Source organism: Deinococcus yavapaiensis KR-236, assembly GCF_003217515.1.
GTDB classification, from domain to species: domain Bacteria; phylum Deinococcota; class Deinococci; order Deinococcales; family Deinococcaceae; genus Deinococcus_A; species Deinococcus_A yavapaiensis.
On the sequence record NZ_QJSX01000018.1, the window covers coordinates 1 to 56,355 of the forward strand.

General features: G+C 64.7%; 51 protein-coding genes and 1 pseudogene (1 of these 52 only partly in view). 23 read left to right on the plus strand and 29 right to left on the minus strand.

What is annotated here, in order from left to right; all coding sequences use genetic code 11:
• The 5 genes from DES52_RS18615 to DES52_RS18635 form a co-directional block, all read right to left on the minus strand.
• Window positions 1-111, minus strand: a 111-nt coding sequence (locus DES52_RS18615; RefSeq protein ID WP_146237379.1) for a creatininase family protein, incomplete at its 3' end; no start/stop codon positions are given.
• Between the two features lie 42 nt (window positions 112-153).
• A complete protein-coding gene (locus DES52_RS18620; RefSeq protein WP_110888345.1) occupies window positions 154-1,035 on the minus strand; it encodes an ABC transporter permease in 882 nt (293 codons plus the stop codon).
• Complete coding sequence (locus DES52_RS18625) at window positions 1,032-1,973, minus strand: ABC transporter permease (protein ID WP_110888346.1); 942 nt, start codon at window positions 1,971-1,973, stop codon at window positions 1,032-1,034. The genes DES52_RS18620 and DES52_RS18625 overlap by 4 nt, the downstream gene beginning before the upstream one ends.
• Window positions 1,970-3,445, minus strand: coding sequence for an ABC transporter substrate-binding protein (locus DES52_RS18630; RefSeq protein ID WP_110888347.1), 1,476 nt, complete (start codon window positions 3,443-3,445; stop codon window positions 1,970-1,972). Before DES52_RS18630 ends, DES52_RS18625 begins: the two co-directional genes overlap by 4 nt.
• 51 nt (window positions 3,446-3,496) lie before the next feature.
• The gene (locus DES52_RS18635; RefSeq protein ID WP_110888348.1) at window positions 3,497-4,774 is read right to left on the minus strand and encodes an amidohydrolase family protein; all 1,278 of its coding nucleotides are present in this window, start codon (window positions 4,772-4,774) and stop codon (window positions 3,497-3,499) included.
• A gap of 363 nt (window positions 4,775-5,137) precedes the next feature.
• Here DES52_RS18635 and DES52_RS18640 point away from each other — a divergent pair, with 363 nt between their 5' ends.
• Entirely contained in the window at window positions 5,138-6,133 is a 996-nt protein-coding gene (locus tag DES52_RS18640) for a GntR family transcriptional regulator (protein WP_170131164.1), read from the plus strand.
• A gap of 215 nt (window positions 6,134-6,348) precedes the next feature.
• On the opposite strand, the gene DES52_RS18645 is transcribed toward DES52_RS18640, so the two are convergent.
• Both DES52_RS18645 and DES52_RS18650 read right to left on the minus strand, forming a co-directional pair.
• A complete protein-coding gene (locus DES52_RS18645) occupies window positions 6,349-7,269 on the minus strand; it encodes an MBL fold metallo-hydrolase (protein WP_110888437.1) in 921 nt (306 codons plus the stop codon).
• A gap of 344 nt (window positions 7,270-7,613) precedes the next feature.
• Window positions 7,614-8,714, minus strand: a complete 1,101-nt coding sequence (locus tag DES52_RS18650; RefSeq protein ID WP_170131165.1) for an acyltransferase family protein — start codon at window positions 8,712-8,714, stop codon at window positions 7,614-7,616.
• Between DES52_RS18650 and DES52_RS18655 the strand changes: the two genes are divergently transcribed.
• Window positions 8,685-9,596 carry an SGNH/GDSL hydrolase family protein gene (locus DES52_RS18655; RefSeq protein WP_110888438.1) on the plus strand — a complete coding sequence of 304 codons (912 nt, stop codon included), beginning with the start codon at window positions 8,685-8,687 and terminating at the stop codon, window positions 9,594-9,596. The two genes, DES52_RS18650 and DES52_RS18655, sit on opposite strands and share 30 nt — an antisense overlap.
• A gap of 84 nt (window positions 9,597-9,680) precedes the next feature.
• On the opposite strand, the gene DES52_RS18660 is transcribed toward DES52_RS18655, so the two are convergent.
• Window positions 9,681-10,901 (minus strand): sensor histidine kinase, encoded by a 1,221-nt coding sequence (locus DES52_RS18660; protein ID WP_110888351.1) that lies wholly within the window; start codon window positions 10,899-10,901, stop codon window positions 9,681-9,683.
• 312 nt (window positions 10,902-11,213) lie between these two features.
• On the opposite strand from DES52_RS18660, the gene DES52_RS18665 reads away from it, so the two are divergent.
• From DES52_RS18665 to DES52_RS18675, 3 genes are all read left to right on the plus strand, one after another.
• The gene (locus DES52_RS18665; RefSeq protein ID WP_245901137.1) at window positions 11,214-12,398 is read left to right on the plus strand and encodes a benzoate/H(+) symporter BenE family transporter; all 1,185 of its coding nucleotides are present in this window, start codon (window positions 11,214-11,216) and stop codon (window positions 12,396-12,398) included.
• Window positions 12,399-12,478: 80 nt separating this feature from the next.
• Window positions 12,479-13,441: a diguanylate cyclase domain-containing protein gene (locus DES52_RS23630; RefSeq protein ID WP_110888353.1), complete on the plus strand. Its 963-nt coding sequence runs from the start codon at window positions 12,479-12,481 to the stop codon at window positions 13,439-13,441.
• Window positions 13,442-13,755: 314 nt separating this feature from the next.
• On the plus strand, window positions 13,756-14,229 hold the full coding sequence (locus tag DES52_RS18675) for a VOC family protein (RefSeq protein WP_110888354.1): 474 nt from the start codon (window positions 13,756-13,758) through the stop codon (window positions 14,227-14,229).
• Between the two features lie 384 nt (window positions 14,230-14,613).
• Here DES52_RS18675 and DES52_RS18680 read toward each other — a convergent pair whose 3' ends face one another.
• On the minus strand, window positions 14,614-15,033 hold the full coding sequence (locus tag DES52_RS18680) for a hypothetical protein (protein ID WP_110888355.1): 420 nt from the start codon (window positions 15,031-15,033) through the stop codon (window positions 14,614-14,616).
• Window positions 15,034-15,063: 30 nt separating this feature from the next.
• Here DES52_RS18680 and DES52_RS18685 point away from each other — a divergent pair, with 30 nt between their 5' ends.
• Window positions 15,064-15,750 (plus strand): hypothetical protein, encoded by a 687-nt coding sequence (locus tag DES52_RS18685; RefSeq protein WP_146237380.1) that lies wholly within the window; start codon window positions 15,064-15,066, stop codon window positions 15,748-15,750.
• A gap of 415 nt (window positions 15,751-16,165) precedes the next feature.
• Here the strand turns inward: DES52_RS18685 and DES52_RS18690 are convergent, their stop codons facing one another.
• Complete coding sequence (locus DES52_RS18690; RefSeq protein ID WP_170131166.1) at window positions 16,166-17,035, minus strand: AraC family transcriptional regulator; 870 nt, start codon at window positions 17,033-17,035, stop codon at window positions 16,166-16,168.
• Between the two features lie 70 nt (window positions 17,036-17,105).
• On the opposite strand from DES52_RS18690, the gene DES52_RS18695 reads away from it, so the two are divergent.
• From DES52_RS18695 to DES52_RS18715, 3 genes are all read left to right on the plus strand, one after another.
• Window positions 17,106-18,383, plus strand: coding sequence for an MFS transporter (locus DES52_RS18695; protein ID WP_110888358.1), 1,278 nt, complete (start codon window positions 17,106-17,108; stop codon window positions 18,381-18,383).
• Between the two features lie 1,002 nt (window positions 18,384-19,385).
• Window positions 19,386-19,610 (plus strand): hypothetical protein, encoded by a 225-nt coding sequence (locus DES52_RS18710; RefSeq protein ID WP_110888361.1) that lies wholly within the window; start codon window positions 19,386-19,388, stop codon window positions 19,608-19,610.
• Complete coding sequence (locus DES52_RS18715) at window positions 19,611-20,171, plus strand: hypothetical protein (RefSeq protein ID WP_146237381.1); 561 nt, start codon at window positions 19,611-19,613, stop codon at window positions 20,169-20,171.
• 109 nt (window positions 20,172-20,280) lie between these two features.
• Here the strand turns inward: DES52_RS18715 and DES52_RS18720 are convergent, their stop codons facing one another.
• Together DES52_RS18720 and DES52_RS18725 are read right to left on the minus strand one after the other, a co-directional pair.
• Window positions 20,281-20,505, minus strand: coding sequence for a hypothetical protein (locus DES52_RS18720; protein WP_110888363.1), 225 nt, complete (start codon window positions 20,503-20,505; stop codon window positions 20,281-20,283).
• 107 nt (window positions 20,506-20,612) lie between these two features.
• Window positions 20,613-21,176: a hypothetical protein gene (locus DES52_RS18725; protein WP_110888364.1), complete on the minus strand. Its 564-nt coding sequence runs from the start codon at window positions 21,174-21,176 to the stop codon at window positions 20,613-20,615.
• Here DES52_RS18725 and DES52_RS18730 point away from each other — a divergent pair.
• The 3 genes from DES52_RS18730 to DES52_RS18745 all read left to right on the plus strand — a co-directional run bounded on the left by DES52_RS18730 (window position 21,175) and on the right by DES52_RS18745 (window position 24,282).
• Entirely contained in the window at window positions 21,175-21,765 is a 591-nt protein-coding gene (locus DES52_RS18730) for a hypothetical protein (protein ID WP_110888365.1), read from the plus strand. The genes DES52_RS18725 and DES52_RS18730 overlap by 2 nt on opposite strands.
• Window positions 21,766-22,428: 663 nt before the next feature.
• Complete coding sequence (locus DES52_RS18740) at window positions 22,429-23,331, plus strand: S41 family peptidase (protein WP_170131168.1); 903 nt, start codon at window positions 22,429-22,431, stop codon at window positions 23,329-23,331.
• Window positions 23,332-23,943: 612 nt separating this feature from the next.
• Entirely contained in the window at window positions 23,944-24,282 is a 339-nt protein-coding gene (locus tag DES52_RS18745; protein ID WP_110888368.1) for a YrdB family protein, read from the plus strand.
• A gap of 118 nt (window positions 24,283-24,400) precedes the next feature.
• Here DES52_RS18745 and DES52_RS18750 read toward each other — a convergent pair whose 3' ends face one another.
• Window positions 24,401-25,003, minus strand: a complete 603-nt coding sequence (locus DES52_RS18750) for a TetR/AcrR family transcriptional regulator (RefSeq protein ID WP_110888369.1) — start codon at window positions 25,001-25,003, stop codon at window positions 24,401-24,403.
• On the minus strand, window positions 25,003-25,872 hold the full coding sequence (locus DES52_RS18755; RefSeq protein ID WP_110888370.1) for an alpha/beta fold hydrolase: 870 nt from the start codon (window positions 25,870-25,872) through the stop codon (window positions 25,003-25,005). Before DES52_RS18755 ends, DES52_RS18750 begins: the two co-directional genes overlap by 1 nt.
• Before the next feature lie 741 nt (window positions 25,873-26,613).
• Between DES52_RS18755 and DES52_RS18765 the strand changes: the two genes are divergently transcribed.
• Window positions 26,614-27,834 carry a class I SAM-dependent methyltransferase gene (locus tag DES52_RS18765; protein WP_245901149.1) on the plus strand — a complete coding sequence of 407 codons (1,221 nt, stop codon included), beginning with the start codon at window positions 26,614-26,616 and terminating at the stop codon, window positions 27,832-27,834.
• A 298-nt stretch (window positions 27,835-28,132) separates the two neighbouring features.
• Here the strand turns inward: DES52_RS18765 and DES52_RS18770 are convergent, their stop codons facing one another.
• Window positions 28,133-30,193, minus strand: a complete 2,061-nt coding sequence (locus DES52_RS18770; protein ID WP_110888373.1) for a tetratricopeptide repeat protein — start codon at window positions 30,191-30,193, stop codon at window positions 28,133-28,135.
• Between the two features lie 101 nt (window positions 30,194-30,294).
• Between DES52_RS18770 and DES52_RS18775 the strand changes: the two genes are divergently transcribed.
• The 3 genes from DES52_RS18775 to DES52_RS18785 all read left to right on the plus strand — a co-directional run bounded on the left by DES52_RS18775 (window position 30,295) and on the right by DES52_RS18785 (window position 32,196).
• The gene (locus DES52_RS18775) at window positions 30,295-30,765 is read left to right on the plus strand and encodes a hypothetical protein (protein ID WP_110888374.1); all 471 of its coding nucleotides are present in this window, start codon (window positions 30,295-30,297) and stop codon (window positions 30,763-30,765) included.
• Window positions 30,762-30,974, plus strand: a complete 213-nt coding sequence (locus tag DES52_RS18780; protein ID WP_110888375.1) for a hypothetical protein — start codon at window positions 30,762-30,764, stop codon at window positions 30,972-30,974. The genes DES52_RS18775 and DES52_RS18780 overlap by 4 nt, the downstream gene beginning before the upstream one ends.
• Window positions 30,975-31,257: 283 nt before the next feature.
• Entirely contained in the window at window positions 31,258-32,196 is a 939-nt protein-coding gene (locus DES52_RS18785) for an aldo/keto reductase (RefSeq protein WP_110888376.1), read from the plus strand.
• A gap of 150 nt (window positions 32,197-32,346) precedes the next feature.
• On the opposite strand, the gene DES52_RS18790 is transcribed toward DES52_RS18785, so the two are convergent.
• The 8 genes from DES52_RS18790 to DES52_RS18825 are packed head-to-tail and all read right to left on the minus strand — an operon-like array spanning window position 32,347 to window position 42,245.
• Window positions 32,347-33,303, minus strand: a complete 957-nt coding sequence (locus DES52_RS18790; protein ID WP_110888377.1) for a carbohydrate kinase family protein — start codon at window positions 33,301-33,303, stop codon at window positions 32,347-32,349.
• Window positions 33,303-34,127 carry a PIG-L deacetylase family protein gene (locus tag DES52_RS18795; RefSeq protein ID WP_110888378.1) on the minus strand — a complete coding sequence of 275 codons (825 nt, stop codon included), beginning with the start codon at window positions 34,125-34,127 and terminating at the stop codon, window positions 33,303-33,305. The genes DES52_RS18790 and DES52_RS18795 overlap by 1 nt, the downstream gene beginning before the upstream one ends.
• A gap of 12 nt (window positions 34,128-34,139) precedes the next feature.
• Window positions 34,140-35,003 (minus strand): carbohydrate ABC transporter permease, encoded by an 864-nt coding sequence (locus DES52_RS18800; RefSeq protein ID WP_110888379.1) that lies wholly within the window; start codon window positions 35,001-35,003, stop codon window positions 34,140-34,142.
• Complete coding sequence (locus DES52_RS18805) at window positions 35,003-35,953, minus strand: carbohydrate ABC transporter permease (protein WP_110888380.1); 951 nt, start codon at window positions 35,951-35,953, stop codon at window positions 35,003-35,005. The genes DES52_RS18800 and DES52_RS18805 overlap by 1 nt, the downstream gene beginning before the upstream one ends.
• A 10-nt stretch (window positions 35,954-35,963) precedes the next feature.
• Window positions 35,964-37,220 (minus strand): sugar ABC transporter substrate-binding protein, encoded by a 1,257-nt coding sequence (locus DES52_RS18810; protein WP_110888381.1) that lies wholly within the window; start codon window positions 37,218-37,220, stop codon window positions 35,964-35,966.
• 17 nt (window positions 37,221-37,237) lie between these two features.
• On the minus strand, window positions 37,238-39,847 hold the full coding sequence (locus DES52_RS18815) for a PIG-L family deacetylase (protein WP_110888382.1): 2,610 nt from the start codon (window positions 39,845-39,847) through the stop codon (window positions 37,238-37,240).
• On the minus strand, window positions 39,844-41,253 hold the full coding sequence (gene argH, locus DES52_RS18820; RefSeq protein WP_110888383.1) for an argininosuccinate lyase: 1,410 nt from the start codon (window positions 41,251-41,253) through the stop codon (window positions 39,844-39,846). Before argH ends, DES52_RS18815 begins: the two co-directional genes overlap by 4 nt.
• On the minus strand, window positions 41,250-42,245 hold the full coding sequence (locus DES52_RS18825; protein ID WP_110888384.1) for an ROK family transcriptional regulator: 996 nt from the start codon (window positions 42,243-42,245) through the stop codon (window positions 41,250-41,252). The genes argH and DES52_RS18825 overlap by 4 nt, the downstream gene beginning before the upstream one ends.
• A gap of 436 nt (window positions 42,246-42,681) precedes the next feature.
• On the opposite strand from DES52_RS18825, the gene DES52_RS18830 reads away from it, so the two are divergent.
• Window positions 42,682-43,671 carry a phosphotransferase enzyme family protein gene (locus DES52_RS18830; protein ID WP_170131169.1) on the plus strand — a complete coding sequence of 330 codons (990 nt, stop codon included), beginning with the start codon at window positions 42,682-42,684 and terminating at the stop codon, window positions 43,669-43,671.
• A 513-nt stretch (window positions 43,672-44,184) separates the two neighbouring features.
• On the opposite strand, the gene DES52_RS18835 is transcribed toward DES52_RS18830, so the two are convergent.
• The 4 genes from DES52_RS18835 to DES52_RS18850 all read right to left on the minus strand — a co-directional run bounded on the left by DES52_RS18835 (window position 44,185) and on the right by DES52_RS18850 (window position 48,185).
• Window positions 44,185-44,733 carry a hypothetical protein gene (locus DES52_RS18835; protein WP_245901139.1) on the minus strand — a complete coding sequence of 183 codons (549 nt, stop codon included), beginning with the start codon at window positions 44,731-44,733 and terminating at the stop codon, window positions 44,185-44,187.
• A complete protein-coding gene (locus DES52_RS18840; protein ID WP_170131170.1) occupies window positions 44,727-45,593 on the minus strand; it encodes a CapA family protein in 867 nt (288 codons plus the stop codon). Before DES52_RS18840 ends, DES52_RS18835 begins: the two co-directional genes overlap by 7 nt.
• Window positions 45,590-47,650 carry a DUF3160 domain-containing protein gene (locus DES52_RS18845; protein WP_110888387.1) on the minus strand — a complete coding sequence of 687 codons (2,061 nt, stop codon included), beginning with the start codon at window positions 47,648-47,650 and terminating at the stop codon, window positions 45,590-45,592. Before DES52_RS18845 ends, DES52_RS18840 begins: the two co-directional genes overlap by 4 nt.
• 157 nt (window positions 47,651-47,807) lie before the next feature.
• A complete protein-coding gene (locus tag DES52_RS18850; RefSeq protein ID WP_146237382.1) occupies window positions 47,808-48,185 on the minus strand; it encodes a hypothetical protein in 378 nt (125 codons plus the stop codon).
• On the opposite strand from DES52_RS18850, the gene DES52_RS22640 reads away from it, so the two are divergent.
• Complete coding sequence (locus DES52_RS22640; protein ID WP_146237383.1) at window positions 48,175-49,125, plus strand: hypothetical protein; 951 nt, start codon at window positions 48,175-48,177, stop codon at window positions 49,123-49,125. The two genes, DES52_RS18850 and DES52_RS22640, sit on opposite strands and share 11 nt — an antisense overlap.
• Window positions 49,126-49,720: 595 nt before the next feature.
• Here DES52_RS22640 and DES52_RS18865 read toward each other — a convergent pair.
• Window positions 49,721-50,826: pseudogene (locus DES52_RS18865) on the minus strand (IS3 family transposase).
• Between the two features lie 304 nt (window positions 50,827-51,130).
• On the opposite strand from DES52_RS18865, the gene DES52_RS18870 reads away from it, so the two are divergent.
• Both DES52_RS18870 and DES52_RS22645 read left to right on the plus strand, forming a co-directional pair.
• Window positions 51,131-51,904 carry a carboxypeptidase-like regulatory domain-containing protein gene (locus tag DES52_RS18870; protein WP_110888391.1) on the plus strand — a complete coding sequence of 258 codons (774 nt, stop codon included), beginning with the start codon at window positions 51,131-51,133 and terminating at the stop codon, window positions 51,902-51,904.
• A gap of 626 nt (window positions 51,905-52,530) precedes the next feature.
• Entirely contained in the window at window positions 52,531-52,893 is a 363-nt protein-coding gene (locus tag DES52_RS22645) for a nuclear transport factor 2 family protein (protein ID WP_146237384.1), read from the plus strand.
• A 627-nt stretch (window positions 52,894-53,520) separates the two neighbouring features.
• Here the strand turns inward: DES52_RS22645 and DES52_RS18880 are convergent.
• On the minus strand, window positions 53,521-53,709 hold the full coding sequence (locus DES52_RS18880; protein WP_110888393.1) for a hypothetical protein: 189 nt from the start codon (window positions 53,707-53,709) through the stop codon (window positions 53,521-53,523).
• A 442-nt stretch (window positions 53,710-54,151) separates the two neighbouring features.
• Between DES52_RS18880 and DES52_RS18885 the strand changes: the two genes are divergently transcribed.
• The 3 genes from DES52_RS18885 to DES52_RS18895 form a co-directional block, all read left to right on the plus strand.
• Window positions 54,152-55,390, plus strand: coding sequence for an MFS transporter (locus DES52_RS18885; RefSeq protein WP_110888394.1), 1,239 nt, complete (start codon window positions 54,152-54,154; stop codon window positions 55,388-55,390).
• Between the two features lie 67 nt (window positions 55,391-55,457).
• Window positions 55,458-55,655 (plus strand): hypothetical protein, encoded by a 198-nt coding sequence (locus tag DES52_RS18890; protein ID WP_146237385.1) that lies wholly within the window; start codon window positions 55,458-55,460, stop codon window positions 55,653-55,655.
• A 7-nt stretch (window positions 55,656-55,662) separates the two neighbouring features.
• On the plus strand, window positions 55,663-56,355 hold the 5' portion of the coding sequence (locus tag DES52_RS18895) for an alpha/beta fold hydrolase (RefSeq protein WP_110888396.1). It continues 195 nt past the right edge of the window; 693 of the gene's 888 nt are visible here — the first part of the coding sequence; the start codon lies at window positions 55,663-55,665; its stop codon lies off the right edge, out of view.

Genomic DNA, 56,355 nt, shown 5'->3' on the forward strand with positions numbered 1-56,355 from the left:
GCTCAAGCTCATGTAGCCGTGCTGTTCGGTGCTGCCGAGCGGGAGGATGCAGCGGTCGTCGCGTTGCAAGTACGCCTCCACTTGCATCCAGTTCAAGTCACTCACGCGCATGAAATCTCCTAGGGGCTGTTCTCGCGGGGCGGAAAGCGGGGGTCAGTGGCGTTGGCGAGGATCGAGCGCTTCTCGTAGCCCGTCGCCGACCAAGTTGAAGGCCAGCACGGTCAGGAAGATGGCGGTGCCCGGAAAGAAGGCCATCCAGGGCGAGGAGGCGAGAAAGCCACGCGCGGAGTCGAGCATCGCGCCCCAGCTGGGCGTGGGCGGTTGCACGCCCAGCCCGAGGAAGGAAAGGGTGCTTTCCGCGAGGACGGCCGTGGCGATCGCCAACGTGACTTGCACGATCAACGCGCTCATGATGTTGGGAAGCAGGTGACGCAAGATGATGCGAGGCGCCGTGGCGCCAAGCGCGGTGGCGGCCTGCACGTACTCTCGTTCGCGTTGAGCGAGGACTTCACCTCGCGTGATGCGCGCGAAGGTGGGCGCGGTGACGATGGCGATGGCGAGCATGGCGTTTTGCAAGCTGGGCCCGAGAACGGCGGCCAAGGCGATGGCGAGCACCAAGAACGGCAGCGCGAGCAACGCGTCGACGAGACGCATGATCGCTTCGTCCACCCAACCGCGGAAGAATCCGGCGATCAAACCCAAGGTGGTTCCCACCAAGGTCGCCAGCAAGACGGAGACGATGCCCGCCGTGAGGGAGATGCGGGCGCCGAACAGCGTTCGCGTGAGTAAGTCTCGGCCGAGGTCGTCCGTGCCGAATCGGTGCGTGACGCTGGGCGGTTGGCTGAGGCTGTCGAAGGAGGCTTGCGCGGGTCCGTACGGCGAAATCCAAGGAGCGAGCAGCGCCAGCACGCAAAACAACAGCAAGACCGCCAAGCCGATGACGGCCGGGGTGTTGCGCAAGAAGCGCTGCACGGGTTTCGGCCAAGAGCGCGGTGTTCGCGCGGGCTTGCCAGCTAACCTTTTGGCTCGAGTCATTGGTATCGAATCCTCGGGTCGATCGCGGCGTACGCGAGGTCGACGAGAAAACTAACGAGAAAGACGGCCAAGGCGATGACGAGCACCAATCCTTGAATGACGAGGAAGTCACGGTTGTACACGGAGTACACCAGCAAGTTCCCGAATCCCGGCACGCTGAAGATCTGTTCGGTGACGACGGCGCCGCCCAAGAGCGTGCCCAGTTGCAAGCCCAGCGCGGTCACGACCGGGACGAGGGCGTTGCGCAGACCGTGCTTGACGACGACCGTGAAGGTCCTCGCGCCTTTGGCGGCGGCCGTTCGAATGTAATCTTGCGACATGGCTTCGAGCATGCTCGAACGCATGTACCGACTCAGCACCGCCGCCGAGAAGGCCCCGAGGGTGACGCTCGGCAAGATCATGAGCGTCAAGTTCCTCGCGGGGTTTTCGAAGAAGCTGACGTACCCGCCCGCCGGAATCCAAGCGAGACGAACGCTGAAGATGTAGATCAGGATGATTCCGGCGAAGAAAGTCGGCAAGCTGATGCCGCACAACGCCAGCAACGTCAACGTCCGGTCGAGCAGTCCGCCGGGTTTGAGGGCGCTGAACAACCCGACGGGCACGGCGATCACCATCGACAGCAAGGTGGACAGGACGGCGAGCTCGAGGGTGATCGGAAGCTTCTCGGCGATCAAGGTCGTGACGGGCAAGTTGCGCAGGCTGTTTCCGAAGTCGAGTCGAGCGATGTCGGCGAGCCACCGAAGGTACTGCTCGGGCAAGGAGCGGTCGAAGCCGAGTTTCTCGCGCAGGGCGATGACCGATTCCGGCGTGGCGCCTTCCCCGAGCATGATGCGTGCCGGGTCGCCGGGCAGCAGGTGCACGAGTGCGAAGACCAGTACTGTCACGATGAACAGGGTGGGCAGCGTCGTGAACAGGCGGCGAACGGCGAACTGGATCATTTCACGGTCACGTCTTTCAAGCGCAAGATGCCGTCCGGGAAGACCTTGACGCCGTCGACGTTGCTGGCCATGCCGACGCGCGCGGATTGTTGCAGCAGCCACTCGGTGGGTTTGTCCGCCGTGATTTTCTTCAAGGCTTCCGTGTACGCTTTGCGGCGATCGGCCATGCTGGTCGCGTTGCGCGCTTGATTGAGAAGCGCGTCGACGCTCTTGTCGCTGTATCCGGACCAGTTCCAGTAGGCGTTCGTGAGGAAGAACTCGTAGATGTTGCCGTCAGGATCGGCTTTGCCGCTCCACTGCATCGTGACGGCGTCGAAATCGTGCTTTTCGACGCGTTGCAGGTACTGACCGACCTCCACCTGCTCGATTTTCATGTTGATGCCCGCCTGCGCGGCCATCGCTTGCAGCACTTGCGTCATCTTGTCTTCGGGGGCGCGCGCGATGGTCAGCAAGGTGAACGTCAAGTTCGGTTGCTGCGCCGAGCTCAACTTCTGCTTGGCCGTGGCGAGGTTGGCTTTGGGAACTTTGATGGTCGTGCTGTACGCGGCCGTGCCCGGCGCGAAGGGGCCGCCGGTGGGTTGCTCGGTGTTGAAGAACACGACCTTGCTGAGCGCGGCGCGGTCGAACGTGGCGGAGACCGCTTCACGCAGGGCTTTGTTGTTGAACGGCGCCCGCGTGGTGTTGAAGACGATGGTGCGGAACCCCAGGGTCGGCAGTTGCATGTACTTGAACTTCGCGTTGGTCTTCAGCGCTTCGACGTCTTTGGGTTCGACGGGCAAGATGACTTGCACGGCGTTGGACAACAAGTTTGCCATTCGGACCGTCCCGTCCGGGAACGGCTTGAATTGCAGCTTGTCGATTTTCGGCGCGCCATTCCAGTAGGTTTTGTTGGCTTCCAAGGTGATGTTGTCTTGGGTGACGCGGCTGACGAACGAGAAGGGGCCGCTTCCGACGGGCTGGTTGGTGAACTTGTCCCCGGCTTTCTTCGCGGCGGTCGGCGAGACGATCATGCCGGCGACGTCTCCGAGAGCGGCGAGCAGCGGGCTGTAGGTGTTCTTGAGAGTGATCTGGACGGTGGTGGGATTGACGACCTTCACGTCCTTGACGGTGCTCAGCACGCCTTTTTGCGCGCTGGTGTCCATGGTCATGTTGCGGTCGAGGCTGAACTTCACGGCGGTCGCGTCCAGATTCGTTCCGTCGTGGAACTTCACGCCGGTGCGCAAGTTGAAGGTGTACGTCAAGCCGTCCGGGCTGATCTTCCAGGACTTGGCGATGGCGGGGATGGGCCGCATTTTCTGGTCGTAGCCGACGAGGGTGTCGAACATCTGCCGCAGCACGTGGTACTCGGACGTGGCGGTCGCCAAGGCGGGATCGAGCTGCGGAGGGTCTTGATTGAGGCCGATGACGAGGGTCTCGGCGGCGGCCAAGCTGAGCAAGGCGCAAATGGCAGTGGCGGCAAGGTGCTTTTTCATGACAGTTCCTTTTGAAGCGCGAAGGTCACCACGTGAGCTGAGCTGAAGCGCTCAATCGGCGGCGACTACGGAGTGCGGTACGGCCGTGCGGCGGTCCGCGACGATCTCGCCGCCTTTGATGACGAGCGGAACGCGTTGCAGGTCTTGCAAGACGGTGATGTCAAGCGACGGATCGCCGTCGACCACGACGAGGTCGGCGTAGTGTCCGGGCGCGATGACGCCGACGTCGGGAATGTCGAGCGCTTTCGCGGCGCCGCTCGTGGCGCTCACCAAGGCGTCCATGGCGCTGAGGCCCGCTTCGACGAGCATCTGGAGTTCGTAGCCGTTACCGCCGTGGCGCACGCCGGGCATGGACGCGTCCGAGCCGCAGATGATTTGCACGCCGTGCGCGCGGGCGCGCGCCGTGGTGTCCCAGGCGGCGTCGATCGCTTTGTCGCGCCACGCGGCGAAGTGCGGTTTGTCCATCGCTTCGGGACCGAGTTCGCGGAATCGGCCGGTGACGCTGAGGGTCGGGCACAAGACGGTGCCTCGCTCGGCCATCATGTCGAGCTGCTCGTCGGTGAGGAAGAATCCGTGCTCGATGCCGTCGACGCCCGCCTCGATCGCCCACGTCGCGCCTTCGCCCCCGTAACAGTGGGCCGTGACTTTACGGTGGTGCATGTGCGCTTCGTCGATGATGGCCTGCATGGTTTCCCGCGTCATCTCGGGCGAGCAACGCATGCCGTAACGCCGCACGTGCTCGGTCAAGGTCGCGTTGATCTTGATGAAGTCGACGTCGTAGCGCAGGTTTTGACGAACGGCTTTGCGACCCTCGGTGGGATCGTCGGCGAGCGCCGTGGGACTGCCCGACGTCACGTGAGGCGCGAGGAATTTCTCGAAGTCCATGTGTCCGGCGGTGCTGGTGATGCCTAGCCCGCACGTCCACAAGCGCGGTCCGACGAGCTTCCCGGCGTTGATGGCGTTGCGAACGGCGATGTCGGCGTAGTCGCGGCAGGCGCAGTCGCGCAGAGTCGTCCAGCCGGCGTGCAAGGAGCTCAAGGCGTTTTTGTAGCACTCCAGCGTGAAGTCGGGCAGGGTCGTGGACGCTCCGGCGGTGAAGAAGGCGTCCTCGTGCGGGTCGCCGCTGCCGAGGATGTGGACGTGCACGTCGATGAGGCCCGGCGTGACCGTGAAGCGGGACGCGTCGATCAGCGTGTAGTTCGGTGGAGGCGTCTCGTGCTGGCGTAGAACGCCCGTGATGCGTTCACCGTCGATGAGGACGACCGCGTTTTGGATGGGGGCGTTGCCACTTCCGTCGAGCAGGGTTCCCGTGCGCAGGGCGACTGGCATGTCTGACCTCGTTGTCTGAGGCTGCCGAGGTGAAGGGTAGGGCAGCCCGTTGAAGAGGGAGCGAGCGCGGACGTCGAACCGTCAATAGGACAGGTATCTCCCTTCTGGACATCAAGCAGGAAGCGCAACGTCAACGAAGTGTTGTTATGACGCGAGTGTAACAATACACTGCGGGGGTGTCAAGGCCAACGTGAACCCGTGAAGATAACGGGCACCTCTAACAGCTCCAGAAAGGAAAAAACTGTGCCTGTGGCGCGTCTCGACGAGGCGTCTTGGGCGAGCATTTCCCTAACAGTGCCAAAAGCGTTATGATGCCGCTATAACAAGAACACGAATCCTTCGCCACCTTGGAGACTTATGTACATGACCTCCATCGCCACGGACATCACCATCGACCGTTCCCTCGCGGTGCCCTTGGCGGCCCAACTGCGAGCGCAAATCGAATACGGCATCGTCTACGGCAAGATTCCGCGCGGCGGGCGCCTGCCGCCCGTACGTGAACTCGCCGCCCAACTCGACATCTCGCTGGTCACCGTGGCGCAGGTGTACAAAGAACTCCAGCAAAAAGGCTTGATCGTCTCGACGCCCGGCCGAGGCACCTACGTCGCCGATCACGCCGACATCGACAAGTTGCTCACCCTTCACCAACTCGTCGAACGCAGCTTGCGCGACTTGAAACGCCAAGCGCACGAACTCGGATTGAGTACGCCCGACGTGCGACACGCCATCGAACACAAACTGCACGTCCTGAGCGACGCGCATCAACTTCGCGTGTCCTTCGTCGGCATCTTCCGCGGCGTCTCCCAATCGTACGTCCAAGACCTGCGGCGCCAATTGAACACCGATCTCCACATCGACGTCGTCACGCTTCAGGAACTGCACGACAACGCCGCCCTCCTCGACGACCTCGCGAACGCCGACTTGATCATCACGTTTCGCCACCGGGAAACGGAGGTGCGGCAACTGCTCTCCGCGCCCGTTCCCGTCGTATCGATCCAGTTCATACCTTCCAAGGCGACGCGGATGGCCCTGGCGGCCCTTGAACCCGACACCCGGCTCGCGCTCGTGACCATCCTCCCGGAGTTTCTTCCCGTGCTCAAAGCGGGCGTCGGAACGTTCGCGTCCCACATCTTCGACGTTCGCGCCTCGGCCCGCGGACTCGACGACCTCGACGACGTGCTTCGCTGGGCGGACGTCGTCGTCTACGCTTCGGGCTCGGAAGCCTTGATCGCCGCGCTGCCCGAGCAAACGCGCCGCTTCGAATACCTGCACAGCCCCGACCCGGCCTCCGTTCAAGGCACGCTCGCGCCGATCCTGCAACAACTGGCTCCCGACTTCGCTTCGACGTCCAAGTCCTGAGCTTCCTTTGAACCCACGGAACGGCCGCCAGGAACCGTTCGAGCGACGAAAACGAAGGCCGCCGAGCGCTGCACCGCGTTTCGGCGAGTCCGGCATCGGCCGTGTGGAACAAGTCCTTCCTCGCGGGCCGACGCCTTCCGCTTCGTGGCGCGCGACGAGGCTTCCTGCTTCTCCCCGCACGACCGTCCATGTCCCGCGCGAGGCCGCGTCGAGCGCTACCACATGGAGATCCGCATCAAGTCTCTGCCCACGGTGATCCGTCCCGCATATCGATCCCGCATGCCCGCCGTGTAGGCGGCTTCCGCTTCCTGCGTCGTCAGGGGCACGGGAATGTGGTGCGTCAGCACGAGATGCGCGACGTCCGCCTCGCGCGCGAGGTCGGCGGCTTGCAAGGTGGTGGTGTGGTACTTGGCGGGGTTCATGACCTGCACCGCCAAGTCGGGATTGTCGTCCCGCACTTCGAGCAGCCAGGCTTCGTTGTACGCGTCTTGCACCAGCACGTCTGCGTGCCGAGCGTGCCGCGTGAGGTTGGGCGTGGGCCGCGTGTCACCCGAAATCACGACTTTACGCCCGGCGAATTCGATCGCGTATCCGACAGCGGGATGTGCCGGACGGTGATCGACTTCGAACGACGTGACGCGCACGCCGTCCTCGTCGAGCAAAACGGCGTTGTTGCCTTCGACGTACTCGACGTGCGCGCCCGCCTCGTCCGAACGGTTGTACGAGACGCGAAGGGCGATGTCGTACTCGAGCGCGTCGTGAAAGCGGCCGATGACGGCGCGGGTGTTGTCCGGGCCGTACACGCGCATCGGCACGGCACGCCCCGCGATGACGCCGACGTGAGTGCGCCAACTGCTGATGAACAAGTCCGGAAAACCCGCGTTGTGATCGTAATGGTGGTGGGTGAAGAACACGTCGTGCACGCGCTGAGGCATCAGGCCGCTGTCGATGAGCTGCCGCGTGGTGTCGGCGCCGCAGTCGAACAGTAGCACCCGGCCCGCCACGACGACGGCGACAGCGGGTTTGGCCGCGCCTGGGTAGGCGCGCGGCGTGCCGGTTCCGAGCAGCACGACCGTGAACTCGTCCAGCGAGATGGAAGCGACGGTGTTTTGATGGGTGAAGCGGCGAAACGTCATGTCGTGCTCCTCGAAGCGGCGGGACCGCGGGGCGTTGAGCCCATCATCTCCTTTGCTCCCGGCCGCGCTCGCCCTCCGTTTGGACAAGCTCGAAGCCACGGTCATGGCGCCGGGATCGAGAAGCGGTTCGAGTCCGGAGTGCAAAGAGACGTCCGCCGCGTTTTCACGCGTGGCATGAACGGGCCGAAGAGGTGCGATCCGCCGAAGCCGACCATAGAACACGGGGTCCGCACGCACCTGCTTTCATGCGAGCCCTCATGCTTCATTCGATCTGGCTCACGTTCGACCCGACGACCCGCTCGCAGGAATCCAAATGTGCCGTGCTCGACGAGATCGGTGCGGTGTCAATGCTGTGCTGGCGCGGGCCCCGCTTCACTTTCAAGGCGAGCCGTGATCGCTTGACGCGGCACTTGTCGCGTGCGGATGCCGATCAAGCCGGACCAATGACTTCTTGCGATCAAGGTGGCGAGCATGGTGGAAGCCGCGTACGTGGTTCCCGAAAAGACTCCCCACGTCAGAAGATGCGCCACGACACCGGGCATCCAGTGCGATGCGAACGTGTAGACGAGCGTGTAATTGGCGAAGTAGTAAGAGAACGGCAAGATCGCGACGGCCTCGAGAATCGGTTGGTGCACCAAGTGCACGCCGTACGTCAGCTGCCGCCCGTCCAGCTTCCACCGGGGACGCGTCAAGAACAACTTGTACAGCCCGAAGAGTACGGCCAGCGAGTACAACTGGTTGCTGAGCCGTAGGGTGTTCATGCTCGCGCCAAGATCGAGCCCTTCATGCACGTGGAGGAACCAACCTTCTAAGACGCCCGCCAGAAAGGGGCCGGCACACAGAACGCCGACGATCCACCATGACGTTTTCCTGGCGACCTCTTCGACCTTCTGCGCGTTCTTCGCCGCCAAGACGCCCAGGAGCATGAACGGCAGGAAGCCGAGCAGGGCTTCGGAGTGATTCGGAAGCGAAGTCCAATTCGTGTAGATGTTCAAGGCGTAGATCGTCGAGAAAAGGAAGGCGGCGGCGAGCAACCACAACGGCTGCTTCTTGCGCCAAAGAATGGTGACGAGGCATTGGGTGACGAAGAAGTTCGGGACGAACCAGTAGCCCGTCTCGAAAAGGAGCCATCGGGCTTTGGCAAGCAGATACGCGGGGGCCGGGGGATGAACGACCGGGACGCCTTCAAAACTCGCGTCACGCATGAGGCTGAAGAGGAGATAAACCACCGCCCAAAACGCCCATGGAGACAAGAGGGTCGTCAAGCGCCGCCGAAGGTACGTTTCACTGTCGTGAGGGTTCTGTCGGCCGAAAAGGTAGCCGCCGATGACGAAGAAGCTGATGGTGCCGAATTTGAGGGCTTGGACGAGGGCGATGTTGATCAAGGCGTTCGGGCCGGGCACGGCGAGGAGGCAATGCAAGACGACGACCGAAATGATTGCCACGTGCCGAATGTTGGCGACATAGTTGAGGCGACCGGGGGACGCGACAATCGACTTCACCGTTTCATCATAGTTCTTAAGATAGGTTTTGTGTTCTCGAAGTCGCGCTCCCTCGAAGTTCCGACCTTCTGTGGGCGTAACCTGTTTTCGATGCACAATCCATGGCGGCTCTTGGCGCTCACCTCTCTCCTCACGACAACTTGCGACGCCTTACCGGTGACGACGCCAATTCCGTCCACCTGCCGTATCTCCTCGACGGCCATCGACTTTCCCAAGGTCAGGACCACTCGAGCCTCGAAACGACCTGTTCGCATCGTGGCGTTCGGAAGTTCGTCCACGGCCGGCACCGGTGCTTCCAAGCCAAGCCTTGCCTACCCCGCCCGACTTCAAACGATGCTGCAAAAGGCGTGGGGGACGAACAGCGTCTTGGTTTTGAACAAAGGCGTTGGTGGAAACACGCTTTTCGACCTGATGGCTCGACGTCAACGAGACGTGTACGCCTTGAAGCCCGACCTTGTCATCGTGCAAACCAGCCTCAACGACGCGAGGGCGAACGTCGACGTCGAGAAATTCCACGCGCAGTTCAGTCTGCTCGTACGAGAGCTTCGCGCACGTAAAATCGACGTCCTGATCATGGATGGTCAGTACGTACCGGAAGCGACCCGTCCACAGCGCTATGGTCTGTACCTGCAAGCCACGTGGGAAGTCGTGGTGAATCAACACGTGCCGATCTACCCTCGTTACACCAAAATGATTCAATTGATGAGCTTGGACGGCTTCAAGCAAACGGATTTGCTCGCATCGGACGAGTTGCATCCAAATGACTTCATGTACGACTGTACGGCCACCGGCCTCGCCGACATGATCCGGAAAGGCGCGAAGTAACGAACGCGCTCAGCAGAAGGTGAAACAAAAAACGACCCACCTGCACAGGGCCTGACACGTCACGACCCTGCGCGGGTGGGTCGCTCAACGACCGTCGAGCTTGGAGCGCGGCAAGGTGAACGTGAACGTCGCCCCTTCGTTGAGTTGACCGCTGCCCTCGAGGGTGCCGCCGAGGCGTTCGGTGGCGCGGCGCGCGATGGTCAAGCCGACCCCGGTGCCTTCGAAGTCCTCGGCGCGGTGCAGCCGCTGGAAGACTCCGAAGAGTTTGTGCGCGTAACGCGGATCGAAGCCGACGCCGTTGTCCCGCACCGTGAACGACGCCTTGTTCGACGTGTCCGTGCGCGTGACGTGAATTTCGGCGAGGTCACGGGGACGTGTGTACTTCAAGGCGTTCGCGAGCAGCACGGTGAGCACGAGCCGCACGAAGGCCGCGTCGCTGTGCACATGTCCGAGGTCGTGCACGTGCCAGGCCACGGAACGCGACTCGTCGTCGAGCGTGCCGATGACCTCGCGTGTGATGGCGGTGACGTCGACGTCTTGTAGATTCAAGGGCGCAAAGTCGAGCTTCGACAAGCGCAGCAAGTCGTCGATGAGGGTGTTCGCGTGCTCTGCCGCTTCGACGGTGGTTCTCAACAGCGTGTCGACCTTCCCGGAGTCACCTTTCGTGAGGGCGCGTCGCGCGAGCGTCGCGAAGCTGAGGACTTGCCGGACGGGCGCGCGAAGGTCGTGCGAAACGCTGTACGTGAACGCGTCGAGGGCGTCGTTGCGCGCGGCGAGCTCCACGGCGAGCGCCTGCGCTTTGCGGGTGGTTTCGCGCAGGGTGAGTTCGGAGTCGAGCATCGCCCCGAGAGCTTGCAAGGTGGCGACTTCACGGTCGGCGAAAACGCGCGGCGTGTCGTGAATGACGCACAGCGACCCGACGCGCGCGCCGTCTTCCGCGTGGAGCGGCACGCCGAGGTAAGCGCGAATATGCGGCGCGCCCATGACCATGGGGTTGTCGCGAAAGCGGTCGTCGTCGAGGGTGTCGGGTACCACGTGCGGTTCGTCGTCGAGAATCGTCCACGCGCAAAACGAGTGCGCGCGCGCCGCCTCGCTGTCGTTCGTGCGAATGCAGGCTTTGCCCCACTGGCGGTCTCGCGCGACGAAGTTGACGAGACCGGCGGAAACGCCGAGCAGATCGCATGCCAAGGTCGCGACGCGATCGAACGCGGCTTCGGGAGGAGTGTCGAGGATGGCAAGGCGTTCGAGGGCCGCCAAGCGGCGTTCCTCGTCGAGCGGCAAGGGAGCGGTGGTGTTCATGGACATGCAAAGCCTCGTGAAGCGAGTGTAGCGGTCGAGGCTCCTCGCGTGAAGTCCGGGGTTCGATGGCGCGTGCCAAGCGCGAAGGGCAGGGTGAAGGCGCCGAACTCGCCGTCATCGACGTCGCCTCGGGAGTCGCCTCGGGATCGGCGGCATAAACCGAGGAGGCTTCGCGAAGCAAGGGCAACGTCACACGAAAAAGAAGCGTCCTGGATCGTCACGTCAGACAACCCCGCGTTCGCTCCGCGCGAGATGACATCATCAACCGAGCCTTTTCGTCTTGCCCTTCCACCCTCCCATCTTCTGGAGCCTCTTACGTTGAGACCTTTGCCCCTCTCGGCCGTCATGGCCGGACTGATCGCAGTGCTCGTCAGCGCCGCAAGCAACCTTCCGCTGTTCGTGCAGATGTTCGGGGCCGTGCACTTCACGCCCGAGCAGTCCGTCAGCAGTCTCGCCAGCATGTACGTCGCCCTGGCCGTGACCGGGGCGGGCTTGTGCCTGGTGTTCCGCGCGCCCATCATCCTCGGCTGGAACACCGCCGGGCTCGCCGTCCTCATCGCCGAGGGCGCCCGCCTGACGCCCGGGGAGGTCGTAGGGGCGTTGCTGCTCGCGGCCGCCTTGCTCGCCCTGTTCGGCCTCACGGGCCTCTTCGACTGGATCGCCCGCCACCTGCCGCCTCCGCTGGCGGCCGCCCTGCTCGCCGGTGTCCTGCTGCCGTTCGTCCTGCGCGGCCTCACGGCCATTCCCACGTCTCCCGCGCTCCTGATGCCCATGCTGGGCGCGTACCTGATCGGCCGGGCGTTCGCACCCCGCTGGGCCGTACCGCTGGCGCTCCTCGCCGGTCTGAGCGCCGCGGTCCTCACGGGCGACGTGCATCTCGGCGGCGCCCACCTTCCGATGCACTTCACCTTCATCGAGCCCGGCTTCAGCGTCCGGGCGTTCGCGGCCGTCACGGTGCCGAGCGTGCTGTTGGCGGTCGCCTCGCAACATCTGCCGGGCCTCGCCATCCTGAGCGCCAGCGGCTACCGCGACGTTCCGCCGCGGCCGCTGGTGGGGCTGACGGGATTGGCAGGGTTGTTGGCCGCGCCGTTCGGAAGCATCACCTTGAATCTGGGCGCCATCACCGCCGCCATCTGCACCGGCCCCGACGCGCACCCGAATCCCGCCAAACGCTATATCGCCGGGTTGACGTGCGCCGCCGGGTACCTCGCGCTGGGATTGAACGCCGGGGTCGTGCTGGGATTGGTCGGCGTTCTTCCAGGGCCGTTGCTTCAGGGCTTGGCGGGTTTGGCTCTGCTGGGGCCGCTGTTGATGGGCCGTGAAGGCACCATGGTCGCCGAGCCGCGCTGGCGCGAGGCGGCGCTTTTGACGCTGGTCGTGACGGCGTCCGGATTTGCCTGGCTGGGCCTGAGCGCTCCCGTGTGGGGCTTGGGCCTGGGGTGGAGCTTGGCCGCCGCGCGAAGTTGGCGCGAGCGGAGGGCCGTCCTCGAAGAGCCGAGGTGACGACGCGCGATCTTGGCCGTCTCTCGCCCACGGGTGGCCAAGCTTCGCCGCCTCAATGCCGAGCTAGGTCGGTTCTCTTCTTGAGCAGTGTCACCGATCGCCTGTCGCGGTACCGATGGCTGAACGGCGTGAACGGCGGGTACGAACGCATCTCGTGGGGGCGTGGCAATCACGCCGCTCGCGAAGGCGGCGTGCAAGAGTTTTGTGATACGCCGTCAGAACAATTGAAGGTAGTGAAGACCGATGCTTCCCGGCGCGTTCTGTCCCACGTGGTCCCGGTCCTGGGGTGGGGGGTGTATTACGCCACGTTCCCCGCCATCCTCGCGGGGCTCGGAGAGGCGGCGCCCGCCATCGCGTACCTGATCGTGGCGCTCGCCGCGTGGCTCGGTGGAATGCGCATGGGCGTGCTGCACGGTCTGCTGAGCTTGCCGATCCTGATCGCGGGGTACGCACGCACGCCCGACTGGACGCTCGACGTGCACGTGCTGCTCACGACGGGCACGGCAAGTACGCTCGTGGCGGTGTTGCTCGGCTTGTTGATCGGGCACCTCAAGGATCTACGCGAAGAACTCGCGCGTCAAGCACGCACGGACGCCCTCACGGGCCTCCTGAACCGCGCGGCGTTCATGCGTGACCTCGACCGAGCCCTGGGATACGCGCGGCGCAAGGGAACGAACGTCGCCGTGGCCATCGTGGATCTCGACAGGTTCAAGAACATCAACGACACGCACGGTCACGATGTCGGCGACGAAGTACTGCAACTGCTGGGACGCCGCATGCGCTCGGAACTCGCACCGCTCGGCACGTGGGCGCGTCTGGGCGGCGACGAGTTCCTCGTGCGTCTGACGGATCCTCGGCATGCCGAGGACGCGCCGGGCGTCATTCGGAACACGTTGGAAGCGCCGCTTCACCTGCGCGGAATGATCCTGCAGGTGGGCGCGAGCGTCGGCGTGAGCGTTTACTCGGGTGACGGAGACGCGACGTCGCTGCTCCGCACGGCGGATCAGGTGATGTACGGCATGAAGCGTGCGGACCAGCCTTGACTCCGAGTGTCTGTGGGGATCAGCCGAAGTTCCCTGGGCATTCGGCGTTTCGACGGTCGGCGAGCGTGGCACTCGGAACTCATTGCAATAGAGGCTGGGGCAGCCGCTCTCGAACGGGAAGGGAAGGGCTTCATCGGCGCGAATGGCTCGAGTACAGCTGTTCGGGGCTCGCGTGCGACCATTCAAGCACGCGGGAAAAACGGCTTCACGACCAAAGCCCAACTGCGCTGAAGCCCGCCGAATCGCGGGTCTTGGAACAGGGCGTGCTGGCCGCGCGCGATAGCGGCCGAAGATAAGCTGAGAAGGAGGCCACGATGACGAGACGAAGTACGCAGTCCCAGAATGTCCTGGGCATCGTTCACACGGCCATCGCCGTGAGCGACATCCACCATCAAATCGACTTCTGGCAGCAGGTGCTGGGGTTCAAGTTGGATGGAATGGCAGAGATCGGCGGTCCCTTGCCCGAGGATGAGACGGGCGTGCCCGGGATCCGCAGCAAGGTCGCCATGCTGACGAAACACGGCCAGACCATCGAGTTGTACCAGCCGACCGCGCCCGCTGACCGCCAGACGTACCGTCCGCGCCCGGTGGACATCGGTTCGTGGCACCTGGCACTCAGAGTCACGGACCTCGACGAGATTGTGCGTGCCAGCCGCGATTGGGGTTGGCGGGTGCGCGGCAAGGTGGCGGTGGTCGAGGAGGGGCCCGGCCCCATCGGTGCGCGCCTGGTTTACCTGCACAACGACGACGGCACCATCCTCGAACTCGTTCAGCTACCGCAAAGTTGAGGACACGCTCGAAATGAAACCATCGCGCTGCGACAGAGCGGCAAATTGTCACGGGAGAGCGCCGCCTCGCTCCTGCTCGAAGCGCACCGTCTTCCGTGGGGCCTAATATCAGGAGACGCGGGAGAAGCTTGAGAATGAGTCGGTCAAGGGAAGCTGCGTCTCAAAAACGTCTCAGACGATAAAGAAACGTCAATTTACCAAGAAACGTTAATTTACCAAGGGACATTAATTTACGAAGAAACGTTAACTTAACGCTTCTTGAACGCCTCGACACGCCCAAGAAAGAATCCTCTCGAACTTGGCTGCTTCACGTCACCAACAGTTTCTTCCGCCTCGCCGAGCGAATCGATAGCCCGAGACGCCCAAACTTTTCCCTCGTGGGCGTCACCCTCCACGAACCAGCTCGGTGTGGCGGCTCGGACGCCACAAGAACATCCGCCAAGCCAAGGTGAGCGTCAGCAGCGTCGACGTCAGCACCAACAGCCACGTCGCGCCGGGCAGGCTTCCCGCCAAGGTTGCTCGTCCCAGTGACGTCCCGAGGACCATGAAGCACAGCAGGTTCGCCAATCCGAGCGGCCGTCCATAGATTCCGCCGATGAACTGCTCGCGACTCCACCAGTTCGCCACGCCCAAGCCGAGCAGACCCGCCGCCGCGACCTGCGCCAGTGCCTCACCAGCGGGCGAGGATACCCTGAACAGCCAAATTGTCACCGTGTCCGCAGCGAACAAGAGCGGCACGCCCAACGTGAGCAGGAGCGTGGCCGTCACGAAGAAAAGCAACCGTCCGACCGTGTCTTGGCGCATACCTTCACCTTGACTTATCTTCTACTTGCCATGCCAGACCATCCGGGAAGTAGGCCCTACCACGTCGAAAGTGCTTCACAGGCCGAACTGCTGATGGACCGCGCATGGCTGCGCCTCCTGGACGTCTTCACGGGTGAGGCGCGCGGAGTCGCCGACGCCGCTCGTACGCTCGGCGTGACCACCGAATGGTTGTTCAAACGCGTCCGCCGCTTGGAGCGCGCCGGGCTGCTTGCCGTCCGGGAGGTGCGACCGCGCGCAGGCCGCGCCGTGCGACTGTACCGCGCGGCGTCGGATACCTTCTTCGTGCCGTTCACGCTGGTGCCCGCCGAAACGGTCGGTCGGCAAAATCGCGCGTGGCACCTCGATCTGTTCGAGACGGCCATTGGTCGGACGTTCCTTCGCGCTCCGTTCGATCAGCACGGCTGGGGATTCGTCACGGAGCGTACCCCCAGCGGGGACGTATCCTTTCGGATCGTGCGTGAGGACGGCGTGCGCTGGGCGGACCTCGGCGACGCGGCTCCTGTGATGGTGAGCGGCTGGCACCTGCTGCACCTGACGCCGAGCGACGCGCGTGAACTTCAGGGAGAATTGCGGGCGTTGCATGAGCGGTACGCGCGGCGCACGGGAACGGAGCCGTTCCTGCTGGGCATCTTTCTGGCCGACACCTCGGGTCTTCCCGGCTTGGAGCACGCTCGAAGCGAGCGCGCCGACGAGTGAGACTTCGAGAAGACGTCGGAAGCCAGCCGTCGTCGACAGTGAACCAGCGCCGACGATTGACGCGACGGGTATGGAAATCGGAAGTGGCCCCTCCCACACGTCTACGTCCGCGGACCCTCGTCTAAGAGGCCCACCGAAGTTTTGCGGCTATCAATGATTCACGGAAGGTAACGTGCAGGAAGAGGTGATTCCTTCGACGGTGGAGCTCGGCGGTCTTGCGGCACCTCGCGCCGCTTCGCGCGTTGAAGTTCTTCGTGCCTTCACGACCTCGGCGGTTTCCGCTCGCACCGCGCCAGAGGTGCCAGCCTCGCGACCTCGTCGATGCTCGAACGGCCGAGCGAGGCGTCTTCAGCCGCTGATCGCCCTGCGCCTCGCGCGCCGCACGAACTTCCATCATCCGGGGCGACACGTTCGCTCAACGCTTCTTCGGCCCGAAACTTCGAACGTACTGGCCCGGCGTCACGCCCACGTGGCGCTTGAACTGGTTCGAGAAGGCACTTTGATCGTTGAAGCCCGCAGCGAGCGCCACCTCCGCCAGTCCCCACCCTGCCGCGAGCCACGCCTGCGCGCGCCGCACCCGCGCCTGCACTTGGTACGCGTGGGGCGGCAATCCCACCTCTTCACGAAACACCCGCGAGAGGTGAAAGGCGCTGAGCCCCGACACGCCCGCGAGATCGTCGAGGGACACGTCCTCCACCGCGTGCGCGTCGAGGTACGCCCGCGCCTCCCGAACGGCCGCCCGCTCCTGTCCAAGCGGCGCGGGTGTTCCGCGCGCCTCGCTCAGCGTTGAAACGAGGCTGACCAACGCCGCTTGAAGAACGGCGTCGCGCGTCAACCGAGACGCTGTGAAGTCGGACAGGACGCGGTGCGCGACCGTCAAGCGGTGCGCCACCTCCGGCGCGAACGCCACGCTCTCGGGAAAGAACGGCGTCTCCACTCGCTTCCCCGCGACTTGCGCCGCCACCGCGCGCAACTGCTCCGCGCTGGGGTACAGCACGAGGTGCAAGTAGCCGTCCTCCACGAAGGAGTGTCCGGTCGTCACTTCGTCCGCGTTGATCAGCATCACGCTGCCGTCCGGCGCGACGCGCTCCGCGCCGCGATTCCAGAATTCCGCGGCGCCTTGATGCACCACGCCGACCGTGAACTCCTCGTGCGTGTGCCGCGCGAACGCCTGCTTCACGAAGCGTGCCTGCAACACGTCCAGCCCACCGAGGAAATCCTCGCGCCACAGCCGCGCCTCGTCACGCTTCAAGCGCTCCTGGCGGCGCGCGAGGAGGTCGGTCATGCCTTCAGCATAGAGAGGGCCGAGCAAGATTTTGCAAGACGTGCCACGCTGGTACCAGCTACCCTGCGTCATGCTGCCTCAACAAGATCAACATGCCAGCCCCGGAGCGTCAAGCCCATCGCGGTCTCCCGTGTTCTACGGCTGGGTCGTCGTGGCCATCGCGGCGCTCGTGGTGCTGCTGTCGGCCGGAGCCCGCTCCGCCCCCGGGGTGTTCTTGCTGCCCATGCAGGCGGACCTCGGCGTGCCGCGCGCCACGCTGTCGCTCGCCGCGTCCCTCGGCCTGATCATGTTCGGCTTGGGCGGCCCGATCAGCGGCGCGTTGATGGACCGCTTCGGGCCGCGCCGCGTGACCGTGGCGGGCCTGCTGGTGATCACGGCGAGCTTCGCGGGCAGCTCGTTCGTCCAGTCCATTTGGCAGCTGCACGTCATGTGGGGCGTGCTGAGCGGCTTGGGAACGGGCATCGTCGGCAGCGTGCTGGGCGCGACGATCGCCAACCGTTGGTTCGTGCAGCGACGCGGCCTCGTGATGGGCGTGTTCGGCGCGGCCTCGTCGGCCGGACAGTTGATCTTCCTGCCGATCCTCACGGCGATGGTGGGCGCGCTCGGCTGGCGTGAAAGCGCCGCGATCATCGGTGGACTCGCGCTGATCGCCTTGCCGCTCGTCGCGATGTTTCTGCGCGACCGTCCATCGGATGTCGGCGTGGCGCCGCTCGGCCTGCAGCCTGGAATGGCGGCGCCGAGCGTGCGGCCCGAGGCGGGCGTGATGCGGCACGCGCTGCGTTCACGGCACTTCTGGTTGCTGGCGGTGACGTTCTTCGTGTGCGGCGCGACGTCCAACGGCCTGATCGGGATGCACTTCATCGCGTACTGCACCGAGGCGGGCCTCACGGCGACGTACGCGGCGGGCATGCTGGCCTTGATGGGCGTGTTCAACTTCGTCGGGACGATCGCGAGCGGCTGGCTCACCGACCGCTACGATCCACGCGCGCTGCTGGGCTTGTACTACAGCTTTCGTGGCGTGAGCTTGTTCCTGCTGCTGTTCATTCCGCCGGGCGTCGGATTGGTGGCGTTCGCGGTGCTGTTCGGGCTGGATTACATCGCCACGGTTCCGCCGACGACGGCGTTGGTGGCGGACAAGTTCGGGCGAGGCAACGTCGGCACGGTCTACGGCTGGATCTTCTTCGCGCACATGATGGGCGCGGCGCTCGCGGCGTGGCTGGGCGGCGTGGCGCGAGACTCGCTCGGCTCGTACGGCGTGGCGTTCGTGGTGGCCGCCATCCTGTCGGTCGCGGCGGCAGCCCTGACTCCCGGCTTGACGCGCCCAGCGCGTGTCGCCGCGAGCACCTGACGTCAGGGCGGCCTTGGCGAGTCATCGACTTCCACGGCTACAGAAGCAAAAGGCGGGCTCCCTGGATGCTAGGGCGCTCGCCTTTCGCTTCCAGCCCCGTCTTGAAGCCCACCCGGCTTGCCCGGGAAGTGCCCGTCACGCCCATCGAATTGACGCCCTTGGCGGCGACGGAGATGCGCGCACTGGTGGCAGCACAAGCAGGAACCTATGATGTGTCCGACTTGGGAAGCTGGCTGCACGCGCACACGCAGGGGCAGCCGCTGTTCATCAAGGAAGCGCTCAAAGATCTGATGGAGCGCGACGGTGAGGCGTGGTGCTTGCGGTCGCGGGAACTGCCCGGCTTGCTTCCGGGGGTGCGTGCGGTGATCAAGGAGTGCCTCTCACGCTTGAGACCCTCGGCCCGCGCCGTCGCGCATGGGGTGGCGGTGCTGGGCGATCACGCGTCGTTTACGTCGATGCGCAACGTCATGGACCTGAGTGAGGAGGACGCCGTGGACGGCGCGGAAACCCTCGTTCGCGCGCGCCTCCTTCAGGAAGTCGAGGGGGATAGGGACGTTCTCCTGCGACTTTTCGCACGACCGCGTGCGGGAGACCCTCACGGCGAGTCTCAGCGCACTGCGTTCACGCCTCCTGCACCGTCGCGCGCTGGAAGCCTTGGAAGGCGCCGCTCCACCCGCGGTGCTGGCGCGGCATGCCCAACTGGCGGGTCGACCGGACGCGGCACGGCCCTGGTTACGGCGCATTGCGCGGGACGCCCTGCGATTGGGCCGGGGCGACACGGCCATCCAGGCCCTGCGAGACGCGCTGGATTTGGGCGCGCATGGCTTGGAACGCTTGGAATTACTGGTTCTGATCGCGGAAGCGTATGAAATTCACGTAGACCCGGCGAGTGCAAGTCAGGCGGTGGATGATGCCGTGACGGCCGCGCAGACGGGGGGTGAGCCGTCGTTACTGCTGAGAGCGCTGATCATGTAGTTCATCATCAGTTACAGGAGCGGAGGTTTGGACCGCGCTTTGGTGGAAGAAGTGGTGAGCTCGGCCCTCACCCTAGGAGATCCCGCGAGGCTCGCCATCAGCTTGCAACTACTTGCAGGCAGCCTCACCAAGGAACACCCCCGGACCGCGCTCGAACTGCATGCCGAGGCGTTGGGCCTCCTGAAGGCCGTGGGCAGCGACCAGCCGCAGGTCGGGGCAGGCCACTCCAACATGGGGGGCACCCTGGTCTAGTTGGGCGACTGGGAAGGGGCAGCCGTTCAGTTCGGCTTGGCGGCCGCCGCACACCGTCGAGCGGGATACGTGCACAACGAGGCGATGGCGCTCCACATTCAGGCACTGATGCTGATTCAGGTGGGTCGCTTGGAGCGGGCGGCATGGGTGCTGGAGGCGTCCATCTCAGTTCGCGATCCACACCAGCTGTACGCCCCCGTCGTGCGGCCTTTGTGGGCTTTGACCTTCGCGCGGCTGGGGCAACGACAGCGGGGATGGGAGGTGCTCCGCGATGCTTTTGCCACAGGCGTACCGCCCATTTTCTTTGAGGGGGCGTGTTACTGGGCGGCATGGTTCCTGTTCGAGGTGGGACACGCGAGGGAAGCCGCTGTCCTGCTGGGCTTTTTTGAAGCGAGCGCGGGAGGCAACGGAAGCAGGGAGGTGAACGACTTGAAAGACTCTCCTGCGAAACTGCGCTCCGCCCTCGACGGAGCGCTCGGGGCCGCCTTACAAGAAGCGGTGGCCGTGGGACGCTCGTGGACTCTCCCCGACGCCCTCAGGATGTTGCGCGATCTGGCGTGACAACGTGGGCCGAGACATCGCCACGCGCACGAAGTCGTCGAGGGCGTTCCGCGCTTCGCCGGAGGACGGCTCACGATCTTCCATGAGCAAGGGGCCTCAACGGGAGAAATCACCGGAACCCGTGGAAGACGCGTATGAAGGACGAGCCGAGGCACCCAGACGTCCACTCCTCCAGCGTCCACTCCTCCTCGGGAAGCGCAAGCTGGCTGGCTTGTTCGCCCGGATTCAGGAGGCGCTCGATCAGCGTGACGAGGCCCGCGAGCAGAACGTGGCGCAGGCGAGTGACGGGCGAGAGGCGAGCGAAGGTTGCATCGGGCTGAAAGGGAGTGTTCATGGACTTCCTCCTCTGGATCGGTCTTGAGCACAAGGTACGCACGCGCCGCAACAGCACCGCAACGGCGCCAGGTTCGCCTGCCGTTGCCAACAGTGTCACCTCGTCGTTCAGTTCCGCGCGATGACGCCCGGCTGCGTTGCCAAGGCCTCGACGACCCGAACGCCCTTCTCCAAGGACAGCGTTCGGCCCCGCTCTGCGGCGTCCTTCAGCGCCTCCGGCAGAAGGCTCGCCGCCAGCTGATCGCGGAGGCCCTTCATCGGCCCCGCCAGGAACAAGGCGTCTTCCGGAGGCGACTGGGCTTCGAGGAGCGCGGCGAGGAGCGTGGCGGTGCGCGCTTGCCCGGCCTCCAGGAGAAACTGGGCGGTCCAGTACAGCGTCCCCCGCAACACGGGCGGCGGTTCGTCGGTGCTGAGCCCCGTGCGGAAAACCGACCAAGCGCGCGTGACTTCGCCGAGCCGGGCGAGGCACACGGCCCACTGGGCGCGCAAAACGGGGGCGCACGGACGTGACCGCTCGAACAGGGCCACCGCGTCTTGCAGGGCGCGGGCGGCCTTGGCAGAACGCTCGTGCACGAGCAAGGCGGCGCCGAGCTCGGCCAAGGCTCGGCCTTCCAGGGAGGCGTGGCCCGCTTTCCGGAACGCGGCGGCGGCCAGCGAGAGGTGCTCGAACATGACCTCCACCCGGTCGGCTTCGGGTTGTGAGTACGGCCATGTTCATGTGGCCGTGTCCGAGCCGCTTGGCATCTCCGTGCGCCTCCAGCAAGGCCAGCGCTTCGCTTTGCAACTCGAAGGCCCGGTGAGGATCGTCGCGCCTGTAGCTGCGCACGAGGTGCTGAAGGCTACTGGCGAGCAACAAGGAATCGCCCAGGGTGCGCGCGAGGGCCGTGGCTTCCTCGCTCAGGGATCGATCACCGAACGGAACTCGGTGTTGCGAACTCCACGCGAGGCGGTTCAGCGTCTGCACGACGAGGGGCGGTGCGGCCAGTGTGCGCGCGAGGTCCAAAGCCTCGCGTCCCAGGCGCTCCTCGTCGTGCCACTCTCCATCGCGGTCGTGCGCCTCCGCGAGCAGCAGCAGCAACTCCACCCGTTCCGTGCCGCGCTGGACACGCCGGTCAGGCCGAGGCGATCCGCCTCGGCGGAGGCTCGGCGCAGACACGCGAGCCTCCGCGTGCAGCCCCGCCTCGACCGCGTGCCGAGCCAGCACGGTGGGCGGCGCCGCTTCTTTCAACGCGTGGTACGCCCGGCGATGCAGTTGCCGTGAACGCAGGACCCGAGCGTCCGCCAGAAGGGTTTCACGCAGGCGGTCGTGCGACAAGACGAACCCGACTTCCAACCCGCCGGGCTGCTCGCGAACGAATCCGCCGTGCAGCAACCGTCCTTCACCCTCATCGCAATGACAACGCAACGGCGATTCGAAGCGAGCGGTCCGGAACGCACGAGGTTGGAGCCATTTCGGTTGCGCAAGCATTTCGCTGCGTTTGTAAGGTGAAGGTACGAGTTGGCCAAGGGGCCCTCCAGGAGGTTGCAGAGGAATGACGTGAATTTCAGCAACGTGCCAAACTTCGGAAACGACGGCTTCGTTCCGGTTCAGACGGCCCGCGCGGGAAGTCCTTTCCGCGATCCGTTCCCGGCCGGGTCGTGACGACCGTCGCTGCGGCGAACCCGAAGCCCACGTGCTTCTTGCCGCTTCTCATCCGTCGGTAAGTTCTTCGAAGCGCTGAAGATACCGGCGATCCTGCTCGGTTCTTTACGCCCATGGTTCGGCCTCCAGCACGCTCACTCGCCGCCGTGCCTCCTCGCCGAGTTCATGACGGTCTGCGCGTTCTGGCGTAAGGTTGAAGCTTTCAGGTGGGCTGATGACACGTCTTTCACTCAGCTGCCTGCTCACGACGCTTCCCACCTCACCGTGGGAAGAGGAGGTTCTATGAACTGGCGAACCATCACTTGGCTGGCCCTCCCCATGCTGTTTGCCGCGACTTCTCAAGCCGTACCCGTATCGGGACTCTTCCGGGGAACCATTGTCGACTGGCCCGCCGGGCAGGTGGGGGAGATTCGGCTGGAATCGGTCGACGCTCCCAACGTCGTGCGAGGAACCATCGACGCCCAGGGGCACTTCAGCTTGATGTTGCCCGCGGCGGACCGCTTGAAGAAAATGCTGGCGCCGCTCTCCGGTCTCTTTGCCAACCCTTCGAACTACGACAAGGGTTGCAGCGGGCAGGGCACTGCGGTGCCGGCCAACGCGGGCTACAAGCAGTTCAATCTGAATGTCTACCAGAACGGGAAACTGCTCGGTGACCTTCAGTTGAACAGCACGGCGCAGCTGCCGATGCCGGTGGGCAGTCAGGCGGCCCATCTCCGCTTCCAAGACATGCCGGTGACCATGAAAGGCACCGTGTCTTGCCCGAGCTACGTGGATCAAATCGACGTTCAGGGAAAGGCCGGGTGGGACTTGGTCTTGGTGACGCACGGCGGGCTCAGCGAGTCGGGGTTGGAACAGAGCACGTACACGGGCGACCCGCTTCCGAAAGAGTTGGCCTGGCGCTTGTTCAGCGAGTTCGGGGGAACGGGTTTCCGGTTGGAACGGCACGACACGGCCTTCTTGGTCACAGAAGTGCTTCCCGATCAACCCGCCCAGAAGGCAGGCCTGCGTTCGGGTGACATCATCGAGCGGGTGAATGGAGTGGACGTGAACGGGTTGACCCTTCCGCAGCTTATCGGCGTGATCCGCGGTGCCCCCGGGACGACCGTGACGCTGGGCGTGAGCCGCGCGGGCGTCAGTGGGCTGGTGCAACTGCCGGTCGTTCGCGCGCTGGTTCGCATGCCATAAGGGAAGCCGGGGATGCGCCGAGGGGTGCTTGACATCGAATCACCCTCACGACGTACAGCTGTTCGGCACACCCTTCGGGATCATTTCGACGGCACGGGCGTACGTGTCGTTCCAGCGCGGCAAGCTTCAGCTTGCCGCGCTGATTCTGCTGTCGAGGCGGTTTCAGACCATTTCACCGACGGCACCGCTCGTTGTCCGCCGGAAGGGAACGCTCGTCACGGCGCGCGAAGGCGGGGCGTTGTGCCCGCGGACACGAACGCCTTTCTCGCCAGCGTCGATCAACGCGATCATCCCGAGTGGCAACGCCAACCCGTGAATGCGATGTCCAACGTGGCCTCATGACCGCCGGGTACGAAACGCGCACCATCGGCGTGCGAGACCGTGGACTCGTTTCGTACCCGTGGTCGTCGAAGGGACGGATGCCAACGGACGAAGGGGTGTAAAGTTTCGTTGACGCTCGCCCTGTCAAGTGAAGCGGTTGCGCACTGCGCTGGACGGCCCCAGGCTGACGACCTCGGATCACCTGGGACAGAACGGCGCGTGGCGCGTCCCAGCTACGTTATACGCGGCTCGGTGGGCGAGCACGGGACGTGCGCACCCAGGAGGTTGTGAATGGAAGGCATCAAGGCGGTCAACCTCGGAGTGCGGTTCGTTCTGGAGTTGTGCCTGCTCGCCGCTCTCGCGTATTGGGGGTGGCGGACGGGCACGAGTCTCGGCATGCGGGTCCTGCTCGCCGTGACCGCCCCGTTGCTGGCGGCGGTCGTGTGGGGCGCGTTGGTGTCTCCTCGTGCGCCCGTGCGTCTGCCGCTGTCACTGCACCTGCTGGTGCAGCTTTTCGTGTTCGGCGCGGCCGTCGCGGCCCTGTTCGCCGTCGGGCGCTCGACTCTGGCGTGGACGCTGGGGCTCGTCGCGCTAGGAAACGTCGCGCTTCTGCTTGTTTGGCGGCAATGACCGTCGAGGTGACGTTCAGGCGTGGGCAGACTCTGTTGGGCACGAAGGGTGACGAACAGCGTGACGCGGGTGAGGTGTGCGCCTCACACCGGGAAGGATCGGCGAGGCAGCGCGGTCGTCACGCAGTTCTTTCGTGAGGTAACTCGCCGGGAGCGTGGTTCGCTCGGTCGGTGAGGCCGAGGTGCAGGACGCGCAGCAGGAGGTCGAAGCTCTCGTCGATTCCGAGCGGCAAGCCGAAGCCGCCGCCGAGTTCGAGGCTGATGAAGCCGCGAAGTGCGGCGCGTAGCACGCGCACGTGGTGCAGGGCTTCCTCGCCTTCCAAGCCGTAGCCCCGCAGAACGGCCAGGATCAAGTTCACGTAGGTGCCGCCGAGGCGTTTGGCGTTCTCGCTTTGCTGCGCGACGGGGAGTTCCATCGCGGCGTACAAGCCGGGGTGCTGCTTCGCGTAGGCTCGCTGCGCGTACGCGAGGGCGTTCAGGGCGTCGTAACCCGATCGTCCGGCGGCAGCGTCACGGCTGACGTCGAGCAGTTCCCGAAAGCCGCGTCGCGTGAGGCCGTCGCGCAGGGCGTCGAGGCTTTCGACGTGGTTGTACAGCGAGGGCGGCTTGACCTTGAGTTCCGCCGCGAGGCGCGCGACGGTCAGGGCCGCGAGTCCCTCGGCGTCCGCGATGCGTGCGGCGGCGTCCAGGACCCGCGTGGAGTCGAGGCCGGCGCGGGGCATCAGTTCAGCTTCCCGAGGAACGCGAGGAGGCGCGGCGCGACTTGTTCGGGAAATTCCACGTGAGGGTAGTGGCCGGCGCCTTCGACGAGCATCAAGTCCGCTTGGGTGCGGTCGGCGACGAGGCGCGCTTCGGCGGTGGCGTCCTTGAAGTCGGGGTCTTTGGTGCCCATCACGACGAGGGTGGGTTTGCGCACGGCGCTCAGGAGGGGTTCGGTGGGTGCTTTGGGCAGGAAGATCATGTTCGTGAGGGCTTGCATGCGGCCGGATTGGCCGAGGTTCGCGCGGACGCTGGCCTCGTACGTGTCGAAGTCGTCGGGTTGGCGGGCGGGGAAGAGGGTCTTGCGGTAAGTCATCCAGAAGGCTCGGCTCCAAGGGCCGCCGAAGGCGGCTTTGATCACCAAACGCATGTACCAGGGAGTGGGGAGGTCGCGGGTGACGGGGCCGAGAAGGACGAGACCGCCGACTTTCCGTGGCTGGTCGTGCGCGGCCCAGAGGGCGCTGCCGGCGGCGAAGCTGTTGCCGAGGAGGACGGCGCGTTGTACGCCGAGGTGGTCGAGGAGGGCGAGGGCGTCTCGGGCGACGGCTTGGGCGCTGTAATCGTTCCAGCGGGCGGTGGTGTCGCCGTGGCCCCGGATGTCCATGGTGATGACGCGGTAGCCCGCCTCGACGAGGAGGGGCGTGAGGTGGCGGTATTGTCCGCGCAGATCGCCCATGCCGGGAATGGCGAGAATGACGGGGCCGTGGCCGTGCGTGTCGTCGAAGGCGAGGCGGCCTTCGGGCGTGGTGAGGTACTGGGTGGGCATGGCGTTCCATTCGGAAGGTTCGGTGTGGGTGAGGAGCGTGGCTCGGGCGGGGGTGCGCGTGTTCATGTTTGTCTCCTACTCGTATTCGTATCTTTACTAATAATATTAGTTTTGTCAAGAGTCGCGCCCCATGTACCCTGCAACTCGGATCGAAGTCGCGAGGCCAGTGGTGGACGCTTGATGCGCTCGTCACACGCCGTTTCACCGCCACGAGCAAACTCGCCGCACTCGTTCGCTCGGCCAGATCGAGGATGACGGTCACGCGACCTCCCACGAAGAGCGAACGCGACTCCACCGATTCCTCGTTCCACCTCAACACGCTTCAGCGGCGGCATCACCCATTCCCCACGCGACGAGCGCCGCCAAGGCGTACCCTGAACTCGCGCGAGTCGTCGAAGGACGTCCTCGCAAGCCCCGGACCATGAAACCGATCAAGCAACGCGACAACAGACGAGCGCGAACCCGACCGCGGCCCCGCTTCCCCAGCAAGCTCGAGGCCCCCGTCGTGCCTTCGCGCAACATCCAGGTACTTCGACCAGAACTTTCCCCCCGATCCTCACGGCCTCTGATTTCACGAACCGGCAGCGGTCGTCGCGCGCTCGACGTCGAGCACGGAATTCACGACGCGACTCCACAAGCAGCCACGGACATGCCCCCCCACGTCGAACGAGGCGCGTCGAACCTTCGGCCGTCAACCCGCGAGAGGACCCGCGCTCGATGGCAAGGCGGCCGCCCGCCGCACTCCCTCGCCATCGCCAAGTCCAAGGACGAAGTCACTCCCAGGTGGTTCCGCTGAAAGGCCCGTCCCTGCCGCTTCCTTCCTCAGGCGCAGCGCCTCGGCTGCGGCTGCGCGTCAAACGTGGCGCCGAAGCGCACGTGCGTCAAGGGCATCCGTGGGTTTACGCCAACAGCGTTCAGCAGCAAAATCGCGCGGGGCACCTCGGGGAGTTGGGAATCGTGTACGACGCTCACGACCGATTCCTCGCCATCGGCTTGTACGATCCGACGTCACCCATTTGCCTGCGCGTGCTGCACGCCGGACAACCTCAAGCGCTCGACGAAAGGTGGTGGACGCGCCGCTTCGACGCGGCCATCGACGCGCGGGAAGGCCTGTTCGACGAGCGAACCAACGGCTACCGCTTGATCAACGGGGAAAGTGACGGCTGGCCGGGCTTGGTTCTGGACCGCTACGCGTACACCTTGGTCCTCAAGGTGTACGCGGGCGCGTGGCTTCCCCGCTGGGCCGACGTGCTGGCCTTGATCGCCGAACGTTTTCCGCGCGAGCGTCTCGTCGTGCGGCTCAGCCGCAACCTCCGCGACGTAGCGGCCGAGTTCGGCGTGCACGACGGCAGCGTCGTGCGCGGCGATCCGCTTCTCGGCCCCGTGGTGTTCCGCGAAGCGGGCGTGGCCTTCGAAGCGGACGTGCTGCGCGGCCAAAAAACCGGGTTCTTCCTCGACCAGCGTGAAAACCGCGCGCGCGTGGAAGAGTTGTCACGCGGAAAGCGTGTCCTGAACGCCTTCAGCTTCTCCGGCGGGTTCTCGTTGTACGCGGCGCGTGGCGGCGCGACGTCCGTGACGAGCGTGGACATCAGCGCGCACGCCCTCGCGAGCGCCGAGCGGAACTTCGCCTTGAACGCCGACACGCCCGCCGTGGCCGCGTGCGAACACATCACCGTTCGAGCGGACGTGTTCTCGTGGCTGCATCAGCACCACGCGCGGCCCTTCGACTTGATCGTGCTCGACCCGCCGTCGCTGGCGAAACGAGAAACGGAACGTGCGGGCGCCATTCGTCAGTACGAGCACCTCGTCATGGACGCGTTGAACCTGCTCGCGTCCGAAGGCGTGCTGCTCGCCGCGTCATGCTCGGCACACGTCAGCGCCGACGAATTCACGGACGCCGTGATGCGGGCGGCGTATCGTTCCGGACGAACCGTGCGCGTCCTTCGCACGAGCGGACACGCCGCCGATCATCCGGCGACGTTCCAAGAAGCGCGATACCTCAAGGCCGTGTACTTGAAGTGCCAATGATCGTCTTGAGCGCGGGACTTCAAGCGGCAAAGTTCGCGCGCCCGACCCGCCCGTACGCGCATTCGGCTCGCCGAAGGCCCCGCACTCCGAGTCATCCCTGGGGGCGCGCCGACCACTGAGGCCACGCGACAAGCGGCGCGCACGCAAGTGCGCGCCACCGAATTCGGACGTGGAGACGGACGAGGGAGTGTGAGGGCCGACGAGCGGCGGGCGAGAAAGGCCCCCAGGAGGGCTCGAAGGTCCGTCGTCAAGCCCGGCCCGAGGCGCGCGATGGCGACACGATGGCGCGGACGAACGCTCAGCGGCTCGACTTCGCGATGAAGCTCCACTTGCCGCTCAGAGCCTTGATCTCGCTTCCAGGGCTCGCTTTCGAGTCTCCGCCACCTTTCACGACGACTTTCACGGACGTCTTGACGACCGCACCGGCGTCCGTGATGCCGTCCGCGCCCCAAGTGATGTACACGCCCTGCTTCGACTCGATCCCGACGATGGAACCGGCTTCGATGCTCTCTTGCACGCCGACCGTGACGGTGTAATCCTCGGTGCCGAACGTGTGGTTGAGCTGACCGAACGCGCCGAGCCAACCGGGTGAGGCGGTCGTCATGGAGAGCGATTCGCACGACACCTTGAAGCTCAGCAAGGGCAGCGAGAAGCCGAAGGTGGAGGCGCCGAGGAGGTCCTTGCACCCATCGGCCTTCGGAAGCACGAGTTCATTCGCGACGACCGGGGCCGCGCTCGCGCTGGACTTCAAGCACCATTCTTGATAGTGGGGCGTCAGGGCGCTCGCCCAGCCGTACGCCGTGCCGACGTAACCGGAATACAGCGACGTTGCCCACAGCTCGGCGTAGAGCGAGGCCCGCTCGTGCAAGATGGGATCGGAAGCGTTCGCGGCGAGCCCGGTCAACAGCTTGTAGCCCTGCTTGAAGTACGCGCCGAGGTTCTCCGCGTGGCCGTGCATCGCGCCGCGCCACTTGTTGTTCTGAGACTCGAGCGCCGGTACGCACAGCGCGAGGAACTCCTCTTGCGATCGGACGCGCCTGCTGATCTCGTCGACGACGCACCCGCCCTCACAGTTGTAGAAGTCCTGCTGGAGCCTCGGCGCGTCGTACTGAGTCTTGCGCTTGGCCTCGACGAGGGCGCGCATGTGCGGCTCTTGGTCGATCGAGAGCATCGCATCCCACAGAGCGTTTCGTCGAGCCCTCGTGAACGCCGACTCCTTACGGTCGCGAAGCTGCATGTCGAGTTCGTCCATTCGGTTTCTCAAAGACGTCGCCCGGTCGTCGAGCTCGTCTTGAAGCTTTTCGTAGCGAGACCGCAGCGCGACCGCCTCGGCCGGTGTTTGCGGCAGCTTGAGGTTCGGCAGGGACGCCTCCTTGCCGTGCGAAAGGTCGAAGGTGAAGGCGGCGGGCAGGCGCGTGAGCACGTCCGCGCTTCCCGTCGTCACCTCAATTTCCTGGGGAGTTTGAGGTTGGGTTTGCGCCGTCGTCTTCGGGGGCGTGCGGCGTGCGCCCGCGCGAGCGAACTTCGCGGCCTCGGCGAACTTGCCTTGGCAGGTCAGCGCGACGCTCAAGCCCGCGTTCGCCTCGGACAGCATCGGCTCGGCGGCGATCGCGCGGCGCAACACGGTCTCCGCTTGATCGAAGCGCCGCAAGGCCGTGAGGGCGAGCCCTCGGTTCGTGCTCAGAACCGCTGGGTTCGACCAGCCGAGCGGCCCGGTCGTGTTTTGTTGCAGCTTCGCCGCCGCGTCGAGCACCGTGAGGGCGTCGCCGGGCAGACCGAGCGTCACGAGGACGCCGCCGAGGTTGACGAGGTGTTGCGGTTCTTGCGGTTGCAGGCGGTGGGCGGCGAGCAGGGCGGCGAGGGCGGCGTTCGGCTTGCCGAGCAGCGCGGCGCTCTCGGCGGCGCGCGAAGCGAGCGCCGCGTCCTTCGCGTCGGGGCTGCTCGAGAACGCCTTCAATCCGGCGCTTTCGCGCTTCTCGAGCCACGCCGCCGCGTCCTTCAAGGCCTCGGCGAGCGTGGCGGGTACCTTCGGCGGCGTGAGCGGGGCCGTCTTGGCGTACGCCTCCGTCATCTTCGCGAAGGTCTGCTCGAACGTGGCGCGGCTCTCCGAGGAAGGTCCGAGCATCGCGAGCAGGCGCTCCATGTTTTGGTAGGCCCCGAGTTGATCGCTCGTCAACTTCGAGGCGTCGAAGCGCGGCGCGTCGCACAAGCGGGCGCGCTCTCGTTGGAGTTGCTGTTGCAACGCCGCCTCGGACGGCAGGGCCCTCGCGTCCGAATGCGCCTGCCAAGACAAGTCGGGCGGGGACGCGGCGAGCGACGAGGACGTCAAAGCCAGCAGGGTGAGGGTGAATCGTTTCATGGGGTCACCTTGCCAGGGAGGCGGTGGCAGCTCGATGGCACGCCTCGGTCCGTCATGCGTCGATCATCGTCGGCTTCCTAAGCTGCGTGTCGAGGAGTCCCATGAACATTCACGTTCCGATCGTTCGTTTCGCCCTGCTCGCCGCGCTCACGCTCCATCCGGGCGCCTTCGCGAGCCGTTGCGCAGAATTGCGTCCGTTCCTGTCGAGCGCGCTCGACGCTCCGCTGATCGTGCAGGCGCGCGTCGTACGGCACGCGCAGACGCTCGTCCCGCCGAGCTTCGCCGAAGTTCGCGTGCTCGCGACCCTCAAAGGGCGAGCGCCGAGCACCACCCTGAGAATTCTGGATTCCGACGGCGCCCTCGCCGTTCAGAACGCGAGCGCGTACCCGGTCGGCACGACGTGGGTGTTCGCCTTGCGCCCGAGCGTGGACGGCGCGTCGTTCACGTTGCCCGTGTGTGGCGACGGCGCCCTCGCCGTGATCGGCAAGAACGTGTTCGGCAACCTCGAGGGTGGCCTCGCGAGCGTCCTTTCCTTGACCGATCTGCGTGACCGCCTGCGAGGGTCGCCGTGAGCCACCTTCTCGATCTCGTGACGTGCCGCTGGGTGCCCGGCACGCTCGACCGCGTACGCGTCTCCTCACGCGGTCAGGCCGAAGTCCTCGACATCGGCGAGGTGGAGCGGCGCTTCGGACGAGCGGCCCTGGAAGCGCTCTACCTCAAGGGGCACTTCACGCGCCGCGACGATGTTTCTAACGAATTTCCTCCCGACATCCGAGAGTGACGATGAAGGGTGAAGCGTGGCGCGCTTCGCCCACGAACGCCGTGAATCTTCGCGCTCGTCGGTGTTCGCCCTGTGTCCGCCGCTTCACGTCAGGCATTGCCCAAGGCAAGCCTCCTTCGTCAGGCGATCGCTTCGCGGTTCACGAGCCTCGAAGGCAGGCCGGGCCGACTCGGTGTCTCGATTGCGGACTCACCCAGCGTGAACATTCTCCATGAACGAACGCCGTCCGCGTGTTGGCGTGCCGCCTTCCCTTTCTCGGAGCGCCGTGAAGTAGCATGCCCGCATGCTACTTCGCGCTTTGGGTCACTCCGGCCTTCAAATCTCCGCGGTCGGACTCGGATGCAACAACTTCGGCGCGCGCCTCGATCAAGCGGCGACCACGACGGTCGTTCGACGTGCCTTGGACCAAGGCATCAACTTCTTCGACACGGCCGACGTCTACGGCAATCGCGGCGGCTCGGAAGTCATGTTGGGCCGAGCGCTCGGCGAAGAGCGCCAGCGGGTGGTGCTGGCCAGCAAGTTCGGGTTGCCGATGGACGACAGTGGCGAGCGTCAAGGCGCGAAGCCCGAGTACGTTCGCCAAGCGCTCGAAGCGAGCTTGAAGCGTCTCGGCACGGACTACCTCGACTTGTACCAGTTGCACCGCCCCGATCCTCACACGCCGATCGAAGAGACGCTCGGCGCTTTGGACGAGCTCGTTCAAGCGGGTTTGGTGCGCTTCGTCGGTGTTTCGAATCTCGACGCGCCCGGCGTTCGAACCGCCGAAGAAGCTTCCCGGCAACGGAATCTGGTTCGCTTCACGTCCTGCCAGGACGAGTACAGCCTGCTCGTGCGAACCATCGAGAAGGACTTGATTTCCGAGATGCGAGCGCTCGGGTTGGGATTGTTGCCGTACTTTCCGCTGGCGAGCGGCTTGCTCAGCGGGAAGTACCACGCGGGTCAACCCTTGCCCGAAGGTGCGCGCATCACCGGGTCGGAGGGAGCGCAGAACCGCTATCTGAACGAACGCAACTGGCGTCTGGTCGAGGAACTTCGTCGGTTTGCCGAGGCCCGCGGTCACTCGCTGCTGGAGCTGGCGTTCAGCTGGTTGCTCTCGAACGACGTGACGTCGAGCGTGATCGCGGGCGCGACACGGCCCGAGCAGATCGACCAGAACGTCGCGGCGCTCGATTGGACGCTCACGAGGGAGGACGTCGAGGAAGTGAACCGCATCACCGCGTAACCGCCGCTCGGCGCACGGAAGAAGGCCCGAGCGGAAACTCTGGCCTTCTTCCATGCGACCTGCTCACCGTCGCGAGGGGCCGAGTCGAATTCGTGCAGGTGGCGCGCCACGCTTCATGCAAGGAGACGGCGTGCCCGCCCGCGTTCCCGATTACTGCGTCGAATTGAGCGTGGCCGACGCGTCGGACGCCGAGTGGGGCGGAGGCGAAGGAGGCGCGTACTGACGCGGAAAAGTCGAAATCGCCAGGGATGCGACGCCCACACCCGTACGCAAGGCGTCTGCCTTCGTGGCCCCCTCGGCCAGGGCGTGCAAGTACGCCGCGTTGAAGGTATCGCCCGCCCCGACGGTATCGACGACTTCCACCAGCGGGGCGTCGACCTGCTCGCGAACACCCGCTTGGTACGACACCGCCCCGGCCGATCCGCACTTCACGACGAGCGTTCCGTTGGCAGGCAGGATTGGGCCGAGGACCTCGATGGCCGCCAAGACGTTGTCGCGCTCGGCGAGCGCCGTCAACTCGGCGTCGTTCAGCAAAGCGAAGTCGCAAGAAGCGAGCCACGAGCGGACTTCCGCTCGAACATCGTGGGACCACCCCTCGCTCGGCCAGCCGGGATCGAGCGCCACGAGCGCGCGACGCTCCTTGAGGGCGGCGAGGAGGGTGGGGTACTGTTCGCGCAGACGCGGCGTGAGGAACGCTCCGACGAGCAAGACGATGTCGCCGGGGCGCACGACGTGCAGACGGTCGAGCACGTCTTCCAACGACAGTGCGGCCAAGTGCCCGAGGTGCGAGAAGAACGTTCGCTCACCGCTGACGTGACTGAGGGCGACCGTGACGGAGGTGGGCGCGTTGGGCGTGTCCCAAAGGCCTTGGACGTCCACGAGCTGCGCGCGGAGCCAGCCGCCGAAGGCGTCGGTGCCCACGTTGGCGATGGCGCTGCACGTCGCGCCGAGGTCACGCAAGGCGACAAGAGAATTTCCCGCCGATCCACCGATGCGTAGCTCCATGCGGTCCAGAAGCATCTCCGTGCCAAGCTCGGGCCAGCGGTCATGCGAGCCCATGATCAAGTCGACGTTGATGTTACCGATCACCACGATGGAAGGCGTCATCAATCCTCTTTCAGGCGCCGCGCGACAGGCAAGCCGTCGAAGAAGCCGCGCAATGGATAGCGTGGCACGGTCGTGCGCGACCCGCCGAGGCTGAACGTCTCGTACTCGTAGGCGTTCTTCGTGACTTCATCGGGCATCGTTCCGAGGGTGCTCAACGGCCCCGTCTGAGTGCGGTGCGCGTACAGAGCGCGCCGTTTCTGCGGCGCGTAGCGAGACACGCCGACGCGCACGGCGACCGTGCAGTCCGACACTCCGTATGTGTCGGGGTCGAGTCCTGCCAGGACGCCGAGGCTGCCTTGCATGCGTTGCATCTCGCTTCGAGTTTGCGCCGTGTAGTACAGGCGCTGCACGGGCTTCTCCAGACAACCGCTGGAGTAGAAGGCGGCAGTGGCGGCGCGGTGCACGATCAAATGATCGGGATGTCCGTAGATGCCGTGTGGATCGAAGGTCAGCATGACGTGCGGTTGAACGCGGGCGATGACTTCGAGAATGCGCGCCTCGATCTCCCAAAGGTCGACGTTGATCGTGGCGAGCGGATCGTCACGGCGCAGCCTCTCACCTCGGCCCGAGTCGTGGTAGCCGAGAAAGACCGGCTCGCCGATTCCCAAGTGCGCGCAGGCGTCCTTGAGTTCCTGTTCGCGCAGTGCGGCGACGTCCTCGACGTGACCGAGCGAGGGATCGGTGACGCGGCCCGCTTCACCTCGCGTGGCGCACACGAGGGTGATGCGCGCTCCTTGCGCGGCGTAGTGTGCCAGCGTGCCGCCGCAGCGCAGCGCCTCGTCATCGGGATGGGCGAAGACGGCCAGCAGGGATGGTTGGGCCATAGCCGTGCCGCCTTACCCTTTCATGCCCGTCATGACGATGCCTTCGATGATTTGGCGTTGGAAGAAGGCGAATACCAAGAGCACGGGAATCACGGCGAGACTCGACGCGGCCATGATGAGGCCCCACTGGGTGCCCGCTTCACCGCTGAACAGGGCGACGCCGACGGGCAAGGTGCGTAACGCGGGACTTTGAATGACGACGAGGGGCCACAAGAAGGCGTTCCAGTTGCCGAGGAACGTGAAGATCGCCAAGCTCGCCAGCGCAGGACGCACGAGCGGCAAGGCGACCTTCCAGAAGATGCCGAACTCGTTCATGCCGTCGATGCGCGCCGCTTCGATCAAGTCGCTGGGAACCGTCTCGAAGAATTGCCGCATCAAGAAGATGCCGAACGCCGACATGAGACCGGGGAAGAGAATGCTGAAGTACGTGTTGGTGAGCTTGAGGTCCACGACGCCGACGAACCAAGGAATGACGAGCATCTCCGTCGGAATCATCAGGGTGGACAAAATCGCCACGAAGATGAGGGTCTTGCCGGGAAAGTCGAACTTCGCGAGCGTGTACCCGACGAGCGAGTCGAAAAACAGCACGCTGAGGGTGGTGACGCCCGCGACGAGCAGCGAGTTGACGAACCAGCGCACGAAGGCCGTCTGACCGAGGACCGTCCGGTAGTTCTCGAGGGTCGGCTCGGACGGCAGGAACGCGAGCGTGAACAGTTCCGCGAACGGTTTGAGGCTCGTCAGGAGCATCCACGCGAACGGGAACAACGTCACGATCGCGCCGACGAACAGCACGAGGTAGGCGCTCAACGTCGTGACGCGCTCGCGAAGCGGTCGCCGGCGACGCTCGTCGAGCGAAAGGGAAGCGTGGGCGCTCATCAGTAGTCGAACCTCCGGGTGAGGAAGCGCATTTGCAGCAGCGTGATGACGAGGATGATCGCGAACAAGACGACCGTGAGCGCGGAAGCGTACCCCATCTGGAAGCGTCCGAAGGCAACTTGATAGATGTACACGGCGACCGTGAGGGTGCTTTGCAACGGACCGCCTTGATCGGTGAAGTTCAAGTTGACGATTTGCGTGAACAATTGCAGGTACGCGATCGTCCCTGTCACGACGCTGAAGACGATCGTGGGATTCAAGAGCGGAAACGTGATGCGCCGGAAGGTGTACCAGCCGTTCGCTCCGTCGAGCGAGGCCGCTTCGTAGTACGAGCGTGGAATCGCCGCGAGACCCGCGAGGAACAGCACGACTTGAAAACCGAGGTTTTGCCACACCACGAGCGCCGTCGCAGACGGCAGCGCCTGGTCGGGAGACGTCAGGAACGACTGAGCTGGAAGGCCGAGCGTGACGAGGACCGTGTTCACGGGCCCGAACTGCGGCGAGAGCAGCCACTGCCACACCCACGTGGCGGCGACGATGGGCGTGACGTACGGAATGAAGTACAAGGCGCGCAGCAAGCCGCGCAAGGCCGTGATGCGTGACAGCAGCAGCGCGATGCCAAGGCCGAGGGCGATTTGCGCGGGAACGCCGATCAAGGCGTAAAACGCGGTGTTGCGCAAGGCGCGACCGAAGGTCGCGTCGGACGCCAGGCGCGTGTAATTCTCGAAGCCCACGAACGGGTGCTCGGTCCCGACGGTGTTCCAATCGAACAAGCTCATGCGGAATGCCGTCAAGGTCGGCACGAAGCGCACGATCACGAAAAAGGCGAGTGGAACGAGCAGGAAGCTGTACGCCCAAAGCGCTTGACGTTGCTTGAGGGACAACGTGCGCTTCGGGCGGACGGGCGCGGAGGGGAAAGCCCCCTCCGCGCGAGGGGGCGGGACGCTCATGTCAGGATGCTCACTTCTTGTAGTAATCGTTGAGAATCTTTTGCTCCTCGGCCACCGCGCGCTTCAAGGCGGCGGCAGGATCGCCCTTTTCCAAGATGACGGAGTTGATTGCGTCGACCCACACGCGCCGCTGCCCCGCTTCGTCCACGAAGAGCGTCGAGGTCGCGAAGGGCAGGCTCTGCACGAACGGACCGTACACGGGGTCCTTGCGAAGGTCCGCTTGGCTGGACAGGCGACGCGACGCGGGAATTTCACCGACGTCACGCAGCCACTCGCGCATGACTTCCTCGCTCGTGAGGAACTTCAAGAACTTCACGGACGCGTCCAGCTTCGCTCCACGCGCGTTTTTCGTGATGCCGTTGACCCAGTACGAGCCGAAGTTGCCGCGCTGGCCGCCTTGATTCATGACGGGCAGGGTCGCGACGCCCCAATCGAATTTCGCGCCGCTGCGAATCGAGCCGATAGCGAACGACCCGTCGATGATCATGCCCGCGCGGCCCGCGATGAACGCGTCACGGTAAGCGTTGTTGCCCGGGAAGAAGTTGGGAACGCCGACTTTGTACTTCGTGACGAGGTCCGCGTAGAACGTCAGGGCTTTGACGCCCGCCTCGGTGTCGTACGTCGCTTGCTTGCCGTCCGCGCTGTACGGGCGGCCGCCGTACTGGCGAAGGAGCACTTCGCGCAGCACGTGGTAGTCCTGACCGTCCGGCGCCATCGCGAAGCCGAGGGTCGTGAAGCGCGGCGCGGCGCCCTTCGTGATCTTTTGGGCGGCCGTCAAAAAGTCGTTCCACGTACGCGGCGCGCTGCGAATGCCCGCCTGCTTGAAGAGTTCCTTGTTGTAGAAGATCGCCAGGGTGCGCACGGCCGTGGGCAGCGCGTAGTACTTGCCGTCGATCTTCGACGTCTTGACCATCGGCACGAAGTTGGCGTCGATGGTGCGAACGGGGAAGTCCTTGGCGGGCAACGCTTGCAGGTAACCGCCGTCCACGTACTGCGGCAACCAACCGTAGAAGAGGTTCACGACGTCCGGGCCTTGACCGGCGGGAATGCTCGTCGCGACCTTCTGGTTGTACGCGTCGTACGGAAACGTCTCCTGCTTGACCTTGATGCCGGGATTTTGCGCTTCGAAACGCGCGATGAGCTTGTTCATCAAGGTGACCTTGCTGGCGAACTCGTACTGCCAGTACGTGATCGTCACGTCCTGCGCGGCGGCGACCGACGCGGACAGCAGGGTGGACAAGCCGAGCAACTTCAGTGCTTTCTTCATAACGACTCCTTGAGGGGTTACTTGCCTTCCGGCGTGAGAAGGTTGACGAACAAGCGGTACGCGCCGGGCACTCCGGCCGGAAGTTCGCGGAAGAAAGCGTAGCCTGCGTATGTCCACGTGCCTTGCCCGACCTTCACCTTGACGAGACCGCCTTGCGCTTCCGGTTCACCGCGGTCATGCGATTCCAGGAGGGCTTTGTAGCGAGGGTCCCAAGTCGTCAGCCAGTACAGGCCGCGTTCTTGAACCCATCCTTCGAAGTCGGCTTGCGTGATGCGGTTCGGAGTCGTGAAGGCCGGGTCTTCGGGCGCGAGGATGCGAACGGGCGCGTCTTCTTCCGTCACGCGAATGTTGGCCGGACCGAGCGTCGTCGGGAAGGGGCCGGGACCGCCGGTCATGATCCGGTCCCACTCGAAGCGATGGTACTGCACCACCATATTACCGCCGCGCTCAATATAGTTCATCAAGCGAGCGTGGTTCGCGGCGAGGTCGGGGCGATCACCGTACGCGCGCACGCCGATCACGATGGTGCCGAATTGCGACAAGTCCCCGCTCGCGATGAATTCCGGCGTGAGGGTGGTGACGTCGAGGCCCACGCGCTTCAAGGCTTCGGGAACGACGTCTCCGGTGCCCGGCACGTACCCGATCTTCACGGAGGGAACCTTGAGGTCGAAGGCGTTGATGGTCGCTCGGGCGGGCGCGTAGAGAGGTCGGTACTCGGTGTGCGCGTAGTTGATGACCGTGTAGCCTTCGGCGAACTTCTCGCTTCCGAGCGTCGCTTCGGCATCGATGGCGTACGTGCCCGCCGTCAGGTTCGCGGGCGCTTGCACGTCGAACGCCAGCAGGGCCGCTTCACCCGAGCGCGCCAACTTGAAGGGCTGCGCGGCTTGCGTGGCCGTCCAACCCGCGGGCAACTTGAGGGTCACGTTGCCTTCCGTCGCGCCCGTGGTGTTGTTCTCGACGCGCACGTGCACGGTCGCCTTGCGGTCCGAGCCGAGCGGCATGATCGCCAAGTCGGGGTCGACGCGCACGTTGAGTTTCGGTACGACCGCCAGGAGGCGCGAGCGCTCGCCGAACTTCGGATCGGCCCAGACGTTTTGCAAAGGCACGCGCACGGTGACGGGCGTTCCGGAGACGTTCACGCGCGCCACGGCGAAGGTGTCGGTGGGGCAGTAGGGGAGGGTGACGCACTCGGGGCGGTCGACGGTCACGCGACCCGAGAAGTTGTCGGGCCGCCGCCAGTACGGACGCGTGAGCGCGGCATTCCCGGCGACGGTCACGTCGAGGGACGCGCCGACCGCTCCACCCGCGGCGAGGGTCGCGGCGGCCACCGCCCCCTTGGCTTCCCAACCGGACGGCAGTTCGAGGCCCGCCGACGCGAGCTCCACGGGCAACTTTCCTTGGTTGTACAAGTCGAAACGCACCTTGAACGCCTGCCCTGGCGTGACGGTCGCGTCGTTGGCGACCGCTTTGAGGTTCAGGCCGAGCAGTCGTACCAGCGCCTCGTTGAATTGCTCTTCCTTGCGAGCGAGATCGTCCACGAGGGCGCTCTTCGCGGCGGGCGCGAGGTCCGAGACGCCTTCGGCGACGTTCTTCGCACGGCGAATCGCGTCCAGACCGCGCCGTACACGTGCCACCGTCGTTTCCGGCGTGCGCAAGTCGAGGTTCTTGACGGCGCTTTCGGCTTCACGCTGAGCCGTTCGCAAGGCGGAAGCAAGGGCCGGAATTTCGACGTTGGCCCAGCGCGCGGTCAGCGTTGTCGGCACGCCGTCGAAGAAGCTTTTCTCTTGGCCGCTCGCCGCGCCTGACTTTCCTTTGAGAATGACGAAGTTGTTCTTGAAGGACCCGGCGGGCAGCAAGCTTCCCATCCCTTGGCTGCGGTGATACGAGCGTCCCTCCAAGCCGATCTGCTGGTACGTGCGCCCCAAGATCGGATCGTACTGCCCGACGTCCACCGTGAGCGTGGCGTTCTGAGCGTCGCCCGTTCCTCCGCCGACGCCCGCCGAGAGGTACAGCTTTTGCGGTTGCCACGCGGGCAAGCCAAGCTCGGGAAACGCGCTGGGATCTCCGGCGAGATCGAACGCTTTCACGGCGAGGTAACCGGCCGCCTGGTGGTGGCCGTGCCCGACGCGTTCATCGGCGTGGAAGGTCACGACGACGTCCGGACGGAAGGTGCGGATGACGCGCACGACGTCGGACAAGGCCTTCTGCTCGTCCCACTTCGACAGGGCCTCGTTGAGAGTGCGCGAGAAGCCGTAGTCGTACACCGTGGAGAAGTACTGCTTGGCGCCGTCCACGGCGCGCGCTCCGAGAAGCTCGTCCGTGCGGATGATTCCTAGCCCGTCGAAGAGTTCGGTGCCGATCTCGTTCTGCCCGCCTTCGCCGCGGTTGAGCGCCAAGTAGGCGCTTTCGGCGTGCAGTCCGCGCGTGACGTAAGCCATCACGCCGCTCGGCTCGTCGTCGGGGTGCGCGCCGACGAGCAAGAAGCGCGCCGACATCGGCAGGCGGTCCACCGCTTGCTGAATCCCGACCGCGCCAACCTCGGGGCTGCGTGGAAGGTCGGCTTTGGCGGTGCCGAGCAGCGCCGCCGTGAGGGCGAGAGCGAGAGGCGTTCCTGAGCGATGTTTCATGCTGCTCCTTTCAACGCGCGTCGTGCGCGCTCGAAACGGTCGAGCCAAGCTTGCCGGCGGGTAGAGTCGTGGGAAAGTCGAGCGCGGGCCATTTGAAGGTGGGCGCGCATCACGTCGCTCGCGGGCCCGCCGAACGTGCGCCGCCGATTGACGAAGGCGTGCACGTCCAGAGCGGCCGTGAGGACATCGGCGGGAACGTCGATGCCAAGTCGGTGCAAGTCGGTGGGCGTGGCGCTGCACAACGAGCGTCCTTGCGTGCGAAGATTTGCGAGAAGCTGTTGCGCCGCGTGGTGGGCGTCGCGGAACGTACAGGCGCTCGTTCGTGCGAGGGTGTCGGCGAGTTCGGTGATCATGGTGTCGCCCGTCGTCGCCTCGGCCAAAAAGCGCTCGCGGTGCACGCGTAACCCTTCGAGGCTGACGGTGAAGAGGGCCAGGCCTTGCCGGAAGTCTTCCCACAAGGCGCGCATGGGTTCTTGCACGTCGGGACCCGGATCGTTGATGTCGCCGAACGGAACGTTGTGGGAGCTCAGCAGCACGGCCTGGGCGTAGCCGAGCAGCTTCGAGAACTTCGTGCGGGCATGCTCTAGCGCGACCGGGTTGCGCTTTTGCGGCATGACGCTCGATCCTTGAACGAGGCCGTCCGCCACAGTGACGAGGCCGCGTGACGCCCAGAACAGCAAGTCGTACAACGCGCGCGAGAGGGTCACCGCGCACGTCGAAAGCGCCCCGGCGAGTTCGCATTGCCAGTCGCTCGTGCTGACGGCGTCGTACGTGTTTTCCACGGGACGATCGAAGCCGAGCGCTTGAGCCGTGAAGTCGCGGTCGAGCGGGTGGCTGCTTCCGGCGAGCGCGACCGCGCCGAGCGGGCTGAGGTTGAGACGCTTCAAGGCGTCGGCGAGTCGGTCGGAGTCACGCGACAACACGTTCTCCAGGGCGGTGAGGTAGTGAGCGAGGGTGGTAGGTTGCGCGGGCTGGTGGTGGGTGTAGGCGACGATGACCGTATCGACTTCCGCCTCGGCGAGGTTCAGCAGCACGCCGCGAAGCTTCTCCACGCTTTCCATGGCGCGCAGCAGCTCTTCGCGAGCGGTTAAGCGGTAGATGGCCATGTCGAGGTCGTTGCGAGACAACGCCGTTCGCAGCGCGCCCGCTGCCTCGGGCGAGCGTGAAGCGAGACGTCGATCGAGGCTGAAGAACACGTCTTCGATGGCGGGATCGTACGGCGGCCACGATTCGCGGCGTAATTCGCGAAGTAAGGTCACGGCCTCGGTGGCGCCGGGAAGGCCGCTCTTCGCGTGGCTTTGTGCGTGCGCGGTCAGGGCGTCGAACAAGTGCGGCAGGAGGTGAGCGCTCGCGAAACGGTAGTCGGGTTCGAGCACGACTTCGCGGTACACGGGATGCCACGTCATGCCTTCACCGCCCCTTCTCGTTGCAGGAGCGCCGCGCGCGCGCGCTGCACGGAGAGCAAAAGTGCTCCTCGCACGGGTCCGTCATCGCCGTGCACGGCGGTGTCGACGCGCACCGTCTGTGGCAGCAGGCGGCGCAGGCGCGGCGTGAGGTCTTCGTTTCGGGTGCTCACGACGAGCAGGTTCAAGTCGAGCGCCGCGCCGAGCGCGCTCAGAACGTACGCGAGTGCCGCGTGCCGCTCCGTGGGCGGCAGGGTTTCGAGGAGGACGTCGGTGTTTCCACGGGGCCAGCGGACATCTCCCAATTCGCCCGACCGACCGTGCTGCCCGGAGTAGAGCTTGCCGCAGAGGAAGAGCCCGACGCCGAGGCCAGTCTCCCGTTCGAGCAGGACGGCGAAGGGATCGGCGCCGTGGGCGGCGCCGTCATGATGCTCGGCGATGGCCGCGAGGTTGGCGTCGTTCTCGAAGCGAACTTCCACGCCCGTCGCCTCGCCCCAGTGGCGAATGGCGGCGTCGTCGAGCGCTGGCACGGCGTTCGGTTCGGCGAGGCAATTCGACGTGACGGGCGCGGGAACCGCGAGGGTGACGAAGTGCAGGGGGCCGTGCGGCGCTTCGAGGCGTACGGCTTCGAGGGCGCTCATGAGCTCCTTCGTCACGTTGGTCGGGCCGTCGAGGTCGACGGTGCGACGATCGGTGGGACCTTCGCGCAATCCGGACGCGAGCATGGTGAGCCGCTGAGGTTGCACGTCCACCCCGATGGCGGTGCCGAGGCGGCGCGCGAGGCCGACGAGCCCGGCGGGTCGGCCTTGCTGTCCGCCGGAGCGGCCCAATTCGTCCACGATCCCTTCGAGGACGAGGTCGTTCACGATGCTGGTGACCGTGACTTTCGAAAGGCCCGTGATAACGGCGAGTTGACTGCGTGTTCTTTCCGCTTCCAACAAGAAACCGAGAATCACGCTTCGATTACGCCAGCGTAACGTACTGGGCTGACTCATGCTCCCGAGCCTCCTCGCTATTTAATAAACTTTCCTAACTTTGTGCGAATAGTAAGCTTCTCGAACGTGCATGTCAAGAACGACCGACAGCACGCTGAACTCGGTCCAACCACGCGCCACGCGAGCACCTCGACGTTCTTTTCCCGAATGTACGTCGTGCGCCGCTTGCTACAGGCGCTCAGCGCGACGCTCGCCAAAAAGCGAAATCACCTTCGAAGCAGCCTCCGTCACCGCGCTCTGCACCCCCGAGGCGCCGTCCTAAAGTCCCGCTTCGCGACCGAGATCTTGTACAGCTTCAACCCGCACGCCCGGGCCGTTGCTCGTGGAGTCACCACGCCGCATTGGACGTGCGTTCCGTTCTACAAAGACTCGGCCGCTAAAGTGACGACGTCGCGTACAGTACATTCATGTCTTCACACCGTGTCGGTGGCCGCTCGTGACGTTGCGTCCCGGCGCCGTACCCCCGCTGGTCCCGAACGAAGTCATCACAGACGCCCTGCGCGCCTATGATCTGCCCGGTCCGCTCGAAGTGCAATTCCTGAGGCGCGGCTTCAACGATCACTACGAGGTGACCCGCGCGCCGGACGGTCAGGACACGCGAAATCGGCAGTACATCATGCGGATCTACCTCGTGGACAAGCCTTACATTCGCGGCATTCCCGACATCGAAGACGAACTGAAGGCCCTGGTCGTCCTCGCGAAGCAGGGCGTGCCCGTCAGCGCTCCGATCGCCCGCCGCGACGGCGACTTCATGCAGACGCTCGACTCCGACGGTCACTCGCGCCCGATGGCGCTGTTTTCGTACGCGCTCGGAGAGGAACTCAAGGGCGAAGCCATCGGGGAGGAGGTCGCCCGGAATTTGGGACAGGCGATTGCGCGCATGCATGCCGTGGCGGACGCGCATGGCTTGGGCTCGCGTCGATACACGCTCGACGAGACGTTTCTCGTGGACCGACCCGTGGCGACCTTGCGCGACTTGCTGAACGAGGACGCGGTCGGCCTCGAAGCATACGGCGAGCAACTCAAAGCAGCGCTGCGAGCACTTCCCCGAACGCCCGGCCTCTTCGGCTTCATTCACGCTGACCTGCACTCCGGAAACTTTCGCGTGCTGAAGGGCCGATGCACGCTGTTCGATTTCGATCACGGCGCTCAAGGCTGGCGCGCTTACGACCTCTGCGTGCTCCGCATGAGCTTGCCCGACGACTCTTGGACGGCGCTCCTCGACGGGTACCGATCGGTGCGACCGTTCACAGCCGCTGAAGAAGCGGCGCTGCCCTTGCTGACACGCGTTCGACAACTTTGGGACGTGGGAGATTTTCTGGCCATGCGAGCTTCCGGAGCTTGGGGCGACGCTTCGCTGAGCGAGCAGGGCCGCGCGCAAGTGCTCGAACAGGTGCTCGCCATGCAACAACCACCCCTTCCTTGAGCGCCACGTCACAAGCAATGTCACGACCCGCGAAGCGAAGGCGACACCTGCCGAGCGACAACGCTTCGAACGACGTCGCGGCGTGGAGCCGTGAAGCAGATTCTTACGGGAAGTGACGCTCCAAAAGCCTTGGTCTGCAAACACGACTTCCCCACTGTGACGCCGTCGTGCTTCCCTGAGCGATTCGCCGAACACTTGTTTTTCGCTGAACCCATGCCAAACGAAGTAACTTTCCCAGACAACTCCCTTGGATGCTAGAAGGCTGCGAAACGAGCTCTTGATGGGCCGTCGACTGCGGTCTGTCACTTGCTCCTAACCCATTTTTTTTCATCGTCCGAGCAGCAGTCGAACAGTATGGTTGACGATGAGGTTCACCCCGGCTTCGTTCTTGATGCCCAGATGGGCGCGCGAACGAACGAGAGGGTGTACCTGAAGCGGCCGCAAACGCTGACGGAAAGCCAAAGGGGCGCGTGCGAAGCACGATGAAGCCTCAACCCTGAACTGCCTCGGGAGTTATCGCAGGAGCACGTGACCGTGGCGAACCCCGAGTGCGCGAGCGGCACGCACCTTCACGCGCGTTTCCAAGCGAAAGCCGAACCCCGTCCACTTCCACACGCTCACCGCCGCTCCCGTCCCGGTGCGTCCCGCTCGATACGAACCTTCCAGCACCGCCAACCTTTCAGCTCCGAAAACCACCGCCGCGAGCGCGGGCTGCGCCATCGCCGATCCCACCCAGCGCTCCACGTACCGACCGTGCGCGAGCGGAGTGAGCACCGCCACGTGCGCACTGTCACCGCGAGCATCCCGATATGCGCCGATGGGAGACGGGCGGGTCGTCCAACGGCTCGTGCGCCAATCACGCCACGGACGCCACACGATGAGCACGCACTCTGCGCGCCCGTCTCCTGTGACGTCCGCGTACGCGCGCGAACGTACATCCCACGACGACGGAACTCGCAACGCGTCGCACACGCTGACTTGAGCGAGCGGCGGCTTCGTCCATCGACCGTCGAGGGTACGCCATGGAAGCGTCGTCAACGCGATCAACAAGAAGCTCAGCATGCTTTCAACGCGAGTCGCGCCAGGATGCCCGGCGCGGCGGACGGCGCGGACTTCACGGGCAAGGCTTGCTTTAACTGGAGTGGCACTGCGCATGCCACCCAACCGCTCGATGTGAGCGTGAACCGCACGAGGGCGCTCAGCCGCGCGCTCGGCGGGTCTTGATCGAAGGCCAAGTTCCCGAGGCTGAACGCGACGATCGCCTGGCCGACGCGCTCCACGGGTTGCAGCACGTGAGGACCGTGCCCGAGCACCAACGTCGCGCCCGCCGCCACGAGATCGGCGGCCAATCGCCGCTGACGGGCCGTCACGTCTCGGAATTCCGCGCCCCAATGAACGCTGACGACGACCGCATCGGCGGTTCGCGCAGCGGCTCGGACCGACCGAAGCGGCCACGGGCGTCCGTCGTCTTGCAGCGCGAGAAACGCGAAGCGCCGACCGCGCACGGCTCGCCACGCGACGTTCGCCGTGAGGGGCATGACGCCCGCCGTTCGCAACGCCCGCCTGGACTCGGTGAGGCCCGCCGCGCCGCCGTCGAGGGCGTGGTTGTTCACCGTCGACGCCACGGTGACGCCCGCGCTCGACAATGCCCGCACCGCCTTCGGCGTTCCGCGAAGGTCGATGCCGACCGTGACCTTCGGCCTTGTCGTGAGCGGCGACTCGAGGTTCACGAACGTCACGTCACTGCCGCGCAAGGCGTCGCGCAGCCCGCCGAGCACCACGCGCCAATCACCGCGCGCGCTCGCGGCGACACCGCGCGTGAGAATGACGTCACCGCCCGCCGTGAGCACCACCGCGTCGTCACGTCCGCCGGCCGTCACGCTCGAAGCGAGAATCAAGGCGAGCAACGGCCAGGGCTTCACTTCACCACGACGCCCTGCAGCCACGCGGGCTGGGGCGGCAACCGCCCGGCTTTCACGCGCGCCCGCCACGCTTCGTCGGTGAGGCGATCGCTGATCGGCCCGGTGAACTCGAAGTACGAGTACACGCCGCCCCGCGCGAGTTGCAGCCCGCCTCGACCGTTCGGCACGATCGCGTACACCTCGTACACGGGTCCCGTCGCTTCTTGCAGCACCTCGCCGTTCGGGCTCGACGCGATGTCGGTCACGAGCGCCGCTTGTTCGCTCTCGTCAAACGCTGGGCCGCCATTTTCCGGTCCGCCAGCCGGGTCGGTGGCGTTCAGAGTCATTTCTTCGAGCCACCCACCAAAGTAGAACAAGCGGTCGTACTCGTCGGCGGTGAGCTTTCCGCCGCTCAGTTGCCGCTCGCTGACGCTTTGCAAGAAGGCCAGCATGGACCCGAGGCTTTCGAGGTTTTCTTTGGTCCTGGCGCTCAGCAAGCCGCGCCCGGAAAGTCCGTCGCGCGTCTGCTTCGTCAACGCGCGAAGTTTCGAGTACACGTCGACGTTCGGCTCCACGTACGACCGCGGGTGCTCGGGCTCCAAGCCTCCGCCCATCTCGGCGAGCACCTGCTTGGCGTACAACACCGTGTCGTGCTTGAGCTCCGTGTAACTGCCGAGCGCCGTCTGCAACTCCTTCTTCGACCACGCGGGCGTGCGCATGAACGCCGGGTAGCGTGCGTCGCGCGCGTCTGGCACGGCGGCGGACCGCAGCACGTCCAGCCACGACCAGTACACGTTTTGCGTCCACGTCGCGCGGTCGAACGCGCCGATCTTCGCCTTCAACGCCGTGAGTTGCGACTCGTAGTTGCGGAACTTCGTGTCACCGCTCGCCTTCAAGGCGTTGAAGGCCGCGCTGCTACCGAACGCGGCGAACACGTCGAGCGCCTTTGGCAGCCAGCGTTCTTGCTTGAGCACGCCCACGTTGCGCCACGTGAGTTGATCGAGGACGTACGCGTCGAGCGTGAAACGCTGCCCCATGAGGCGCCACCCGACGGTGTCCGCGCCGCGTTGTTGACGAAGCGTGAGCCAAAGCGAGTTGATTTGCGGCGGGAGCAATTTGGCCGCTTGCGCTTTGAAGGCCGCGAGCTTGCCCGCATCGGCGAACGCGAGCAAGTTCGTACCGAACGTTTGCCGTGCGAGCGGCGCGTATTGCGCGAAGGTGAGGTCGTCGGACTTGCCGACGAGGAAGCTCGTCGGTTCGTACACGCTCGCCCACAAAGCACGCACGTCGGCGTTCTGGTCTATCAAGCGCGTGAGAATCAACGCCACGCGCGTTTCGCTGTCGCTACGCACGCGCAAGTTCATTCGCCCGAGGTACATCATCGCTCGGAAGTAGCGTTGCAGCGCGGCCGTCTTGGTGTAGTGTCCGCGCGGCTTGTACTGCGTGTAGTCCTCTCGCATCGCTTCTCGTGCGGGCACGCCCTGCGAGAAGATCACCGAGGGTTGCGTGCCCTTGGCGTTCATGATTTGGCGAAGTTCGCCTTGCACGAGGTTGGCGACCTCGGCGGGCACGGCTGCCTGCGGCTTGATGAGTTGCCGCGCGACCGCGAGGTACGCGAGGGCTTTGCGGGCATCTCCCTCGAGGGTCGTGTCTTTGGCGCGCGCGACGTACGCTTGCGCATCGGCGACAAGGGCGTCGAGCATGCGCGTGAGGTTCGGCGCGAGTCGTTCACGCTCCAAGTCACGCAGCAACTTGTCGAACGTCAGGTGGTACACGTGCAACACCGAATCCGTCGTCACGAACACCGGTTGGTACATGTACCGGGTGTCTTCGTACACGTGATGAAACTGCCGCCATTTCGCGGGGGCGATCACGAATCCTTGCTGTGCGAGGACTTGACGTTGCGTGGCCGTCAACGGGAAGTCAGCTCGACCTTCCGTCGTCGCTTTCAGGGCCGCGGCGTTGCTGAGGCGGTCCAAGGCCACCGGAAGCGACGTGCCACTCGACTGAGCGACGGCGGGGCCGAGGAGCAGACTGGCCAGCACGAGCGAGCGGCGCAGACGTGGAAGTCGAAGCATACGTATCCTTTCGAAGACCATCCGGAGCTTCACGGGTCACGGGGCGTACATGACGTGTCGGCCGAGCCTCCGTTCGGCCACGTGCCACCTCAAGGTAAAGCTTCCGAGCGGAAAGTGGCACGCACGCGACCGCCTGCATTCTCGGAGGCGAAGTGGGTTACTTCAAACGCTGGCTTTCCACGCCCATCCACAAGATCAACGCGGCGTCCGGCGCGACTTCGCTGTACATGGTGTTCGTCACTGCGAAGTACCCGGCCACGCGCGGATCGCCGCTCGTCGTCACGAGGTACCACGCTCCGCCGCTCTTCGTCCAGCCTTTCGACCTGTACCCGCGGGCGTTGAGTTCACGCGCCCACTGCGTCCTCAACTGCGAGTGATCCCGAAACAGCACCGCGCCGCAACGCGCGACGAACGTCACGTCCGTGCGCACCGCTCGCACTTCCGGTGACGCGATTTGCTTCAGCAGCGGCGCAGCCAGCGATTGCGCGCGCGACTCGCAGTCGGCGCGACGCTCGGCGTTCAACTTGTCGAACATCGACACGGACGCCGCGCTGATTGAGGAAGCGGGCGCCGCCGCGGAGAACGTGGAGAGCAATGCGGCACAGACGAGCGAGGCAGCAATTCGAGGCATGGACATCCTTTCAAATGCGATGAGCGCGTATTTTCTTGAGGGTGCGGCTCGGACCGAAGAAGTCACCTTGCCCGGCGGAAACGAACGAGAGGAGCGCGTGCACCGCAGGGAATTGATGGCGACGACGATGCCTTCAACGTCGAGGAAGCAGTCCCGCAGTGACGGCATCCCGTCGCAGGCCGTGTCGCGTTCGTTGAGGATTGTTCCATTCATGAGGCTGAGGAACGCATTCATGACAACGTCGCTGCCTTCAGTGGGCTCGACGGGGTCTGCGACGGTTGTCGGGGTGAAGATGATTGAGTGGTGCGCGTCGGCGATCGGCTTGATGGCCGTGTCCGTGCGTACAAGCTTCCCCGACTTGTTGCAACCAGCTTCCTACCGATCGCTGGCGCGATGGTGTGGTCGATCATGCTGTTCACGGTCGCGTCCGGAACATCACGCTTGTCCTCCTGGCGGCTCGTTTTCGTGCTTCATCTCTCAGGGTACGCCGCCTGGTACCAGCGGGTCGGCGCATTTGCCACGCTCAACGCTTCGCTTGCTTCAGGTGGTGCAGGAAGCGGTGGAAGCGACGCTCGGCCCGCAAGCATCCGTAACGAACGAGGCGCGCTACGTTCGCTGGGCGTTCGCGGTACGCACGCACGAGCTCGTCGACGTGCACCGTGGCATTGTTGGCGGAGAAGCCGTGCTGAAGGGGATAGCCGGGTTGGCGACGTTTCACGCCCCTGCGTTGGTCGTGCGTGACCCACAAGAGGCGGGACACGCCGACCAAACGATAGAGCGCCTAGGAGAAGCTGCCAGCGCAGACTCCCGGGCTCTTAGCACTCCCGGGCTCGGAGCCTATTGATAACCGCAAAAGTTACGCGGGCGGCAGGAGGCTGAGGCTGCTGTTGTTGCGGAGCAAGTACGCACGCTGCTCCCTCTCTACTTCAACCGATGGCAATATTGATAACCGCAGAAGCAACGCGGGCCGCAGGAGACTGAGGCTGCTGTTATCGCAGAGCAAATACGCGGTCTGCTCCCGCTCCACTTCAACCGATATCAATAGTTGAAAGCGCGACTGAAGCTGACGGGGTCGTAAGACCGTTGTCAGCCAGTCGTGCTAAGAATGCCGGATGCTGAGCGCCGTTGAGTTGAAACACGAAGTTGGTGCGGAGATCGACATCGTCGCACAGAGTCTGTCGGCACGCCCCCCCATCGAATCCGAAGTTCGAGATGAGGTGCTGCGCATCCTCGAGATTGTCCGCACCGAGGTCGAAGGCACGACGAGCGCCTCGTACCTACGCGCACTTGGCAGTGTCGTTCGGTTCGTGGTCGACGAAACCGCCGGAGGACGGTACGACGCGTGAAGCCGACGGGCCGGGTTCATCCTCGGGTCGCAGGACGGTACATGTCGTGAGGTTCACCCCGTCGTCGGTCCACCTCGAATGCGTCACAGTACCTCAGCCCGCCAACCGGCGGGCGAACTCATGAGGTGCCAGGTTGCCCAACGAGCTGTGCGGCCGTACGTCGTTGTAGTCCCGCCGCCACACAGACAGGCTCAGCCGCGCTTGCGGCAAGCTCAAAAACCAGTGCGTATTCAAAAACTCATCTCGCATCCGCCCATTGAAACTCTTAATGTAGGCGTTCTGCATCGGCTTTCCCGGCTCGATGAATTCCTGTTTGATGCCGTGCTCGAAGGCCCAAGAGTCGAGCGCCTTACCCGTGAACTCCGGACCGTTGTCGCTCAACAGCACCTTCGGCTTGCCCCGCTCCTTCACGGCCTCGCTCAGCAGGCGTGCGACCACCGCACCGGGAATCGAGGTCGCCGCGTAGCTCAAGATGCACTCCCGCGTGCAGTCGTCCACGACGTTCAGCACACGAAAGCGCTGCCCGCTAGCCAACTGATCGGACACGAAATCCATGCTCCAACGCTCGTTTCTGCTTCCAGGCGGCGGGGTCGGCACACGCCCCTGGGCCGCTCCCTTTCTCCGGGTCTTTTTCCGTACAGCCAGACCGAGCGAGCGGTAGACCCGGTACACCCGCTTGTGGTTGACGACCTCGCCGTCGCGGCGCAGCAGGACGTGCAGGCAACGGTAGCCGAACCGAGGCCGGTCAGCAGCAAGTCGCCGCAATTTGCCCGTCAGGTCGGCGTCGTCCTTGCGCGTTTCGTACCGCTGGGTCGAACGATGGAAGCCGAGCGTCTTGCACGCGCGGCGTAAGCTCACCCCGAAGGCGTCGCGCACGAACTTCACCACCCGCTTTTTGACGGGCGTCTGGGCGTGCGGGGTGACGCCGGGGTCTACCACTTTTTTCCGACGACCTCCTTGAGGATGCTGTTGTCGAGCGCTAGGTCCGCCACGAGCTTTTTCAACCGTCGGTTTTCTTCTTCGAGAGCTTTGAGCCGCTTGACGTCATCGTGGTTCATGCCGCCGTACTTGGCTTGCCAGCGGTGGATGCTCGTTCGGGCGACTCCAGCTTCACGTGCGACCTGCTCGATCGTCTGCCCGGCCTCGACCTTGGCGAGGATGTCGAGAATCTCCTTTTCGGTGTACTGCTTGCGTTTCATGCCGACTCCTTTTGGACCATCGTGTCCTATTCGGAGTGGGTCGACAAACCGGGGTCATGTCAGCGCGAACACGACAGCGTTCTCGTCGAGTCCCTTCGATCATCGCCATGGTTGTCAAGTCCGAACGATCGAGAAGCCGACGGACGTCGCTCTTCAACGCCTTGGTCCTCGTTTCGACCAACCATGTCGCAATCACGGCGCTGAATGTACCTTGCGCTCAGTCAGCTCAGCTGCCTCCACAGGACGAACGAGTCCCCGACCATCCGCACACCGCCACACTTCTTCTCTGAAAGGAACTCGAACGATGAACCGACGCTTCCCTGCCCTGCTTTCCCTCTTGGCTCTCACGGCCGGTCTGGCCGCTCCCACGCTCAAAGCCGAACCGATGACGGTGAAGGGCACGGTCGTGGACGCCTCGGGCAACCCGATCAAAGGAGCCATCGTTCGCATCGAGCCGGGAGTCACCGGCGGCATGGTCACCGTCAAGACCGACGCACAAGGGCAATACACGACGCCAGCGCTCATCGACATGCCGTACTACGCGTCCGCCTGGGTGGTCATGCCGTTCCAAGGGCAGAAGTTCTGCATGCGTGTCGATTCCGTCAATCAGGAAGGCTACGAGCCCTTCTCGCCTCGCGCTGGCGTCATTCGCAACTTCAAGTTCAAACTCAGCGGCCCGATTCCCGACGGGGGAGAGTACAAGTACTTCGGTGGAGAAGCACGGTTGATGCGTCCTGGCTGGGACGAAAGCGACGTGATCAAGTGGACCGAGTCGCGCGTGCAGTTGACGCTCGTCCCGAACGGACCCCTGGCGGACGGCTCGAAAGGCAAGACGCTGGTGAAAACGACGGAGCTCGGCGACTCCTTCCTGTATGACATCCCGCTGGGCTCCTACACGGCGACAGCGGTGGAGATTCGCAAGGACGGCACACGCTTCCCGCTCCTGATGGGCAAGGACAAGGCCGCACCTCAAATGAACCTGAAATTCGAGTCGAATTCGCCGTACTGCGGCGCCGGGTACTCTCGAGTGAGCAGCATCGGTCGCGCGTTCCTCTACGTCGCTCGCTTTCCGAAGTAACAACGGGCGGCGAACGCTTCGTGCGTTCGCCGCCAAAAAGAACACCTCGAACTCCCAGGGGCCTCGTACACCTCAATCGGCCTGACCTAGCGGGGCCCCCGCTGGTTTTGCTCGAGGTGCCGCCAAGAATGATTCGACGAGTCACTTCGGCTGGGCCGCACGAGGAGCGGCGGACTCGGCGGATCGGTGAAATGACAAGTGATCCGTAGGACGATCGACCGCGGTTCCATCACCCTCGCTGACATGCTCGTCTCCGGCAACGAAGAATCCGAGATCTGGCTCGCCGAAAGCATCCTGCTTCGCGAACTTACAAACGCCGTTCGGAAGCGACCGTGTCACATACGCAGAAGCACGGCAACACACCACGGGCGTAATACAACCATAGGGCACGGTCATCGATGTTCCAGGCCTCGCGCTGAGCGCCCTTCTCTAACTTGCCAGGCTTGTACTGAAAACTTACGATGCGGCATCCCGAAGCTGCATCCTACCCTGAAGGCGTCCTCGAAAGGACGGCGCAAAGCGACCGAGCCGACGCCAGCACGGCCACAAGTCTCGCGGGAGCGGGGTGAGCCATGAACGGCAGTTACAGCAGGCGTTCGCACGCTTCCCCTTTCAGGAGGTTCACTATGCCAGGACCAGCCGGGCAGCCGCCATGCACGACCGCGCGAATCTCTATCACGCGTTACCTCCGGTCCTCGCCAGAACCGAAGACGCCCGAGCACCTGCGAACCCTGATCCTCGACGAGGCGCTCCTCATGCACCTCACGCAAGTCGAGGCGGTCTTTCCCGGGTCCGTCGTCAGCATCGAGGACCTTGTCGTCGAGAACACCAAGGCTGTTCTGCGTGGCCGCCTTCGAGACGTACGGCACGACAACACCCATGGCGTTCCGGCATTTGAGCGAGGAGTGGACGTGGCGATCTTCGTGATCTACGAAGTGAATCATGACCGTGCTCCGGGTCACTCGACGGCGCTCGATACCTTCAAGTAGGCGGGATGTTCCCGAATCTCAAGACGCACGCTTGGGACAGTCGTCCATCATGTAAACGCTGCCCGCTCGCGAGCGGTCGGTCACGAAGGCCATGCTCCACCGCTCGTTTCTGCTTTCAGGAGGTGGGGTGAGCACACGCCCTTGAGCGGCTCCTATTCTTCGGGTCGTTCTCCTGACGGCCAGACCGAGCGAGCGGTCGGCGCGGTAATCCCGCTTGTGGTTAACGAACTCGCCTGCTTGGCGTAGCAGGACGTGAAGCCGACAACAGCCAAAGCGGGGCCGGGCACTGACAAGCTGTTTGAACTTGTCATCCAAGGACGCGGCGTCTTTTCGGCGTTCGTACCGCTAAGTCGAGCGGTGAAAGCCCAACGCCTCGCACGCGCCAAGGGAGAAGCCTCTGAAAGCACCTCGGGGCTGAACTTGATCGCTTCGCTCGTCGCGGCGTGACCTCACCCCAAAGGCGTCGCGAACGAACCGCACCACGGGCTTCTTGTTTGTGATTGGGCGCGCGGTGTCGCTACGGGGTCTATCACTCATTGTCGTGGCAGGTGGTGGGCTCCACGAGCATTCGAAGGCCCGTACCCACCGCGCTCCTTCGGACTCGGAGCGTGGGGGATGCCGGGCAGGCTACATGAGCTCGCGCAGTTGCGCCGGCTTCAACCCCAATTCGAGCAACGCCGAGCGACGCGCCTCGAGATCGGCCAGGAGATCGCCTATCTCAGCGCTCACCGGTCGTACGTCGCGCCTCGCCTCGTTGCCGTCCTGGGCGTGGGCGTCGAAAACGCGCACGCCGATCACTTCGCGAAGTGGCTTCATGTCGGCATGGTGCACCGAGCAGCTGACGCGAGCTTGACGAGCGATGTACGGAGCGCAGGGCAAATTCGAAAAGAGCCGCGACCGAAAGGTGGAAAATCGAACCTCGGCACTTCAAATGAGGAGGCTCGTGGCAACACGTCCTGGCAGTTCGCCGGCCATGAAGCACGGGACCTTGCCGGAGGGCCGCCGACGATCGGCTCCGCGACACTGCCCCTCATCGGTCCAGCATCCTATGCTTCCGCGGTCTTTCCGTGTTCCCTGACCCAGCAGTAGGAACGCAGGAACGCGCGACCGCTTCGTCCGGGGAGCGGCGATCTTGCCGATCCCTCGGCGCACTATTACGTATGTCGACGAAACGCTCGGTAGGCGACCGTCCCGCGTCGAGTGTCGCCCTTCACGCAGCAAGATGAACTGATACCATCTCGTCAATGCCAAAGGACGCATGACGAATCCAACTCCATCGAAGACCGGTCCTGCCGGTACATCCGTCGCCAGCGACGCTGAGCACGGACGCGCCATTCAGTACGGGCAATTGTTGCCGCTTTATGCCGCTCAAGCGTTGGCGACCGGAGCAACGACCGTCAGCACCGTGCTGGCCTCGCTGATCATGAGCAGCCTCGGCAGCGAGGGCCTGTCCGGTCTTCCCAGCACCCTCATTCAGGCCGCCGCCGCCTTCTCGGCGAGCGCCTTCGGCTCCCTGATGTTGCGTGCCGGGCGGCGAACCGGTCTCGTCCGGGCGTTCGCCCTCGGCGCGGTCGGCGCGCTCGTCGGCTTCCTGGGTTCGAGACTCCAAGTCATCCCCCTGTTCCTCTTGGGCGCCTCGATGATGGGAGCGGCTCAGGGCGGCTATCAGCAAGCACGGTATGCGGTCGCGGAAGGCGTCCCGGAAAGTCGGCGGGGCACCGCGCTCGGGATCCTGATGCTGATGAGCGTCGCCGGGTCATTTCTGATTACCGGAGCGTCCCATCTCATCGAGGAGCTGGGTCGGATTTTGAATGCCACGGCGGAAACGGCCGGCTGGCTGGTCGGTGGTGGTTTGCTGGGCGTGGCGGCGCTGCTGATGCTGACGTGGCGGTCTCCACGATCGACGTCGCCATCGGCGACACGGTCGGCGCCTCAACTCTCGGTCGTCGCGGCGTTCAAGCTCCCCGGCGTTCGCAGTACCGCGCTTGCCTTGGCCACCGCGCAGGGCTTGATGGTGACGCTGATGAGCTTGACGCCCTTGAGAGCACATCACATGGGCATGGATCACGCGGGGATCGCCGCCCTGATCAGCGGGCACATTCTGGGAATGTTCGGCTTCGGGTGGCTGACCGGGCCGCTCGTGGACCGCTTCGGCCTCAAACTCGGGTACGTGGGAGGCGCCCTCTTGCTCACGGCTGCGGCCCTCACCGCGCCTTTGATGGGGGCAACGTGGCTGGCAGTCAGCATGTTCTTGTTGGGTTTCGGGTGGAATCTGACGTACGTCAGCGCGACGAAGGCCCTCGCCCGAACGCCGGTGGCTCAAGGCGCGACCGATAGTCTTGGCTTCATAACCGCGGGCCTGGGCACCTTGCTGGGAGGCTTGCTCATCAGCAGGACGGATTTCTCCGTTCTGGCCTACCTGTGCGCGGCCCTGGCGCTTCTCCCCCTGGTCAGCGCTTGGCGCGTCGGGAGGAACTGGGCGGGACAGCAGCGATGAGATGAAACCGTCGGTGCTCGTAGTCGAGTCGAAGGCGGAAAGCTCGAGCGTGACGTCCTCGACCGGCATGATCGCCCTGACGTTCACGTCTGGCATGAACGCGTCGCTCGACGTGACAAGCGTTCTTACGCGCGTCGTGAAGGCACTGAGTTTCTGGAAGAACGTGAAACTGGAGCGGCTCAACGTGTGCATGCTGATTGGCGATGGTGGTCCTGCCGTTCCTGTCGTCGTCCATGGCGTTCGCGCGTCCGCGCTGATGGTATAACCGCCGGATGAACTTCACGGACGGCGAATACACGCTCACGCTCGGCGGTGTCAGGCAGTGGGTGCGAGTGGACGGGGCGCGTCACGACACCGTCCCGCTCGTGCTCGTCCACGGCGGTCCCGGCGGCAACCATTACGTCTTCGAGCGCACCGCCGGGCCGCTTCTCGCGCGTGAGCGAACGGTGGTATACCACGAGCAGCGCGGCTGCGGCCGCTCGGACGCGCCCGCCGACGTGCGCGCGTACGACGTGGACACCCTCGTGCGCGACCTCGACGCGTTGCGGTCCGCGCTGGGCGTGCCCGCGCTCGACTTGCTGGGCTACAGTTTCGGCGGCGGGCTCGCCCTCGCGTACGCTCACGCCTACCCTTGGCATGTCCGCCGGGTGGTCGCGCAGGCGCCTGCGCTGGACTTGACGGATCCGCGCCTCGTGGAGTGCCAAATCGCGGGCTTCCTCGAAGTCGCGTTCGGAGAGGTGCGCGCGCTTATCGAAGCGATCCTTGCGTCTCACGACCCGCCCGAGGTTCGCTTGGAGCGGACGTGGCAAGCGGCGGATCTGCAGACGGTGGATCACTTCCTCTTTCACGATCCTGCGCACGCGAGGCGCAACCGAGCGTGGTGGCGGGAGAGCGGCCTCGTCAACAGCGGCTTGATGCACCGGGTGGTGAAGGCGCGGCCGGTGCTGCCGTGGCAAGCCCTGGCG

Bases quoted from the DNA above. Each gene is read 5' to 3' on its own strand.
- DES52_RS18805 (WP_110888380.1), bottom strand. From the start codon at position 35,953: ATGAGCGTCCCGCCCCCTCGCGCGGAGGGGGCTTTCCCCTCCGCGCCC.
- DES52_RS18775 (WP_110888374.1), top strand. From the start codon at position 30,295: ATGAACATTCACGTTCCGATCGTTCGTTTCGCCCTGCTCGCCGCGCTC.
- DES52_RS18850 (WP_146237382.1), bottom strand. From the start codon at position 48,185: ATGTTCGACAAGTTGAACGCCGAGCGTCGCGCCGACTGCGAGTCGCGC.
- DES52_RS18675 (WP_110888354.1), top strand. From the start codon at position 13,756: ATGACGAGACGAAGTACGCAGTCCCAGAATGTCCTGGGCATCGTTCAC.
- DES52_RS18625 (WP_110888346.1), bottom strand. From the start codon at position 1,973: ATGATCCAGTTCGCCGTTCGCCGCCTGTTCACGACGCTGCCCACCCTG.
- DES52_RS18800 (WP_110888379.1), bottom strand. From the start codon at position 35,003: ATGAGCGCCCACGCTTCCCTTTCGCTCGACGAGCGTCGCCGGCGACCG.
- DES52_RS18770 (WP_110888373.1), bottom strand. From the start codon at position 30,193: ATGAAACGATTCACCCTCACCCTGCTGGCTTTGACGTCCTCGTCGCTC.
- DES52_RS18885 (WP_110888394.1), top strand. From the start codon at position 54,152: ATGACGAATCCAACTCCATCGAAGACCGGTCCTGCCGGTACATCCGTC.
- DES52_RS18870 (WP_110888391.1), top strand. From the start codon at position 51,131: ATGAACCGACGCTTCCCTGCCCTGCTTTCCCTCTTGGCTCTCACGGCC.
- DES52_RS18720 (WP_110888363.1), bottom strand. From the start codon at position 20,505: ATGAACACTCCCTTTCAGCCCGATGCAACCTTCGCTCGCCTCTCGCCC.
- DES52_RS18645 (WP_110888437.1), bottom strand. From the start codon at position 7,269: ATGACGTTTCGCCGCTTCACCCATCAAAACACCGTCGCTTCCATCTCG.
- DES52_RS18725 (WP_110888364.1), bottom strand. From the start codon at position 21,176: ATGTTCGAGCACCTCTCGCTGGCCGCCGCCGCGTTCCGGAAAGCGGGC.
- DES52_RS18790 (WP_110888377.1), bottom strand. From the start codon at position 33,303: ATGACGCCTTCCATCGTGGTGATCGGTAACATCAACGTCGACTTGATC.
- DES52_RS18695 (WP_110888358.1), top strand. From the start codon at position 17,106: ATGCTGCCTCAACAAGATCAACATGCCAGCCCCGGAGCGTCAAGCCCA.
- DES52_RS18825 (WP_110888384.1), bottom strand. From the start codon at position 42,245: ATGAGTCAGCCCAGTACGTTACGCTGGCGTAATCGAAGCGTGATTCTC.
- DES52_RS18690 (WP_170131166.1), bottom strand. From the start codon at position 17,035: ATGACCGACCTCCTCGCGCGCCGCCAGGAGCGCTTGAAGCGTGACGAG.
- DES52_RS18890 (WP_146237385.1), top strand. From the start codon at position 55,458: ATGATCGCCCTGACGTTCACGTCTGGCATGAACGCGTCGCTCGACGTG.
- DES52_RS18745 (WP_110888368.1), top strand. From the start codon at position 23,944: ATGGAAGGCATCAAGGCGGTCAACCTCGGAGTGCGGTTCGTTCTGGAG.
- DES52_RS18620 (WP_110888345.1), bottom strand. From the start codon at position 1,035: ATGACTCGAGCCAAAAGGTTAGCTGGCAAGCCCGCGCGAACACCGCGC.
- DES52_RS18685 (WP_146237380.1), top strand. From the start codon at position 15,064: ATGCCAGACCATCCGGGAAGTAGGCCCTACCACGTCGAAAGTGCTTCA.
- DES52_RS18785 (WP_110888376.1), top strand. From the start codon at position 31,258: ATGCTACTTCGCGCTTTGGGTCACTCCGGCCTTCAAATCTCCGCGGTC.
- DES52_RS18810 (WP_110888381.1), bottom strand. From the start codon at position 37,220: ATGAAGAAAGCACTGAAGTTGCTCGGCTTGTCCACCCTGCTGTCCGCG.
- DES52_RS18795 (WP_110888378.1), bottom strand. From the start codon at position 34,127: ATGGCCCAACCATCCCTGCTGGCCGTCTTCGCCCATCCCGATGACGAG.
- DES52_RS18680 (WP_110888355.1), bottom strand. From the start codon at position 15,033: ATGCGCCAAGACACGGTCGGACGGTTGCTTTTCTTCGTGACGGCCACG.
- DES52_RS18750 (WP_110888369.1), bottom strand. From the start codon at position 25,003: ATGCCCCGCGCCGGCCTCGACTCCACGCGGGTCCTGGACGCCGCCGCA.
- DES52_RS22645 (WP_146237384.1), top strand. From the start codon at position 52,531: ATGCCAGGACCAGCCGGGCAGCCGCCATGCACGACCGCGCGAATCTCT.
- DES52_RS18635 (WP_110888348.1), bottom strand. From the start codon at position 4,774: ATGCCAGTCGCCCTGCGCACGGGAACCCTGCTCGACGGAAGTGGCAAC.
- DES52_RS18880 (WP_110888393.1), bottom strand. From the start codon at position 53,709: ATGAAGCCACTTCGCGAAGTGATCGGCGTGCGCGTTTTCGACGCCCAC.
- DES52_RS18755 (WP_110888370.1), bottom strand. From the start codon at position 25,872: ATGAACACGCGCACCCCCGCCCGAGCCACGCTCCTCACCCACACCGAA.
- DES52_RS18730 (WP_110888365.1), top strand. From the start codon at position 21,175: ATGACCTCCACCCGGTCGGCTTCGGGTTGTGAGTACGGCCATGTTCAT.
- DES52_RS18815 (WP_110888382.1), bottom strand. From the start codon at position 39,847: ATGAAACATCGCTCAGGAACGCCTCTCGCTCTCGCCCTCACGGCGGCG.
- DES52_RS18630 (WP_110888347.1), bottom strand. From the start codon at position 3,445: ATGAAAAAGCACCTTGCCGCCACTGCCATTTGCGCCTTGCTCAGCTTG.
- argH (WP_110888383.1), bottom strand. From the start codon at position 41,253: ATGACGTGGCATCCCGTGTACCGCGAAGTCGTGCTCGAACCCGACTAC.
- DES52_RS18740 (WP_170131168.1), top strand. From the start codon at position 22,429: ATGAACTGGCGAACCATCACTTGGCTGGCCCTCCCCATGCTGTTTGCC.
- DES52_RS18835 (WP_245901139.1), bottom strand. From the start codon at position 44,733: ATGCTGAGCTTCTTGTTGATCGCGTTGACGACGCTTCCATGGCGTACC.
- DES52_RS18845 (WP_110888387.1), bottom strand. From the start codon at position 47,650: ATGCTTCGACTTCCACGTCTGCGCCGCTCGCTCGTGCTGGCCAGTCTG.
- DES52_RS18655 (WP_110888438.1), top strand. From the start codon at position 8,685: ATGCAAGACGACGACCGAAATGATTGCCACGTGCCGAATGTTGGCGAC.
- DES52_RS18640 (WP_170131164.1), top strand. From the start codon at position 5,138: ATGACCTCCATCGCCACGGACATCACCATCGACCGTTCCCTCGCGGTG.
- DES52_RS18660 (WP_110888351.1), bottom strand. From the start codon at position 10,901: ATGTCCATGAACACCACCGCTCCCTTGCCGCTCGACGAGGAACGCCGC.